Raw genomic sequence first — 56,727 nt, 5'->3', positions numbered from 1 at the left:
CTCGGGACTCGTGACGGGTGGTGACCCGCGCTCAAGGATACGGGCGGGTGGCCCGTCGACCGGGGAGGCGGGCGGCACCGACGGCACCGCGGGTCAGCTCGTGCGGACCCTCTGACAGCGGGGGCAGAAGTGGCTGGACCGGTTCATGAAGGCCTCGCGCACGATCGGGGTGCCGCATCGCGGGCACGGGCGCCCCTGCTGCCCGTAGGCGGCGAGGCTGTGGCTGAAGTAGCCCGACTGGCCGTTCACGTTGACGTACTGGGCGTCGAAGCTCGTGCCCCCTTCGCCGAGCGCCTTGAGCAGCACGACCCGGATCTCGGCCAGCAACACCCGCGCCCGGGCCGTCGAGAACGTCTCGGTCGGCTGCTCGGGGTGGACGCGTGCGGCCCAGAGGCTCTCGTCGGCGTAGATGTTGCCCACGCCGCTGAGCAGGCCCTGGTCGAGCAGTGCCCGCTTGACGCCGGTGCGACGGGCCAGCAGCCGCGTGAGCACCCGGGGCTCGTCGAAGACCGGGTCGAGGGGGTCGCGTGCGATGTGCGACACCTGCTGCGGGACGCGGCGCACCCAGGCGGCCGGGTCGTCGTCGGTCCCGGCGACGTCGGGTGCGGGCGTCGCGCGCCCTGGGGCCCGACCGTCGGACACCGACACGGCCTCGGCGTCGGCCTCGGAGCCCAGGAGGCGCGCGCCGGCGAACCCCGCAGCCCGCCCGTCGAGGGTGGGCACCGTCTCGTCGAGGGCCATCGAGCCGAAGATGCGCTGGTCGACGAAGGCGAGGCGCACGGCCCCGTGGGACGGGCTCTCGACGTCGAGGCGGATGCGCATCAGGCGGTCGGGGTCGGCGTCGCGACTGCGGAGCAGCACCTGCCCGCTCATGCCGAGGTGCGCCACGAGCGCCAGAGGATGCTCGTGCGGCTCGGCCGGCTCGAACGGGAACCAGAGGAACTTGCCCCGTCGGACGGCGGAGTCGATCGTGCCGCCGACGAGCCGGTCGACGAAGTCGTCGCTCGGGCCCCGATGCCGTTTGAGCGACCGCTGGTCGAGCACGTCGACGGCTGACACCACGGCGCCGGCCACGACCGGGTGGAGCCCGGCACGGACGACCTCGACCTCGGGGAGTTCGGGCACGGTCAGTCGGAGGTCGCGGCGGCCCGGCGGGCGGCGGCCACCCCGGCGGCCGAGGCGTTCAGCGTCGTCCAGGCCTCGAGGGCCGCGGCCATCTCGGCCTGCTTCTTGCTGCTGCCCGACCCCTCGGCGACGCCCTGCTCGTCACCCAGGGCGACGACGGCGTGGAACCGCTTGTCGTGGTCGGGCCCGCTGTCGGTCACCGAGTACGACGGCATGCCGCGCCCGAGGGCGGCGGCGAGCTCTTGCAGGCTGGTCTTGGGGTCCATCGCGGCGCCGAAGCGGTCGGGGTCGACGAGCAGCGGCGCGACGAGCCGCAGCACCAACGCGGTCGCGGCCTCGCCCCCGGCCTCGAGGTACGTCGCACCGATGATCGCCTCGACGGTGTCGGCGAGGATCGAGTGCTTGTCGCGTCCGCCCGTCAGCTCTTCGCCGCGGCCGAGCCGGAGGTGCGGGCCGAGCCCCACGATGCGGGCCACCTCGGCCAGGGCCACGGTGCTCACCAGGCTCGCCCGACGCTTGGCGAGGTCACCCTCGTCGAGGTCGGGGTTCTCGGTGAACAGCATGACCGTGACGGCCTGCCCGAGGATCGAGTCGCCGAGGAACTCGAGGCGCTCGTTGTTGCCCACGCCGCCGTGCTCGTACGAGTACGACCGGTGGGTGAGAGCCTGGTCGATGAGGTCGTCGCTCAGCTCGATCTGCAGTCGGGACAAGAGAACAGCCCGGTCGGCACCAGGGCTCGACTCGGGCTGACTCATGCGCTCACCGCGGGGGTGGACGGGTTCACGTCGGTGATCAGACGTCGGCGACCTTGCGGCCCTTGTACTCCATGTACAGGGCGGTGCCGGCGCTGTCTTCGACGACCTTGGCACGGTGCGGGAGGCTGTAGGTGACCTTGCCGTTCTCGATCGTCTTGACGAGCTGGACCGGCGTGGCCTTCCACTGCGAACGACGAGCGTGCGTGTTCGAGCGTGACTGTTTGCGCTTCGGGACGGCCATGGGTTTCTCTTCTCTCTGTCGGCGCCCTCACGGGTGCCTGGGTCTGACGGTGGTGGGTGACGCGGTGGTGTTCAGTGCTGCGCGTCGGGCGAGTGCGGGTCGTCTCGACCTGCGCTCTGTGACGTGCCGTCGGCGGGTGCCGATTCAGCCTGGAACCCTGCCAGGGCCGACCAGCGGGGGTCGACGATCTCGCGGGGCTGGTAGTCGGGGATGTCGTCCACGCGCTCGCCCGTTTCGGGGTCGAGGCCCGGACAATCCGGCCGACAGACCGGCTGGAAGGGCAGTGACAGAACCACTGCGTCTCTGACCACTGGTTCAAGATCCACGTGATCGTCTTGAACCTGATAGTCAAAAGCTTCGTCGACATCGTACGCGAAAAGCTCGGCGAAATCGACTTCGACCGGCTCGGCGATGTCGCGCAGGCAGCGGCTGCACTCGCCGACGGCCGTGCCCGACACGTGGGCGGACACCAGGATGCCGTCGTGCAGCCCCTCGAGCTTGACGTCGAGCTCGAGCTCGGCACCCTTCGGCACCGCGATCTGGCCCTCGCCGAGCTTCTCGGGCACGACGACCTCGAGCTGGTGCTCGCGCATCTCGCCCGGACGGTGCACGAGGTCGAACACCGGCACGGTGTAAGGGGTCTTGGTGAAATGAGGCACGGAGAGGGAGTTTACGCCGTCGAACCGGACGTCGCCTCCGTGCCGCCGACGAGCGACCGGGGGGCGATCGTCGCCGCGACCCGCTCCCCGAGGGACGAGGAGGCGCGGAGCCCGTCGATCACGCGACGCGCGTCCACCTGCACCCGGCGCGCCGCCGGCTCGGCCCCGAAGCGCTCCGCCTGCAGGGCGTCCAGCAGCGCGGTCGTCGCGACCCGCGCCTCCTGCGCCCTCGACGCCCGGCCGGACGCCGGTGCCGCAGCGGCGTCGCCCGCCGGGGCGGCGTCGACCTGCCCCAGCCGTCGGAGCAGCAGGTCGGCGACGGCCGGCGGCGTGAGCCCCGACGTCACGGGCACGCCGAGGTCTCGGGCCGTGTCGACCACCTCGTGCCAGGCGTGCAGCGCCAGGTCGGGAGGCGCGGCGGACAGCCGTCGGCGTCGGCGACCGGCACGCAGGCCGGAGGGCACGACCAGGCCCGCGAGCAGCAGGGCGGCGAGCACCGAGAGCCCGACGGCCGGGACCGGCCCGACGCCGGCACCCGAGCCGGCGGCCCCCGACGTCGGGGTGGCGCTCGTGCCGGGGGCCGCCGTCGTCGGGGCCGTCGTCGCCGAGGGACCCGTGCTGGCGTCGGGAGCCGTGCTGGCGTCGTCCGAGGGGACGTCGCTCGGCTCGACGCCGGTCTGCTGGAGGTACTGCTGGGGGGCGCCGAGCCCCACGGTCGGCTCGAACGGCACCCAGCCGAGGCCGGCGAAGTACAGCTCGGGCCAGGTGTGCAGGTCGTCGCTGCTGACCTGGAAGGCCGCGTCGTCGCCGACCCCCTGGAGGTCCCCGGGCAGGAACCCGACGGCCACGCGCGACGGGATGCCGAGCGTGCGCGCCATCACGGCCATGGCCGAGGCGAAGTGCACGCAGTAGCCGCTCTTCACCTGCAGGAAGGTCTCGATCGCGTCGAGACCGCTGCCGTCGTAGCCGCGGTCGACGGGCGTGTCCTCGGAATAGGTGAAGTCGCCGTCACGGAAGTAGTCCTGCAGCTCGACGGCGGCGTCGAACGGGTTGGCGGCACCCGTGGTCACCTGGGCGGCGAGGTCGGTGACGGCCTGCGGGACCTCGTCGACCGAGAGGTAGGCCGACATGTCGGGCCCGGAGTCGTCGAGCGAGGCGACGACCTGCTCGGGGCTGGGGTCGACCGGACGACTCGTCACCTGGTACTCGAGCCCCTGGGTGCCCTCGGAGTCGCTGCGGACCGTGACGCCGCTCTCGTCGACGAACCGCCACTGGTCGTCCAGGCCCTCGATGCTCGTGGGCGGGACGGGCACCGGCAGGTACGGGCTGCGCAGCGCCCCGACGGTCACGTCGGTGGTGACCTCCCGTCGGGCGGTGCCCGGGTCGATGCCCGGGGCGTCCGGCAGGGCGTCGAGGGTGTTCAGCGGATCGAGCTGGACGTCGGCGGGGCTCCAGGACCGGCCCGAGAAGTCGACGAGGTCGACGAGCTTCAGGTACTGGCCCTGCGCGTCGTCGGTGCGGTACGACAGGACCGTCACCGGCGCGCCACGCCGGAGGTCGTCGCCGAGGTCGATGATCGGGTTCACCCCGGTGGCGAGGCCCGTGCCGGTGCCCGACCCGGTCAGCGGCGCCACGCCCGACAGCGGGACGACCGCGGTCAGCAGGCCGGCGACCGCCACCGACGCCGCGGCGCCGACGAGGCCCGCCCGCGACGGCTGTCGACCGGTCGACACCATCAGCAGCACCAGGTAGGCCAGCACCGTCGCGACGACCCACGGCCAGCTCGTGGCGACGTTCGGCACGAAGGTCGGCACGGCCAGCACCAGCGCGGGGAACAGCCCGGTCGTCACGGTCAACTGGCCGACGCTGGACAGCAGGTCGGTGACCACGGCGACGACGAGGACCGAGACGGCCACGGTGACGAGCAGGCCGTCGTTCACCTCGACCGGCGCCGACCCGTCGACGATGGCGGCGTTCGCCTGCGCCGACAGCTCGGGGAGGCGCGCGAAGGTCGCCCCCGTCGGCACGACGCCCAGCAGGGCCGTGCCCCCCGAGGCGAAGGCCGTCGTGACGAGGGCCCCCGCGACGGCGCCGACGACGACGCCCACCCAGGACGCGGCCCCCAGGGACCGCAGGGTCAGCGACGCACCGAGGACGACACCCGAGACGACGGCACCGGCCACCCACCAGCCGACCCCGACGAACACGGGGTGCAGGCTGGCCAGCGAGAGGACGAGCACGAGCCAGAGCAGCACCGAGGTCTGCCACCGCGTCGTGGCCCCCGGCTCCGCCCCGAAGAAGCCCACGCGAGGCGTCGGGTCAGTCATCGAGCACCCCCGCGCCGGCGATCAGTCGCCCGACGTCGTCACTCGAGTCGGCTTCGACGACCCGCCACCCGGCGTCCACCAGGGCACCGGCCACCTCGTCGGGGCCCAGGACGCGACCGTCCGCCCGGTCGGTGCCCTCGACGTCCCGCGCGGGACGGGAGGTGAGACCGGCACCGAGCGGCAGGGCGGGTGTCACGACGACGGCCACGGCCGACGACCCGACGGCCCGCGAGGCGACGAGCAGGTCGAGTTCGAGTCGGCGGAGCCCGGACACCACGGCGACCACGGGTTCACGCGGCGACGGGGTGGGCGCGGGCGCGCCGAGGTCGTCGTCCAACCGGAGGTCGGCGAGGTCGTCGAGGAACGCCGTGGTCGAGTCGGGGTCGTGCCGGGCGACGAGCGACCCGCCGGGTGTCGCGAGCACGGTGAGCGACCCCGCGTGACCGACCTCGACCGCGACCGTCGCCGCGAACGACACCGCCCACTCGAAGGCGTCGCTGACGAGCGGGATCGCCGGTGCCGCCGGGCCGGACCGGCGGCCGGTCGACGGCGGCACCGTCGGCCGGGCGTCCGACCAGCCCTCGGCGGCGACCGCGATGACCACGCGGGCGCTCGGCAGGCCGTGCTGCTCTTCTTGACGGACCATGAGTTCACCGTGGCGGGCCGTGGCCTTCCAGTGCACGCGCCGCATCGGGTCGCCCCGGCGGTACTCGCGGGTGACCGGGTCGTCCTCACCGCCGGCCAGGCTGTGCTCGCGCTGCCGCCTCGACCCGTCGCCGAGCGCCCGGGACTCCCGACCGAGCCCGACCTCGACGACCTCGGGCACGACGACGAACTCGGCCGCGCCGTCCGCCACGACGCGACGTCGGGCGACGCCGTACGACTCGACGAGGTCCACGTGCAGCGGTCCGATGCGGTGGCGTCCGCGCGGCAGGTCGTGGTGACGGAAGACCGCCGAGGAGGCGCGCCCCGGCACGAGCAGGACGGCCGCGGCCTCGGAGTCGCCCAGCCGCCCGAACGGCAGCTGCTCGCGCACGCGCACCGTGCCGGACGTCCGGCCCCCGCGGGGCAGGACCGACACCGTCTCGACGGCGGACCACCCGGCCACGCCGCGGTCGGGCGAGAACCGGCGGGCGACCCGGACGTCGGCCGTCCGGAAGAGCAGCGACACCGTGACGGCGACGATCAGCACGACGAGGGTGGTGCCGGCGAAGACGAGCGCCGGGGCCTGCAGCAGCCACCCGACGAGCACGACGAGCACCCCGGCGGCGAGCACGCCGACACCACGGCCGGTCGGCCTGGGGACCCCACCCCGCTTCACGGTCAGCGGGCGTCGGCCGGGTCGCCGAGCGGCACGGCCGTCCGTTCGACGACGTCGGCGACGACGTCGTACGCGGCCGAGACCGCCCCGGCCCCCGCCCGACCGGCGAGGATGACCCGGTGCCCGAGGACGGGGCCGCTGAGGGCGTCGACGTCGTCGGGGACGACGTAGCCGCGACCGTTGAGGGCGGCCCACGACTTGGCGGCCCGCATCAGCTGCAGCGTCGCCCGGGGGCTCGCCCCGAGGCGCACGTCGGGGTGCACCCGCGTCGCCTGGACGATGCGGACGGCGTACTCCTCGACGGCCTCGGCCGTGTAGACGGTGCGCACGGCGGCGATCATGCGGGTGAGCTCGTCGAGGGAGACGAGCGGGCGCAGGGTGTCGAGGGGGCTGACGCGCTCGCGCTGCTGCAACATGCGCAACTCGCTGCGGGCGTCCGGGTAGCCCAGCGAGATGCGGGCCATGAACCGGTCGCGCTGGGCCTCGGGCAGGTTGTAGGTGCCCTCCATCTCGACCGGGTTCTGCGTCGCCACGACGAGGAACGGCGACGGCAGCGGGTGGGTGGTGCCGTCGACCGTCACCTGGCGCTCCTCGAGGCTCTCGAGCAGGGCCGACTGCGTCTTGGGCGAAGCGCGGTTGATCTCGTCGCCGATGACGACGTTCGCGAACACGGGGCCGGGCTTGAACTCGAACCCGCCGCTCTGCCGGTCGTAGACCGACACGCCCGTGATGTCGCTCGGCAGGAGGTCGGGGGTGAACTGGATGCGCGTGACCGTCGCGTCGACGGCCTTGGCGAGGGCGCGGGCGAGCTGGGTCTTGCCGACCCCGGGGACGTCCTCGATGAGCAGGTGCCCCTCGGCGAGCAGCACGGTGAGGGCCGTCGAGATCGCGCCGTCCTTGCCGTCGATGACGGTGGCGACGGCCTCGAGGATGCCGCGGGCCCGCCGCTGGACCTCGTCGAGCGACATCTCGGACCCGGCTCGGACGGCAGGGTCGACGGTCGGGTCGTTGGTCGTGGTCATCGCGTCGTCCTCGGTCGGGTCGGTCGGGGTCAGGTGGTGCTGAGGTACGCGGCGACGGCCTCGGGCACGTACGGAGACACGTCGCCGCCGAGGGACGCGACCTGCCGGACCAGCGAACTCGAGACGTGCGCGTGGGCGGGGTCGGGCAGCAGGAACACGGTCTCGACGCCGGCGAGGCTGCGGTTCATGATCGCCATCGGGGTCTCGTACGCGACGTCGACCTGCGAGCGGATGCCCTTGACGAGCACGCTGGCGCCGACCTCGGTGCAGTAGTCGACCAGCAGCCCGACGCTCCAGCTGTGCACGGTGACGGTGTCGGGCAGACCCGCGGCGCGCAGCGAGTCGCCGAGCAGAGAGACGCGCTGCGCCAAGGGCAGCAGGGCGCTCTTCTCGGGGTTGTGCACCACGAGGACGTGGACCTCGTCGAAGATGTTGGCGGCCCGGGCGATCACGTCGACGTGACCGAGGGTCACGGGATCGAACGAACCCGGGACGACGGCGATCCTGCTCATCCGGTCACTGTATCCCGCCGACCCCGGACGCACACCCAGGGCGGACCCACCGTCGAGGACGCGTCACGCATCGTCGGCAGGCTCAGTTCTTGCCCATCGCCTCGCGACCACGGTCGTCCAGTCGCCGGGCGATGGCCGCGGCGAGCGCGGGATGGTCGACGAGGCGGGGATCGGCCTCGAGCACCTCGGCCGCGTGCTCTCGTGCGAGCCCGATGAGGTCGCCGTCGCGGGCGACCCGCAGCAGGCGCAACGAGGAGCGCCCGCCCGACTGGAGGTTGCCCAACACGTCGCCCTCGCGGCGGAGGTCGAGGTCGACCTGGGCGAGCTCGAAGCCGTCGAGCGTCGCCGCGACCGCGTCGACCCGCTCGCGCGCCACCGTCTCGGCCTCGGCGTGGGTGACGAGCAGGCAGAGCCCCGGGTGGCCGCCTCGCCCGACGCGACCCCGCAGCTGGTGCAGCTGAGAGACGCCGAACCGGTCGGCGTCGAGCACGACCATGGTCGAGGCGTTCGGCACGTCGACCCCGACCTCGATGACCGTGGTGGCCACGAGCACGTCGATGTCACCGGCGGCGAACCGGCGCATGACGTCGTCCTTCTGGTCGGACGACATGCGGCCGTGCAGCGGTTCGACGCGCAGGCCCTGCAGCACCGGGATCGTGGGCACCCGGGCCATGACCCCCTCGACGCTGGCCCGTTCGGGTGCCGGCGCCTCGGACGCGCCTCCTCCGGGCGGATCGTCGCCGGACGCCGCGTCGACCTCGGGCGGGTCACCCGGTTCGGCCGTCACCGCGTCGATCGCGGGGCAGACGACGAAGACCTGTCGCCCCTTCGCGACCTCCTCGGCCGAGCGCTGCCAGATGCGACCGCCCCAGGTCGGGTGGTCGGCGAGCGGCACGACGAACGACTCGATGGCCTGACGCCCCTTCGGCAGCTCGGCGATGGTCGAGACGTCGAGGTCGCCGAACACCGTCATGGCGACCGTCCGGGGTATGGGCGTGGCGGTGAGGACGAGCACGTGCGGCGGCGTGGCCCCCTTCTTGCGCAGGGCCTCGCGCTGGTCGACGCCGAAACGGTGCTGCTCGTCGACGACCACGAGCCCGAGGTCGACGAACTCGACGGCCTCGCTGATCAACGCGTGCGTGCCGACGACGACGTGCGCCTGACCGCTGACGATCGACAGCAGCGCCTTCTTGCGTTGCGCCACGGTCATCTGGCCGGTCAGCAGGGTCGGTCGCAGCCGGGCGGCCAAGTCGGGCCCGAGGGTCGCCGTGATGGACCGCAGGTGCTGGGCCGCGAGCACCTCGGTGGGGGCGAGCAGGGCAGACTGTCCCCCGCTCTCGGCCACGGCGAGCATGGCCCGCAGGGCGACGAGGGTCTTGCCCGAGCCGACCTCGCCCTGGACGAGGCGGTTCATCGGGACCTCGGCCTCGAGGTCGCGGGTGATCTCGTCACCCACGAGTCGTTGGTCGCCCGTCCGCTCGAAGGGCAGCGCGGCGTCGAACGTCGCCAGCAAGCCGTCGGGGGCGGCCCGACGGGGCGTCGCGGCGGAGCGGCGCACGAGCGCCCGTTGCTGCAACAACGCGCTCTGCAGCACGTAGGCCTCGTCGAACCGCAACGTGTCGCGGGCCGTGAGGTGGTCACGGTCGGTCTCGGGACGGTGGATGCGCTCGTAGGCCTCGGACACCGGCATCAGGTCGAGCTCGGCCCGCACCGACGCCGGCACGGCGTCGTCGATCGGCGGCAGGCCGTCGAGCAGGACCTCGACCGACTTCTGCACCTGCCACGAGGCCACGGAGGCGCTGGCCGGGTAGATCGGGATCGGTTGCTTCGCCCACCTCTGGGCCTGCTGGTCGCCGACGCCGGCGACGGCCTCGTGCGAGGCGTCGAACAGCTCGTAGTCGGGGTGGGCGAGCTGACGGAGCCCCCGGTAGTCGCCGACCTTGCCCGCGAAGATGCCGCGGGCACCCGGCACGAGGTCCTTCGCCCGCCAGGCCTGGTTGAAGAAGGTGAGCGTCAGGATGCCCTGCCCGTCGCCGATGCGCACCTCGAGGATCGACCCACGGCGGGCGCGCATGGTGCGCTCTCGCACGTCGAGCACCTGCGCGACGATCGTGACCGACTCGCCGAGCGGCAGCTGGTCGAGGGCCGTGAGCTCGCCGCGCCGGGCGTAGCGCCGCGGGAAGTGCGTCAGCAGGTCGCCGACGGTGCGCAGGCCGAAGGCCTTCTGCAGCGCGGTGGCCGTCCGGCCGCCGAGGGCCCCGGCCAGCGACGCGTCGAGGGGTGAGTCGGGCACGGACACCACGCTAGTGCCCGCCCCCGACGGCGACCCTCGCGGACGCGGGCTGCGAGCGTCAGAGCGAGAAGGAGTACCCGCCGGAGGCGCGGGTCGCGGTGGCGAGGTCGGCCGTGTGCCGGTCGTCGTTCACCTCGAGGGCCCGCAACAGGCGCCCCACCTCGCGGGCGGACTGCTTGCAGAAGCCGACGGCCAGGTGACGCTCCGCCTCGGAGTCGGCCCGCGCCTCCTGCAGGGCCGTCGAGGCCCGCGAGAGCACGGCCGTCTGCGCGTAGACGCCGCTCGCCGCGTCGGCGAGGCGCTTCTGCACGAGCTGCTTCTCCTGCACCTTCTTGCCGTGCTTGCGGAGCGCCCCCTCGGTGCGCTCGCGCAGCCGCGACACCTGGTCGCCCAGCTCTGCGGCCTGCTTCGCGAGCGCCGGGTGGACCCCGACCGGGCGGTCGGGCCTGATGCGGCGCTGCACGCGGCCGGCGACGTACGGTGCGAGGACCCCCAGGGCCCGCCCGGGGTCGCCGATGCTGAGGGACGCGACGTCGGGCAACTCCTCACTGAGCGTCTTCAGGCCGTTGAGGGCGACGAACGCGCGCAGGACGTCGTTTGCCCCCTCGAAGATCGGGAAGATCCGGAAGTCGCGCAGCGCCTTCGACAGCGGATGGTCCGCCATGTAGGCCTCGCCGCCGTGCAGCTGCACGGCCCGGTTCAGCGCGTACCAGCCGGTGTCGCTGGCGGCGACCTTGGTCATGGCCGACTCGAGGGCGAAGTCGGTGTCGCCCCGGTCGACGAGGCCGGTGGTCAGGTACGACATCGACTCGATGCCGTAGATCTGGCGCGTCATCCAGGCGAGCTTGTCGCCGACCATCTCGAAGTCGGCGAGCGGCCTGCCGAACTGGTGTCGCGCCTCCGTGTGCTCGAGGCTCAGCTCGAGGAACCTCTTCATGCCGCCCGCGATGGCCGTTCCCATCGACATGCGGCCGTTGTTGAGCGTGTTGACCGCGATGCGGAATCCGTCGCCCGGCTCGCCGAGCAGGTTCTCGGCGGGCACCCGGACGTCGGTGAAGCGCACGCGCTGCAGGTGGTTGGCCTTGAGGCCGTGGGTCTCGAAGCGCGGACCGGTGCTCAGCCCCTCCGTGCCCTTCTCGACGATCAGCGCGACGTGGCCGAGGTCGCTCTGCGCGAAGACCGTCAGGACGTCCTTGTCGCCGTTGCCGATCCAGCGCTTCTCGCCGTTGAGCACCCAGCTGCCGTCGGCCTGTCGTTCGGCCCGGGTCTCGAGGGCGTAGGCGTCGCTGCCGACGTTCGGCTCGGTGAGCACGAAGGCGGCGAGCTTACGGCCGCTGGCGAGGTCGGGCAGCCAGCGCGCCTTCTGGTCGTCGGTGCCGTAGAGGTGGAGCGGCTTCGTGCCGATCGACTGGTGCACGCCCATGACCGTGGCCAGGGTGCCGTCGACCCGCCCGAACTCCTCGTACACGCGGCAGTAGGCGCTCTGGCCGAGCCCGAGGCCGCCGTACTCCTCGGCCACGAAGAGCCCCATCAGGCCCCGCTCGCCCAGCTCGCGGACGGTGTCGTCGCCGATCCAGCCCTCGCGTTCGGCCTTCAGCGGGTCGTAGCCCGCGAGCACCTCGCGGGCGGACGCCGACACCGTCTCGACCTTCGCCTTCTCGGCCGCGGTCATCCCCGGGTAGGGGAAGACGAGCTCGGAGGCGATGCGCCCCGCGAAGAGCGACTTGGTGAACGAGGGCCGGACGGTTCGATCGACGCTGGTCATGGCACCGATGCTGTCGACGCCGCCGGGCGTGGACAACTCGGTTGTGCAGGTCCGACGAGCGGGCGGGGCGGGCGAGGGCGATGCGTTGTCGGGATGCTCGAACCGCGCGCGCACCCGACCCGGGCGGGCGGCCCGCGGCGACCTGGCATGGTTGACCCCATGTCCCGCATCATCTCCGGCTTCGCCGACAACCTCTCGCTCGTCGTCCCCAAGGTCGGGACGCGCCCCACGAGCGACCGGGTGCGCGAGGCGCTCTTCTCGTCGCTCGACGCCCGCGACGAGATCCGCGGTCGGCGCGTGCTCGACCTCTACGCCGGCACCGGGGGGCTGGGGCTCGAGGCCGCGTCGCGCGGGGCCGCGTCGGTCGTGCTGGTCGAGAAGGCACCGGCCGCGGCGAAGGTGCTGCGCCGCAACGTCGAGTCGGTGCTCGCCCGCGCACCCCGCCCGCCCCGGGGCGTTCCCCCACGTGTCGACGTCGTCGCCCAGCCCGTGCGGTCGTACCTCGAGGGCGGGTCGGCCCTCGTCGACCTCGTCTTCTTCGACCCGCCGTACGAGCTGTCGGCGGCCGACCTCACCGCCGACCTCGTCGCCCTGCTGCCCTCCCTCGACGAGCAGGCCCTGGTCGTCGTCGAACGCGCGTCCCGCGACGGCGAGCCCGGCTGGCCCGACGGCCTCAGCCTCGACGTGAAGAAGCAGTACGGCGACACGACCGTCTGGTTCGCGCTGCGCGACTGACCGGCGGTCCGGACCCGCCGAGCCGCGCCTCCCGGGCCCTCCCCGCCGAGGAGGCGCGGGTCGACTCGTCAGCCCTGTCCGCCGCCCCAGAGGCGGTACGGGTCCCACCCCCCGGCCTCGCCGAGGTCGGAACCGTCGAGGGTGACCCGGGGCGCGCCTCCTGCGAGGTCGCGGACCGTGCCGACGGCGCGGAAGCCGCCCGGCAGCGGCACGCCGGGCGGGAACGTGGCGAGGAGCGAGTGGTCCTCGCCACCCGAGAGCGCGACCCGCACGTCGTCGCCCAGGGCGGCGGTCGTCAGGTCGACCACGACGCCGCTGCCGCGGGCCACGCGCCCGGCGTCGAGGGCGAGGCCGTCGGACAGGTCGAGCATCGCGGTCGCGCCCGCGATCGCCGCGGAGCGACCGTCGGCGACGGGTGGCGTGGGGGCGAGGTGCCAGCCGACGTCGGGGTCGCGGGCGCGGAGGGCCGCGGCACGTCCGGCGTCGGGCCGCCCCTCGTGGTCGACGCCCAGGCCGAACAGCAGGTCGAGCCCCCGCGCGGACCGGCCGAGGGCCCCGGAGACCGCGACGACGTCACCGGGCCGGGCGCCGTCCCGCCGCACCGGGACGCGCCCCTCGAGGTCGCCGAAGGCCGTCACCGCGACCGTGAACGTGGGCGAGACGGACAGGTCGCCGCCGACGACGCCGGCGCCGGGGGCCATGAGCGCGCACCCCTCGCGCAGGCCGTCGGCGAACGCCTCGAGCTCGGCCACGGACGTGTCGCCGGGCACCGCGAGGGCGACGACGAGGGCCGTCGGCCGAGCACCCATCGCCGCGACGTCGGACAGGTTCGAGGCGGCCGCCTTCCAGCCGAGGTCGCGGGGCGTCGACCAGGCACGACGGAAGTCGGGGCCGTGCACCATCAGGTCGGTGGTCACGACGAACCGGCCGTCGGGGGCGGCCACGACGGCCGCGTCGTCGCCCGGGCCGAGCAGCGTGTCGTCACCGCGCGGCAGTCGAGGGAGGATGCGGGCCAGGGTGGCGAGCTCGCCGACGCCCTCGACGGTGTCGGCGCTGTCGGCGCTGTCGGCGGTGTCGGCGGTGGGCGCGTCGGCGTCGGCCGGGCGGGGGTCCGTGGAGCGTCGTTCCATGTGCTGAACGGTAGCCTGGATGCGATGTCGAACCCGTCCTGGCCCCGCGCCCCGCGCCTCCGTCCCGGCCTCCGCGTGGCGGCCCTGTCGCTCGTCGCCGTGGGCCTCGCGACGACCCTCGTCGGCTGCGCCCAGGCCGTGCCGATGCAGCCCGCCGACGGGGCCAACGACCCCTCGTGCGCCCAGGTCACCGTCCACCTGCCCGAGGTCGTCGACGACGGGCAAGGCCGCCGCGAGACCGACGCCCAGGCCACGGGCGCCTGGGGTTCGCCGACGAGCGTGTTGTTGCACTGCGGCGTCGAGACGCCCGCGGTGTCCGACCTGCCCTGCTACGACGTCCAGGGCGTCGACTGGCTGGTCGACCAAGACCCCGACGACGCCGAGACCTCGATCCTCACCACGTACGGCCGCGAGCCGGGCGTGCAGGTGATCGTCGACACCACCAAGGCCAACGGCGGCAACGTGCTGCGCGACCTGGCCGACGCGGTCGGCTACCTGCCGAACGACGGCAAGGCATGCGTCGGCGCCGGCGACCTGCCCGGGTCGGCCGGCTCGGCCGACGACCCCTCCGCGACGCCGACGCCCTGACGCCGGCCGGGCCGCGCGCTCGTCACGCCGCGGGCCCCCGCCTGCCCGCCGCACGCCACGTCCACGCCGCGCCGCGCCACGCCACGCCACGCCACGAAGTACACACGCCGCCACGAGATCTCGTGGCGACGTGTGTACTTCGTGGCGTGGTGCCTGCGGAAGGCGGTCAGCGCTCGGTCTCGAGGCCGAGCACGATCAGCTCGTCGATCAGTTCGGGGTAGCTGAGGCCGCTCGCGAGCCAGCAGGCGGGGAACATCGAGATCGGTGTGAAGCCGGGCATGGTGTTGATCTCGTTGATCACCCAGCCGGCGTCGGTGAGGAAGAAGTCGACGCGCGCGAGACCGGTGCCGTCGATGGCCTCGAAGGCGAGGGCGGCGAGCCGCTGCATCTCGGCCAACTCGTCGGGCGAGAGGTGCGCGGGGCAGACCAGGTCGGCTCCGGGCGCGCCGAGGTACTTCGACTCGAAGTCGTAGAACGTGTCGCCCGCGAGGACGATCTCGCCGGCGACCGAGGTGCGGGGCGCCGCTCCCCCGCGCCCGCCGAGCACGGCGCACTCGATCTCGCGTCCGACGACGGCGGATTCGACGAGCACCTTGTGGTCTTCCGCGAAGGCCTTCGCCATGGCGCGGTCGAGGTCGGAGGCCGAGTCGACGCGCGAGACCCCGACGCTCGACCCGGCCCGGGCGGGCTTGACGAACACGGGGTAGCCGAGCGCCTCGACGTCGGCGGCGACACGCTCGCGCGCGGCCTCCCAGTCGCGGCGGCGGACGGTCCGCCACGGGGCGACGGCCACCCCGGCCGCCTGCAGGACGGTCTTGGTGAAGTGCTTGTCCATGCCGAGCGACGAGGCGAGCACACCCGCCCCGACGTAGGGCAGGCCCGTCAGCTCGAGCAGGCCCTGGACCGTGCCGTCCTCACCGAAGGGACCGTGCAGGATGGGGAACACCACGTCGACCTCGCCCAGCAGGCGGGTGGTGCCGTCCGCCTCGGTGACGGTCAGCCCACGGGTGGTGGCCGACTCGGGCCAGTGCACCCGGGTGCCGTTGTCGACGACCGTCGGCAGGGTCTCGGCGTCCAACGCGAACCGCGACGCGTCGTCCGGCTGCAGGGTGAAGGCGCCCTCGGCCGTGATGCCGACCGGCACCACCTCGTACCGCTCGCGGTCGATCGCCGAGAGGACTCCCCCGGCCGTCGCGCAACTGATCGAGTGCTCGCTGGACCGACCGCCGAACAGGACGACCACGACGGTCTTCGGCGTGCCGAGCGACGAGGAGGCGGTCGTGGCGGGGTGGGTCGTCGGAGTCGGGTCGTTGGTCGCCATGCAGGGGCCTCTCTTCGGTGTCACGGCCCACGGGCCGACCCGCGGTGGCGGGCTCTGGTGGTCGCACGCCCCGGCGGTGACGACCTCGCGGTCACTCGCCCTGCGGCTCGTCCGTCTCGGTGAGGTGCGGGGCGATGTTGCGCGGGTCCAGCGTACCGGCGAGCACCTCGGCCACCTGCTGGACGATGGGCATGTCGACGCCCCGCGACCGGGCCAGTTCGAGGATGGGGGCCACCGAGGCCAGTCCCTCGGCGGTCTGGTTCATCTGACGCACCACGTCGCCAAAGGCGTAGCCCTGGCCGAGCAGCCGGCCGGCCGTGTTGTTGCGCGACAGCGGCGACTCGCAGGTGGCGATGAGGTCGCCCAGCCCGGCGAGCCCCGCCAGGGTCTCGGCCTTGGCCCCGAACGAGACGGCGAACGCGGTCATCTCGGCCAGGCCCCGCGTGATGATCGACGCCTTCGTGTTCTCGCCGTAGCCGACCCCGTCGACGATGCCGATGGCGACGGCGATGAGGTTCTTCAGCACGCCCCCGAACTCGGTGCCGATCACGTCGGTGTTGACGAACGACCGGAAGTACGGGTTGGTGGCGGTGGCCGCCACCGAGGTGGCGGTCTCGAGGCTGTGGGACGACACCACGGCGGCCGTCGGCTGACGCTTGGCGATCTCGAGCGCGAGGTTCGGCCCGGACGCGACGGCGATCAGGTCGCGCTCGATGCCCAGCTCGGCCTCGATGACCTCGCTCATGCGGAGCCCGGTGGCCTTCTCGACGCCCTTCATCAGGCTGACGACCGGCACCCCGCCGGGCACGAGGCCACGGATGGCCGTGAGGTTCTCGCGCAGCGTCTGGCTCGGCACCGACAGGTAGACCTGCTCGGCCCCGGCAAGGGCCTGCTCGACCGACGGGGTGGCGACGAGCGTCCGGGGCAGGTTGATGCCCGGCAGGTAGTCGCTGTTGCGCTTGCTCTCGGTGATCTCGCGGGCCACCTCGGGGCGGCGGGCCCACAGCGTGACGTCGGCGCCGCCCTCGGCGAGCACCTTCGCGAAGGTCGTGCCCCAGCTGCCCGACCCGAGCACGGCGACCCGACGGGGGATCGCCTCGCGCATGACGATCGAGATCGCCTCGGTCGTGACCGCCCCTTCGCCGAGGGCCTCGATGGCGCCTTCGCGCGATTCGGAGCTACTCAAAGCGGCCCGTCTCCTTCTGGTGGTTCTTGGCGGGGTTCCACCGCTCGGCCGGAGCCTCGTCGTGCCGCAACCGCTCGACCAGCACGGTGATGGCGTCCATCACGCGAGCCGTGGCCGCCGTGACGGACGCCTGGTCGAGGGGCCGGTCGCGGTAGGCCGAGAGGTCGACGGGGTCGCCGATGACGACGGTGATGCGTTTGCGGGGGAAGGCGTGCAGCCTGCTCGAGTAGCGCCCCATCAGGTGCTGACTGCCCCAGTGGGCCATGGGGATGAGCGGGACGCCTGCCGCGAGGGCGAGGCGGACGGCCCCGCTCTTGCCCTTCATCGGCCAGAGGTCGGGGTCGCGGGTCAGCGTGCCCTCGGGGTAGACGATCACGCCGCCTCCGCTGGCGACGAGGGTGCGCCCCGCCGCGAGGGGGTCGTTGTCGTGGGTGCGTCCGGCCCGTTCGACCGGGATGTGCCCCATGGCGTGCATCATCCGGCCGAAGACCGGCACACGGAACAGGGAGGCCTTGGCCAGGAACCTCGGAACGCGGCCGAGGGCCCACATGACCCGCCCCACCACGACCGGGTCGATGTTCGTGTAGTGGTTCGGCGTCAGGACGAACGCACCCTCGGCCGGCAGCTTGTGACCGTCGACGATGTCGATCGAGGCCATGAGGTCGAAGAGCGGTGCCGCGGGCGTCGCCAGGGTGCGGAAGAAGGCGCCCTTCTCCTTGCGACGCCCTCGCGCCGGGACCGGGACGACGGGGGCGTCGGGGTCGGCTGTCGACACCGGCCGATCAGCCCTTGAAGTCGAAGTCGGCGCCGAGCTTGCGCAGCTTCGCGATGAAGTGCTCGTACCCGCGGCTGATGATGCCGACGTTGCTGATCTTCGACTCGCCCTCGGCGGTCAGGGCCGCGATGAGGTGGCTGAACCCGCCGCGCAGGTCGGGAACGCGGATGTCGGCGCCGTGCAGGGCCGTCGGGCCGTTGATGACGGCGGCCTGTTCGAACTCGCGACGAGCGACGCGACGGTCGTGGTCGGGCAGGCCGTCCTTGTGCACCGTGATGTCGGCACCCATGTCGTTGAGCGCCTCGGTGAACTGGAAGCGGTTCTCGTAGACCGTCTCATGGACGACCGAGGTGCCCTGGGCCTGCGTGAGCGCGACGATCAGGGGCTGCTGCCAGTCGGTCATGAAGCCCGGGTGCACGTCGGTCTCGACGACGACCGGCTTGAGCTCGCCACCCGGGTGGAAGAAGCGGATGCCGTCCTCGTGGACGTCGAAGTCGCCGCCCACCTTGCGGAAGACGTTCAAGAACGTCATCAGGTCCTTCTGGTCGGCACCCTCGACGAAGATGTCGCCCTTGGTCGCCAGTGCGGCCGAGGCCCAGCTCGCGGCCTCGTTGCGGTCGTTGATGGCCCGGTGCGTGTAGCCCCGGAGCTTCTCGACGCCCTCGATGAAGATGACGCGGTTCGGCTCGACCGAGACGACCGCGCCCATCTTCTGCAGGATCGCGATGAGGTCCATGATCTCGGGCTCGATCGCGGCGTTGCGCAACTCGGTGACGCCCTTCGCGAGCACGGCGGTGAGCAGCACCTGCTCGGTCGCACCCACGCTCGGGTAGGGCAGCTCGATGTTGGCACCGGTCAGCCCGTTCGGGGCCGTGAGGTGGATGCCGTTGTACGACTTGTCGACGACGGCGCCGAAGGCCCGCAGGGCGTCGAGGTGGAAGTCGATCGGTCGGTCACCGATGCGGCAGCCGCCGAGGTCGGGGATGAAGGCCTCGCCGAGGCGGTGCAGCAGCGGACCGCAGAACAGGATCGGGATGCGGCTCGACCCGGCGTGGGCGTCGATCTCGGCGAAGTGGGCGCTCTCGACGTTCGAGGGGTCGAGGATCATCTCGCCGCGGGCCGGATCGGTGATGCGCACGCCGTGAACGGAGAGCAGCCCGCGGACGACGTTGACGTCGCTGATGTCGGGGACGTCCTTGAGGATGCTCGGGGTGTCGCCCAGCAGCGCCGCGACCATCGCCTTGGTGGCGAGGTTCTTCGCGCCCCGAACCTCGATGCGACCGATGAGCGGCTTGCCGCCCCGGATGACGATCTCATCGGAGGTCAGCCCCACACGGGCACCTGCTGCTGCTGCGTCTTGGACGAGAGAGTTCACTTACTTCACCGGCAATGTCTTCGGGCGCCAGGCGGCGCGGCGGGTTTCGAATTCTGTGATGGCCGCTTCGTCGCGGAGGGTCAGGCCGATGTCGTCGAGGCCTTCGAGGAGACGCCACTTAGTGTAGGCATCGACTTCGAATCCGACGGTGAGGCTGCCGACCGTGGCGGTCTGCGCCTCGAGGTCGACCGTGATCTCGACGCCCGGGTGCTGGTCGATCTCGGCCCAGATCCGCTCGACGTCGTCTTCGGCGACGGCCGCGGCGAGCAGCCCCTGCTTGCCGGAGTTGCCGCGGAAGATGTCGCCGAAGCGCGAACTGATGACGACGTCGAACCCGAAGTCGCGCAGGGCCCAGACGGCGTGCTCGCGGCTCGATCCGGTGCCGAAGTCGGGGCCCGCGACGAGGACGCGCGCACCCTGGAACGCCGGCCGGTTCAGCACGAACTCGGGGTCGTTGCGCCAGCCGAAGAACAGGGCGTCCTCGAAGCCGGTCTTCGTGACCCGCTTCAGGAACTGGGCGGGGATGATCTGGTCGGTGTCGACGTTCGAGCGCTTGAGGGGCGCGGCGACACCCGTGACGGTGGTGAACTTCTGCATCAGAGGGCCCCAGCTCGTGCGGTGCCGTCGGCGAGGACGGGTTCGGCGGTCGAGCCGGCGTCGGCCGGTGCCGCGGCGTCGTCGGCCTGGAGGTCCCACGGCGACGAGAGGGTGCCGCGGACGGCGGTCGCCGCGGCGACGAGCGGCGAGACGAGGTGCGTCCGACCGCCCTTCCCCTGGCGACCCTCGAAGTTGCGGTTCGACGTCGACGCGCAGCGTTCGCCGGGGGCCAGCTGGTCGGGGTTCATGCCGAGGCACATCGAGCACCCGGCGAACCGCCACTCGGCGCCGAAGTCGGTGAACACCTTGTCGAGCCCCTCGGCCTCGGCCTCGAGCCGGACACGGGCCGAGCCCGGGACGACCATGACGCGGACGCCCTCGGCCTTCGTGCGGCCCCGGATGATCGACGCGAACGCCCGCAGGTCTTCGATGCGGCTGTTGGTGCACGAGCCCATGAACACGGCGTCGACCGGGATGGCCTTCATCGGGGTGCCGGCCTCGAGGGCCATGTACTCGAGGGCGCGCGTCGCTGCGGCCTTCTCGTTCGGGTCGACGACGGCCTCGGGATCGGGCACGGAGTCGCTCAGCGACACGCCTTGACCAGGGTTGGTGCCCCAGGTGACGAACGGCTCGAGGGTGTCGGCGTCGAGGAAGATCTCGGCGTCGAAGACCGCGTCGTCGTCGGTGGGCAGGGTGTCCCAGTAGGCGACCGCCTCGTCCCAGTCGGCACCCGACGGAGCGTGCGGCCGACCCTGCAGGTAGTCGTAGGTGGTCTGGTCGGGTGCCACCATGCCCGCGCGGGCGCCGGCCTCGATCGACATGTTGCAGATGGTCATGCGCCCCTCCATCGAGAGGGAGCGGATCGCGCTGCCGCGGTACTCGAGCACGTAGCCCTGCCCACCGCCGGTGCCGATCTGGGCGATGACCGCCAGGATGATGTCCTTCGCGGTGACGCCCGGCCGGAGCGTGCCCTCGACCGTGACCGCCATCGTCTTGAACGGCTTGAGCGGCAGCGTCTGCGTCGCCATGACGTGCTCGACCTCGCTCGTGCCGATGCCGAACGCCATGGCCCCGAAGGCCCCGTGCGTCGACGTGTGCGAGTCGCCGCAGACGACGGTGATGCCCGGCATCGTGAGGCCGAGCTGAGGGCCGACGACGTGCACGATGCCCTGCTCGGCGTCACCCAGCGGGTGCAGGCGGACGCCGAACTCGGCCGTGTTGCGGCGGAGAGTCTCGATCTGGGTCCGGCTGGTGAGGTCGGCGATCGGCTTGTCGATCGCCAGGGTCGGCGTGTTGTGGTCCTCGGTCGCGATGGTGAGGTCGGTGCGACGCAACGGCCGACCGGCCTGACGCAGACCGTCGAACGCCTGGGGGCTGGTGACCTCGTGGACGAGGTGGAGGTCGATGTAGAGAAGGTCGGGGGCGCCGTCTTCGCCCTTGACGACGACGTGGTCGTCCCACACTTTCTCGGCCAGCGTCCTACCCACGGGCACGCCCCTTCTGCTCTGTCGACGTCGAGATGATCCGAGGAGTCTACGCCAGTGCCTCAGGCGCCTCCTCCGTCGATCGAGGGGTGGAACCCCACCCCGGCGACGGCCATTCCCGATGCGCCCGACGGTCGCGGCGAGCGCCCGGTGCGGGGGCTCCGAATAGCATGACGACACCCGTCGGTCGGACGACGGGTGCGCTCGACGAGGAGGCCGACCCATGAGCCACCCCGACCGCGCCCGTGACCACCCCCGGGAGGCGCGGGTCGCCGGCCGCTGGCACCGCGCCTCCCCGGCTCGTCGCCTGGCCTCCGTGCTGGGCGCCCTGGTCGTGGCGACCGCGCTCGTGGCCGCGGGGGCGGTCTCGGTGGCACCCGACTACGGCGACGGCCGCCCCTGGACCGGGCTCGCCGTGGACGACCTGAGGCGGTCACCGGACGCGACCGGCTGGACGCTCGACCTCGCCGCGACCCTGGCCCCGGACGCCCCCCGACGGTGTCTCAACTTCTGGACGTCCCCGGCGGTCGACGGGCTCGTGGCCGTCGGCACCTCGGTCGACCTCGACTTCGGCGACGCCCTGGGGTCGCCGGCGTGTCGCTCATACGCCTCGGAGGCGACCACGAGCCTGATCGCCCTGGTCGAGACGGCCACGGGCACCGTCCGGTGGGTGCACGACCTGGCACGGGACGTGCCCGACACGGACGCGCTGAGCATCCCGGCGACCCAGGTCGTGCCCGCCGCGGGACGCGTGCTCGTGCAGACCCAGACCACGGGTGCCACGGTGCTCGCCGCGCTCGACCTGCGGGACGGGTCGCTGGTCGAGTCGACGCGTGGCCGGCGAGACCTGCCGAGCGTCAGCGTCGACTCGCGCGGGCCGCTGCAGCTGCGCACCTTCTCTGGCATCGCGGGGTCGGGCGACCGGTACCAGCTGGTCGAGGCCTCCCGCCTCGACGACCCGGTGTGGGAGGGCGGCGTCGACTCGGGCAGCACGCCGGCGCTGCTGGACGCCGGGGCCCTGGTCTCGCAGGGCGGCGAGACGGTGTTCGTCGACGGCACGACGGGCCGGGAGCGACCGTTCGCGGCGTCCCCCGACGTGATCGCGGTCCCCCCGGCGGGAGCCGTCGTCGCGACGGACGACGGCCGTCGCGTCGTCGCCTTCGGCATCGAGTTCACGCGGGCGAACGGCACGGTGTCGGCCCTCGACGAGAGGGGAGACGCCGTGTGGAGCCGCCCGACGAGCGGGCGTCGGCTGGCCGTCACGCCGTCCTGCCTGGTCGTCGTCACCCGCGACGACACGGCGGCGGAATGCCTCGACCCGCGCGACGGCGACGTGCGGTGGGACACCGACCTGGGCGCGCCGTTCGCGGTCGAGGCGGTGCCGGGCCAGCGGGGCGACGAGGTGTTCGTCGTCGTGCAGCGAGAGGGCGGGTCGCGGTTGCTCGCCCTCGACGGCACGGACGGGCACACCCGGTTCAGCTCGGCCGTGGGGCTGCTCGACGACCTCTCGGCGGCGGGCCGGTCGGTCCTCTACCTCGAGACGGACGACGGCCGGTCGTCCGGGCGTGACGTGGCCGCCCTCGACCTGGCCGACGGGCGTCCCCTCTGGTCGACGTCGACGTCCGGCACCGTGGTGTTCTGGGGCGGACACCTCGTGCGCATCGACGAACGGGGCGTGGCCCGGCGCCTCGTCGACACCGCCCGCGTCGGGGCGACCTCGTGAGGGCGGGACGGCGCCTGACGGTGGCCTACGCGGCCCTGGCACTGGCGACCCTCGTGACGACGGTGGTCGTCGCGCCGACCCAGCCCGGGTACGGCGGCGAGGCCCCCTGGCAGGGCGTCGCCGTCGACGACCTCAGACAGCAGCCGACCACGTCCGGCTGGCGGGTCGACCTGCGGGCAGCCCTCGCCCCCGGCGCCCCGGCCGAGTGCCTGCGGTACCGGTCGACGCCCGTCGACCAGGGGCTGGCCCTCGTCAGTGCCGCCGGGGCCTGGACCTACGGCTTCGCGAACGACGGCGACTGCGCCACGCCGACCCAGGGGGTGGGCACGCGCATCGGTGCGCTCGACGTCGACCGGGGGGCGTTCCGCTGGGTGCACGACGTCGCCGACGACGTCGAGGCGACGGGGCTGACCGGCCCGGCCCTGGTGTCGTCCGTCTCGACGGTGGACGGCACCGGGCTCGTGCTCGTCCGCGCGACCGTCGACGGCGAACAGGTGCTGACGACCCTCTCGGTCGAGACCGGCCGGCCGGTCGACGTCGTCGCGACCGGTACGGCGGGCGACGGCGACCAGTTCCAGACCGCGGGCGCCGTCGTGGTCACCGGTCGGCAGCAGGGGGTCGGCGGCGTCTACCGGTACGAACTGCGTGACGCCCGCGACCTCGGCCGGGTCGTCTGGAGCGGCGCCGCCTCGACCGCGGGCGTCGCGCTGGCCCTGAGCGACCGCCTCGTCGTCGCCCGGGCCGGCGGGTCGGTGCAGGTCGACCTGGCCACGGGCGTCGAGCGACCGTGGGCCGCAAGGCTCGACCGCCTGGTCGGCTACGTCGTCCACGACGACGTCGTCTACGCCCCCCGAGGAGGCGCGGCCACCGGACGAGGAGACGCCGGCTTCGTCGCGTTGGCCGCCGACGGCGAACGCCTCTGGAGCTCGGACCGCGACGTCCGGGGCGGGTACTCGGTGACCCGGACCTGCCTCGCCGTGACCGACGTCCGGTCACGGACCGTGACCTGTCTCGACCTCGCCACGGGCGAGGTGCGGTGGCGTGACCCGGCGTCGAGTTCCTCCGCCGTGGACGGCCTGCCGGGCCAGACCGACGACCGGGTCTTCGCGACGGCGACGGCGGCGGGGCCCGGCCCCGTCGTCGTCCGCGTCCTGGACGGGACGACCGGCTCGGCGGGTGCCCGGGTCTCGCTGCCCGACGGGGCGGTGCTCGCCGCGGCGGGCCGCACGGTCGGCTACGCCCTGGCCTACGGCAGTTCGGGCGGGCGGTCGACCCTCGTGGCCTTCGACCTCTCGAGCGGACGTCCGTTGTGGCAGCACGCCGCGCAGCTGCAGGTCTACGCCTGGGCGGGCCGGCTGGTCGACGTCGACGTGGACGGGGTCGCCCGCGAGCTCGTCGCGCCCGACCGGGTGGTGGTCCAGCCGGGCTCGACCGGGGCCTGACCACGCCACCGCGTTCGAACATGCGTTCGATCCGTGACGTAGGCTGTCGGCATGAGCCTCGCCTTCACCGCCTCGCTGTTCGACGGGCTGTCCGACGGGCCCGACCTGGCGCCGCTCGCCGGGCGGGTCGACCACCTCGACCTGGGCGAGGGCGCCTGGCTCGACGTCGTCCCGGCCTGGGCGTCGCAGTCGGACGCCCTGTTCGAACGCCTCGTGACCGACGTCCCGTGGCGGGCCGACCGACGACAGATGTACGACCGCGTGGTCGAGGTGCCCCGACTGGTCTCGTCCTACGACGCGGGCGACCCGCTGCCCGACCCCGTCCTGGCCAGGGCCCGCGACGACCTCAACGCCTACTACGCCGACGAGCGCGGCGCCCCGCCCGAGCAGCGGTTCGAACGGGCCGGGCTCTGCTTCTACCGCACGGGCGACGACAGCATCGCCTGGCACGGCGACCACGTGGGGCGGACGATCGACCGCGACACGATGGTCGGCATCCTCTCCCTCGGGGCGCCGCGCACGCTCGCGGTGCGCTCGCGCGCGACGGGGACCACCCGACGGTTCCCCCTCGGCCATGGCGACCTCCTGGTCATGGGCGGCAGCTGTCAGCGCACGCACGAACACGCCATCGCCAAGACGAAGAAGGCCGTCGGGCCGCGCATCAGCGTGCAGTTCCGGCCGATGTGGCCCGCCTGAACCCGCCCGGCGGGCGAGAGGGTCGCTGAGCGGGCCGGACGCCGGTCGCTCGTATGCTGTCCTCACGATCGACGACGAGGTGGACGAGGATGCCGGCAACCCGCGACGACGTGGCGCGTCTCGCGGGCGTCTCGTCGAGCACCGTCTCGTACGCCCTCAGCGGCCGGCGGACCATCTCGGCCGCCACGCGCCAACGCGTCGAGCGGGCGATGGCCGAGCTCAACTACACGCCCAACGCGTTCGCCCGCGGGCTGGCGGGTGCCCGGGGCGGCATCCTCGCGCTGCACTACCCGTACGGCCGCCGCGGGGTCACCTCGTCCGAGTTCGAGTACGTCGCGGCCGCCACCGACCGGGCGAGGCACCGCGGGTACCACCTCCTGCTCTGGTCCAACCCCATCGACGACGTCGAGGGCCTGGGCAGCCTGGTGAGCGAGGGCCTCGTCGACGGCGTCATCCTGATGGAGCTCACGGCGCACGACGACCGTGTGGCCGTGCTCTCGCGCTCCCGCCTCCCCTTCACCAACATCGGCCGCCCGGACGAGGCCGACGGGCTCTGGTTCGTCGACGCGGACTACGAGGCGCTGGTCCGCGTGGCCGTCGACCACGTCGCCGACCTCGGACACCGGCGGGTCTTCTTCCTCAGCCAAGCCGTCCAGTCGCCGGAACGGGGCTCCGGTCCGCTCGCGCGGGCCACCGCGGCGCTCGCGCGGCCCGCGCGGGAACGGCGGCTCGAGGTCGAGACGCACCTCGCCGAGAACTCCGTGCCGGGAGGTCGTGAGGCGTTCTCGGCGTTCGACTCGTCGCCGCTCCGGCCGACCGCCGTCATCGCGTTCAACGAGATGGCCCTCGCGGGCTTCGTGCAGGCCGCCGCGACCGCCGGTCGGCTGATCCCTGCGGACGTGACGGTGGTCGCGCTGAGCATCGGCGACCTGGCCGCCGAGATGACGTCTCCCCCGCTCACGACGGTCACCCCTCCGGGTGCGGAGATCGCCGCGGCCGCCGTCGACGACCTGGTCGACCGCATCGAGGGTCGCCGCGTCGAGGCGCCGCAGGTGCTCGTCAGGCCGCGGCTCACGGTGCGCGGGACGTCGGGCACCGCCTCGCGAGGCGACCGCCCGTAGCAGACGCGGTTGCGCGCCTCCTGCGAGTGTGTGACACTCATCGTCGACGCGCGTCGACGACGACGCGCGGCGGACGACGCCGACAGCACGGTCGTGGTCCGCCCTGGCAACTCAACGAGGAGAAACCCATGCGAGCATCCCTGCACCGCCGTTTCACGGGGCCCCTGGCCATCCTGGCGGCGTCGAGCTTCCTGTTGGCCGGATGCTCCGGCACGGCCGACCCCAACGACCCCAACGCCGGAGGCGCGGGTGCCGGAGACGTCGGGACGGCCGACGGCGTGGTCAACGTCTACGGCACGATCAACGGCGACGAGGCGACCCTCCTCGAGAAGTCGTGGGCCGACTGGGAGAAGGCCAACGACATCGACATCAAGTACACGGGTGACAAAGAGTTCGAGAAGCAGATCGGCATCAAGGTCCAGGGCGGCGACACCCCCGACCTGGCGATCTTCCCCCAGCCCGGGCTGCTGGCCGACACGGTCGCGTCCGGCAAGGTGCAGGAGCTGCCCGCCGACGCCCTCGCCAACGTCAAGGAGGGCTGGTCGGAGGACTGGCAGAAGTACGGGCAGGTCGACGGCACCCAGTACGGCGCCCCGCTCATGGCCAGCGTCAAGGGCTACGTCTGGTACTCCCCGGCCAAGTTCGAGGAGTGGGGCGTCGAGGTGCCCAAGACCTACGACGACCTCGTCGCCCTGTCGAAGACCATCCAGCAGAAGACCGGCGGACCGTCGTGGTGCGCCGGGTTCAACTCGGGCGAGGCCTCCGGCTGGCCCGGCACCGACTGGGTCGAGGACCTCGTCCTGCGCGAGGCCGGACCCGACGCGTACGACTCGTGGGTCGCGGGCGACACGAAGTTCACCGACCCCGAGATCAAGGACGCGTTCGACTCCGTCGGCGAGATCCTGCTCGACCCCGACCTCGTCAACGCCGGCTACGGCGACGTGAAGTCGATCAACTCGACGGCCTTCGGCGACGTCGCCACCAACGTGGCGAACGGCAGCTGCGCCCTGACCCACCAGGCCTCGTTCTTCGAGGGCTTCCTCACCGCCGCGAACAACGCGTCCGGTCAGCCCGCCACGGTCGCCGAGGACGGCGACGTCTGGGCCTTCCTCACCCCGCCGATGAAGGAGGACGACCCCGCCGCCGTCACCGGTGGTGGTGAGTTCGTCGCCGCGTTCTCGAACGACGACGACACCGCCAAGGTCCAGGCCTACCTCGCCAGCGCCGACTGGGCGAACAGCCGCGTCTCGCTGGGCGGCGTCATCTCGGCCAACAAGGGCCTCGACCCCGAGAACGCCGGCAGCGACCTGCTGAAGGGCGCCGTCGAGATCCTGCAGGGCACCGACACCACCTTCCGCTTCGACGGTTCCGACCTGATGCCCAAGTCCGTCGGTTCCGACAGCTTCTGGAAGGGCATGGTCGACTGGATCGACGGCACCGACACGGACTCGGTGCTGAAAGAGATCCAGGCCGGCTACACCTCGTAACAGCCGCGTCTCAGGGGCCACCGCGAGTCGGTGGCCCCTGACCCCGCGCCCGACCGCCGTCCCCGGCGGCGGTGGACGGTCGCGCCCTGTTCGGACCCGAACGTGAAAGGACAGAGATGTCCAGCTTCTTCCAGTGGTTGGCGGGAATCCCGCCCCTGGCCCAGATCCCCCTGATCCTCGTCGCCTTCGCCGCCCTCGTGGCCGTCGTGCTCGTCTTCGTCGAGTTCGCGCCTCGACGCGGTCCGCAGTACACGATCATCCGCCTCGCGGTCTGCGTCGTCGTCCCGGTGGTCGTCCTCCTGGCCTTCGGCCTCTACAACTCGGTGATCTGGGTCGCCGCGATCGCCGCCGTCCTCGGCGGTGGGCTGTTCCTGCTGGACTACCGCTCGAAACGCGGCGCCGGCTACTCGCTCCAGCTCATCGCGTTCATGACGCCCGCCGTGTTCTTCCTGATCATCGGGCTCATCTACCCGACGATCACCACCGCCGGGCAGGCCTTCATGAAGAACGACGGCTCGGGCTTCGCCGGGCTCGACAACTTCGTCTGGGTCTTCACGAGCCCCGACGGCCTGACCGCCTTCGGCAACACGCTGATCTGGGTGCTGCTGGCCCCGATCACCGCCACGGCGATCGGCCTCGCCTACGCCGTCTTCATCGACAAGAGTCGCGGCGAGAAGTTCTTGAAGCTGCTCGTCTTCATGCCGATGGCCATCTCGTTCGTCGGCGCCTCGATCATCTTCAAGTTCTTCTACGACATCCGCCAGGGCGACCAGATCGGCCTGCTGAACGGCATCCTCGTCGCCTTCGGCGGCCAGCCCGTCGACTGGCTCGGCCTCGAACCGTGGAACACCCTGCTGCTCGTCGTCGTGCTCATCTGGACGCAAGCCGGCTTCGCCATGACGGTGCTGTCGGCGGCCATCAAGGGCGTCCCGGCCGAACAGCTCGAGGCGGCGTCGCTCGACGGCACCAACGGCTTCCAGGCGTTCCGGCACATCACCGTGCCCGGCATCCGCACGACCATCATCGTCGTGCTCACGACGATCTCGATCGCCTCGTTGAAGGTCTACGACATCGTCTCGGCCATGACCGGCGGCCGCAACGACACGACCATCCTCGCGTTCGAGATGGTCCGGCAGTTCCAGCTCGGCAGCCGCACCGGCTACAGCTCGGCCCTGGCGGTCATCCTGTTCGTCCTCGTCCTGCCGATCGTCGTCTACAACGCCCGCCAGATCCAGAAGCAGAGGGAGATCCGATGAGCGCCACACCCACCCCGATCGGGGTCGCCGTCGGCTCGGGCACCGAGCGTCAGCTGAAGCGAGGCGCCGCCCGCATCGAGAGCTCGAGCGGCAAGCTCAAGCGCGGCACGACGAGCCGCGGTGCCACGATCGCCGCCCTGGTGATCGCCGTCGTCTGGACCCTGCCCACCGCGGGGTTGTTCATCTCGTCCTTCCGGCCGGCGAACGACATCAAGACCACCGGCTGGTGGACCGTCTTCGCCAACCCCGGCTTCACGTTCGACAACTACGTGAACGCCCTGAACTCGGGCGACAGCCTCACCCTCGGCAAGGCGTTCCTGAACTCGTTGGTCATCACCCTGCCCGCGGCGCTCATCCCCATCACGATCGCGAGCCTCGCGGCGTACGCCTTCGCCTGGATCGAGTTCAAGGGCCGCAACACGCTCTTCGTGCTCGTGTTCGCCTTGCAGATCGTCCCGATCCAGATGGCACTGGTGCCGTTGCTCCGACTCTTCTCGGACGGCCTGCGGATCGGCGGGCTGTACATCTTGCCGGGGCTCGGCGTGAACGGCCTCGACGGGTCGTACGCCAAGGTCTGGATCGCCCACACGATCTTCGCCCTCCCCCTCGCCATCTTCATGCTGCACAACTTCGTCTCGGAGATCCCGGCCGAGGTGATCGAGGCCGCCCGCATGGACGGCGCCGGCCACGGCCAGGTGTTCTTCCGGATCGTGCTCCCCTTGTCGATGCCCGCGATCGCCTCGTTCGGCATCTTCCAGTTCTTGTGGGTGTGGAACGACCTGCTCGTGGCGACCGTCTTCACCTCGGGGCAGGGGTTGCCGATCACGAAGGCCCTGCAGGACCTCTCGGGATCGTACGGCCAGTCGTGGGAGCTCCTGACGGCCGGGGCGTTCATCTCGATCATCGTGCCGCTGATCGTCTTCTTCGCCCTGCAGCGGTTCTTCGTCCGCGGCCTGCTGGCGGGCGCGACCAAGGGCTGAGACGACCCACCCGTTCGGCGACGGCCCGACGACGTCATCACGACGGAGTCGGGCCGTCCGTCGTCGTCGTGCCGGTGCCGGTGGCCGGAGCCGGTGCCGCCGCCGATGCAGATGCCGCAGACGACGAAACCGCCCGGCCGGAGCCGAGCGGTTTCGTGGTGGTTGTGGTGACCCCAACGGGATTCGAACCCGTGTTACCGCCGTGAGAGGGCGACGTACTAGGCCGCTATACGATGGGGCCGTATTTGCAACTCGTCGAGTATGCCACACCGCGCCAGCCCGTCACAAATCGAGGTCCCGTCGTGCCGGGTCGGCCCCCCGCCGACCCGCGTACAGTCGCTTTCATGCGCCTCACGAAACTCGAACACGCCTGCCTGATCCTCGAGAAGGACGGCCGCAAGCTCGTCGTCGACCCGGGGTCGTTCACGAGCCCCCTGGTCGACCTGCACGACGTCGACGCGGTCGTCGTCACGCACGAGCACGCCGACCACTGGACGCCCGACCAGCTCACCAACCTGTTGGCCACGAACCCGTCGGCCACGATCTACGGGCCCGAGGGCGTGGCCACCGCGGCCGAGGGCTTCGACGTGCACGTCGTCGCCGAGGGCGACACGGTCGAGGTGGGCCCGTTCACGCTCGCGTTCTACGGCTCGCGTCACGCGGTCATCCACGAGAGCATCCCGGTCATCGACAACGTCGGCGTGCTGGTCGACGGGTCGCTGTTCTACCCGGGCGACCAGTTCACCGTCCCGCCCGTGCCCGTCGACGTCCTCGCCGCGCCCGTCGGGGCCCCCTGGCTCAAGGTGGCCGAGGTCATCGACTACGTCGCGGCCGTCAAGCCCCGCCTGGCGTTCCCCACCCACGAGCAGACCCTCTCGGCGCCCGGGCTCGGCATGCACTTCGAGCGGATGCAGGCCTCGGCCCGGTCGGTCGGCGGCGACGCCGTGAAGCTCGAGGCCCACGAGTCGCTCGAGCTCTAGCAGCGCACACCGGGCGCCGAGCTCCCGACGACGAACCGCCCCTCCCCCGGCACGGCCGAGGAGGGGCGGTTCGTCGTCGGGCGCGACGTCTAGAGCGTGACGTCGATCTCGCGCAGCACCTGCGCGTCGATGGCCACGCGGACCTTCTCGACGAGCTCGTCGGGAGCCGGGCTGTCGATGGTCAGCACGCTGAGCGCCTGGCCGCCCGCGCTCCGGCGGGCGATCTGCATGCCGGCGATGTTGATGCCGGCGTCGCCGAACTCGCGGCCGTAGACCGCGACGATGCCGGGGCGGTCGGTGTAGACCATCACGAGGTGGTGCGCCGCGAGGGGCACCTCGACGTCGTAGCCGTTGATCTCGACGATCTTCTCGACCTGCTTGGTGCCGGTCAGCGTGCCCGACACCGAGATCTGCGAGCCGTCGCTCAGCGAACCACGCAGGGTGATGACGTTGCGGTACTCGTCGCTCGTGGGGTCGGTGAGCAGCCGCACCGTGATGCCACGCTGCTCGGCCAGCAGCGGCGCGTTCACGTAGCTGACCGACTCGCTGACGATGTTGGTGAAGATGCCCTTGAGCGCCGCCAGCTTGAGCACGCTGACGTCGAACTCGACCAGGTCGCCGCGCACCTCGACGTCGACGCTGGTGAGCGGGCTGTCGGCGAGCCCCGAGAAGACCTGGCCGATCTTCTCGACCAGCGGGATGCCGGGGCGGACGTAGGGGTCGATCACGCCACCGGCCACGTTCACCGCGTCGGGGACGAGTTCGCCCCCGAGGGCGAGGCGCACCGAGCGGGCGACCGAGACGCCGGCCTTCTCTTGCGCCTCGTCGGTCGAGGCGCCGAGGTGCGGGGTCACCACGACGTTCTCGAGGCCGAGCAGCCTCTGGTCGACCGGGGGCTCCTTCACGAAGACGTCGAGGCCGGCGCCCGCGATCTCGCCGGTCGTCAGGGCCTCGTACAGGCCGTCCTCGTCGATGAGCCCGCCGCGGGCGACGTTCACGACGAAGGCCGACCTCTTCATGGCCTTCATCTGCTCGAGTCCGATCATGCCCGTCGTCTCGGGCGTCTTCGGCATGTGGATCGTGACGAAGTCGCTCGTGGCGAGCAGGTCGTCGAGCGAGAGCAGCGTCACGCCGAGCTGCTGGGCGCGGGCGGGGGTGACGTAGGGGTCGTAGGCGACGACGTTCACGCCGAACGCCTGCAGGCGAGCCGTGATGAGGGCGCCGATGCGGCCCAGGCCGACGATGCCGACGGTCTTCTCGTAGAGCTCGACGCCGGTGTACTTCGAGCGCTTCCACTGCCCCTGCGCCAGGGCGGAGTGCGCGGCCGGGATGTGGCGCGCGAGGCTCAGGATGTGCCCGACGGTCAGCTCGGCCGCCGAGATGATGTTCGAGGTCGGGGCGTTGACGACCATCACGCCGGCCGTCGTCGCGGCCTTGATGTCGACGTTGTCGAGGCCGACGCCGGCGCGGGCGACGACCTTGAGCGACGGTGCCGCCGCGATGGCCTCGGCGTCGACCTGGGTCGCCGACCGCACGAGGATCGCCTCGGCGTCGGCGAGGGCCGCCAGCAGGGCGGGACGGTCGGTGCCGTCCACCGACCGCACGTCGAAGTCGGGCCCGAGGGCCTCGACGGTTGCGGGTGACAGTTCTTCTGCGATCAACACGACGGGCTTGGCCACGGGGCGGACGTCCTTCTCTGGGTGGTGTTCGGTGAGGGGCCGCGACGCGCCGTGGGCGCGGCTGCCCTCGACTCTATCGACTCGCCCGGTCTGTGACGTCCACATGACGCGGTGGTGCCGAGCGCCGTCGGCGACCCGACCCGCGCCTCCTCGGCCGGGGTCAGACGGTGGTGACGTAGGCCGTCAGCGTGAGCGACACGGCCGCCACGAGGCCGAGTGCGGCGAAGAGCACGAGCGTGAACTTCCAGAGCTCGTGGCGACGCCCGACGACGATCGCGCCGACGAAGGCCAGCGGCGGCACGACGACACCGACCACCAACGGCACCCAGGGCGGCTGGACGATCAGCCCGTCGAGCCCGTTCTCGCGGTAGAAGTCGTTGTTCTGCGTGAAGACCTGCGGCACGAGCACCAGGTTCGAGATCGCCTCGAACAGGTCGAACGCGAAGGCCGCCGCGAAGACGATCGCGACCGCCAGGTAGAAGAAGAAGGAGGCGCGGCCCGGCTCGCTCGCGTCGCCGGCCGTCACCGAGACGGCGTCGTGGTCGTGACCGGCCCCGGGCACCGCGCCACCGTCGAGGCCGGTCATGCCGAGCCCCCGATCACGAGCGGCCAGGGCGCCACCAGGAGTGCGCCGAGGGCCATCACGGCGAGTCGACGTCGGGTGCGGTGCGTGGGGACGAGCACGATGACGGCGACGAACCAGGCCAGGGGTGCGGCCACGGCGAAGAGCTCGCCGAGGTTCCACATGACGGACGAGATCGCGTCGGTGAACGGGTTGGTGAAGTCGCCGACGGCGACGATCCAGCCGGCCGCCCAGAGCAGGAAGACCCCGCCGAGCACGCCGTGCACGACGAGCGACGCCGAGCTCATGACGGCGGGCCCGTCGTCGGTCTCGTCGTCGTCGATCTCGTCGTCGGGCTCGACATCGGGCTCGACGTCGCCGTCGGGCCCGTCGTCGCCATCGCGCGACCGGGCGCGTCGCACGCGTGCCGAGGGGGCCGGCCCCTCGACGTGGCTGGTGTCGGCCTCGTCGCCCCAGGTCAGGGCGTCGTCGGGCTCGCCGTCCACCGGCACCTGTGGTCCGGCTGGCGTCATGCCGTGAGCTTGGACGAGACCGCCGCGAGCAGTGCCGGGTGCAGGGGGTGGTCGTCCTGGACGCCCGTCAGCGTGCGCGTCAGCTCGTCGGCGCCGAGCCCGGAGCTCAGCAGCGACTGCAACTCGACGCTCTCGACGTCGTCGGGCACCGAGAAGTCGAGGGCGGCGCGCACGGCCCGCACGAGGGCGTCGTAGGGCAGACCCCGCTCGGCGGCCTGGGCGGCCGGCCCGACGAAGCGTTCGTTCCGGCTGAGCTTGCGCAACGGGTTGCGACCGACGCGCTCGGTGGTGTCGGGGAGGTGCGGGTTGGCGATGCGGACCAGGTTCTTCTCGATGTACGCCTGCTGCTCGTCGGCGTCGAGCCCGTGCTTGGCGACCAGGAGCGCCTTGGTCTCGGCCAGCACCCCACGGACCTCGGCCATGACCTCGGCGTCGTCGAGTGCCTCGCGGATGCTCGCGATGCCCTTGCGGAACCCGTGGTAGGCGGCCGCGGCGTGGGCCGTGTTCACCGTGAAGAGCTTGCGCTCGATGAAGGGCTCGAGGTCGGCGACCCAGGTGACCCCCTGGATCTCGGGACGGTGCTCGCCGAAGGGGGTGCTCTCGACGACCCACTCGAAGAACGACTCGATCGTCACGTCGAGCGTGCCGCCGGCCTGCTCGGGGACGATGCGGTCGATGGCGCAGTTGGCGAAGACGGCGTTCTCGGCCGGGTCGTGCTCGCGGACGACGACGGCGAGGGAGTCGGTCGCGTTGATGGCGTTCTCGCAGGCGATGACGGCCAGGGGTGCCAGGTCGGCCGGACGCTCGGCGAGGCCCTTCGCGATGACGGGGGCGACGAACGGCAGGATGCGGGCCCCGACCGCGGTCGTCACGACGTCGGCGGTCGCGATCTCGGTGACGAGGGCGGCCTCGTCGGTGCGACTGTTGATCGCCCGGTAGCCGTCGACGACGGTCGTGCGGCTGTCTTCGCCCACCTCGTGGACCTCGAACGACGGGTGCGACTGCAGCGCCCCGATGAGGTCGTCGTTCACGTCGGCGAAGACGACCTCGTAGCCGCTCGCGTGGAGGAACTGGGCGACGAAGCCCCGACCGATGTTGCCGGCGCCGAAGTGCACGGCCTTCTTGCTGTGAGCCATGCCTTAGATCATGCCACGAGGTCGTCGGGCCGACCGACGGCGAGAGGGCCCCGCACCGGGTGGTGCGAGGCCCTCACGGGTGGTTCGGGTGTGACGTCGGTCAGCGCGCAGCGCTGCCGTCGCCCGTCGGCGGAGCCGACCGACAGGGCCCGCGTCGCCCTGGACTACGTAGTCGTCAGCGCGCAGCGCTGCCGTCGACGTAGTCCGAGTCCTGCTGCTTCCAGGCGAAGAGGGCGCGCAGCTCTTGGCCTGTGGCCTCGATGGGGTGCTCCTCGCCCTTCTTGCGCAGCTGCTGGAACTCGGGGGCGCCCGCGTCCTGGTCGTCGATGAAGCGCTTGGCGAAGGCACCCGACTGGATGTCGGCGAGAACGGCCTTCATGTTCTCCTTCACGTCGGGCGTGATGACCCGGGGGCCCGAGACGTAGTCGCCGTACTCGGCGGTGTCGGAGACGCTCCAGCGCTGCTTGGCCAGGCCGCCCTCCCAGATGAGGTCGACGATCAGCTTGAGCTCGTGCAGCACCTCGAAGTAGGCGATCTGCGGCTGGTAGCCGGCCTCGGTGAGGGTCTCGAAGCCGTACTGGATCAGCTGCGAGGTGCCACCGCAGAGCACGGCCTGCTCGCCGAAGAGGTCGGTCTCGGTCTCTTCGGTGAACGTGGTCTTGATGCCGCCGGCACGCAGGCCGCCGATGCCCTTCGAGTACGACCAGGCGAGGTCCCAGGCCGAGCCCGAGGCGTCCTTCTCGACGGCGACGATGACGGGGACGCCGCGGCCGGCCTCGAACTCGCGACGCACGGTGTGGCCCGGCCCCTTGGGGGCGACCAGCAGGACGTCGACGCCCTCGGGCGCCTCGATGTAGCCGAAGCGGATGTTGAAGCCGTGACCGAAGACGAGGGCCTTGCCGTCGGCGAGGTTCGGGGCGATGTCGTCGGCGTAGACGTGGCGCTGAACCTGGTCGGGCGCGAGGATCACGATGACGTCGCCCCAGGCCGAGGCCTCGGCGGGCGTCTGCACGGTGAAGCCGGCCTCTTCGGCCTTCGCACGGCTCTTCGACCCCTCCTTGAGCCCGACGACGACCTCGACGCCCGAGTCGCGGAGGTTCAGCGCGTGGGCGTGGCCCTGCGAGCCGTAGCCGATGACGGCGACCTTCTTGCCCTGGATGATCGACAGGTCGGCGTCGGTGTCGTAGACGATTTCAGTCACGGTGGTGGTTCTCCTTGGGTGTTGACGATGGGATGTCGGGACGAGGAGGCGCGGGTGGCGCCCCCTCGCGGGTTCAGTTCTTGAAGACGCGGTCGGTGATCGACTTCGCGCCGCGCCCGATGGCGAGCAGGCCCGACTGCGAGATCTCCTTGATGCCGTAGGGCTCGAGCACGCGCAGCAGGGCCGTCGTCTTGCCCGTGTCGCCGGTGACCTCGATGACGAGGGCGTCGGTCGAGACGTCGACGACCGAGGCCCGGAACAGGGTCACCGCCTCGAGCACCTGCGAGCGGGTGGTGTTGTCGACGCGCACCTTGATCAGGAGGTGCTCGCGCTGGACGGACTGCGAGTAGTCGAGCTCGACGATCTTGATCACGTTGATCAGCTTGTTCAGCTGCTTGGTGACCTGCTCGAGCGGCAGCTCTTCGACGTCGACGACGACCGTGATGCGGCTCAGCCCCTCGACCTCGCTCTTGCCGACGGCGAGGCTCTCGATGTTGAACCCGCGCCGGGCGAAGAGCCCGGCGACGCGGGTCAGCAGGCCGGGCTTGTCTTCGACGAGCAGGGACAGGACGTGGCTCATGCGTGTTCTCCGGTCATGTCGCCGTCGCGGGTGGTGTCGGAGGCGCTCGTGCCGGGCGCCTCGTCGTCCCACTCGGGAGCGAGGGCACGGGCGTGCTGGATCTCGGAGTTCGAGACCCCCTGCGGCACCATGGGCCAGACCATCGCGTCGCGGCTGACGACGAAGTCGATGACGACCGGGCGGTCGTTGGTCGCGAGGGCGAGTTCGATGGCGGCGTCGACCTCGTCCTCGGTGCGGACCCGGATGCCCAGGGCGCCGTAGGCGTCGGCGAGCTTGACGAAGTCCGGCACCATGCGCGTCTCGTGACCGGTGTTGAGGTCGGTGAACGAGTGGCGGCCCTCGTAGAAGAGCGTCTGCCACTGCCGCACCATGCCGAGCGACGAGTTGTTGATGATCGCGACCTTGATCGGGATGTCGTTGATGACGCAGGTGGCGAGCTCCTGGTTGGTCATCTGGAAGCACCCGTCGCCGTCGATGGCCCACACCACGCGGTCGGGCTGGGCCACCTTGGCGCCCATGGCGGCCGGGACCGAATAGCCCATCGTGCCCGCGCCTCCGGAGTTGAGCCAGGCGTGCGGACGTTCGTACTCGATGAACTGCGCGGCCCACATCTGGTGCTGGCCGACGCCGGAGGCGTAGATCGCCTCGGGGCCGGAGAGCTGCCCGATGCGCTGGATGATCGCCTGCGGCGACAGCAGGCCGTCGTCGGGCTGGGTGTAGCCGAGCGGGAACTGCTCGCGGAGCCCGTCGAGGTGCTCCCACCAGGCCGCGATGTCGGGCTTGACGCCACCCGTGACCTCGGCGAACGCGCTCGTGAGGTCGGGGATGACGACCTTGGCGTCACCCACGATCGGCACGTCGGCGATGCGGATCTTCGAGATCTCGGCCGGGTCGATGTCGACGTGGACGACCTTCGCGCCGGGCGCGAACAGCTCGGCCTTGCCGGTCACCCGGTCGTCGAAGCGCGCACCGAGGGCGATGATGAGGTCGCTCTCCTGCAGGCCGAGCACGGCGGGCACCGTGCCGTGCATGCCGGGCATGCCGAGGTGCTGCGGGTGGGTGTCGGGGAACGCACCGCGGGCCATCAGGGTGGTGACGACGGGAGCCCCGGTGAGCTCGACGAGCGCCTTCAGCTCGGCCGAGGCGCCGGCGCGGATCACGCCGCCGCCGACGTAGAAGACCGGCTGCTTCGCGTCGGCGATCATCTGGGCCGCGGCGGTGATCTGCTTGCCGTGGGCCTTGGTGACGGGCCGGTAGCCGGGCAGGTCGACGACGGGCGGCCAGACGAAGGGGGCGCTGTTCTGCTGTGCGTCCTTCGTGATGTCGACCAGCACCGGGCCGGGGCGACCCGTGCTCGCGATCTGGTAGGCCGCCGCCAGCGTCGCCGGGATGTCCTCTGGCTTGGTCACCAGGAACGAGTGCTTCGTGATCGGCATGGTGATGCCGACGATGTCGGCCTCCTGGAAGGCGTCGGTGCCCATGAGGGTCGAGAAGACCTGCCCGGTGATGGCCAGCAACGGCATGCTGTCCATGTACGCGTCGGCGATGGCCGTGACGAGGTTCGTCGCACCGGGACCGGACGTCGCGATCGCGACGCCGACCCGGCCCGACGCGGCCGCGTAGCCCTCGGCGGCGTGACCGGCGCCCTGCTCGTGGCGGACCAGGATGTGCCGGATGGCGGTCGAGGCCATCAACTCGTCGTAGAACGGGATGATGGCACCGCCGGGCAGCCCGAACACGTCGGTCACGCCGAGGTGCTCGAGCGACTTGAGGATGGCGCCCGACCCCGTCAGCACGGGAGGCGCGGTGGGCGACCCGACGGACGCACCGGCGGCGGGCCGGGCCGTCCGCGTCGCGGTGCCGGGTGTGGGGGTGGACTCTGCAGGCATCGGTGCCGGTTCCCTCTTCGTGGTCGGTGATCGATGGTGACGGTGCGGCTCTCGCCGCGCACGGGTGTGACGCGCCGAGCGTGCCCGGCGGGGCGTCAGTAGGTGACGGCGCCCTCGGCCGCGGAGCGGACCTGGCGCGCGTACTTCGCGAGGACACCGCGGGTGTACCGCGGGGGAAGCGGTGCCCAGCCGTCTCGGCGGGCGTCCAGCTCTGCGGCGTCGACGAGTAGGTCGATCGAGCGAGCGGCGATGTCGACCCGAATCAAGTCACCATCGCGCACGAAGGCGATCGGACCGGAGTCGACCGCTTCGGGTGCTATGTGGCCGATGCACAGGCCGGTTGTGCCGCCTGAGAATCGTCCGTCCGTCAACAGTAGTACATCTTTGCCGAGCCCAGCGCCCTTGATGGCCGCCGTGATGGCGAGCATCTCGCGCATGCCGGGGCCGCCCTTGGGGCCCTCGTAGCGGATGACGACGACGTCGCCTGCCTCGATGCGCCCCTCGGTCAGGGCGTCCATCGCCCCGCGTTCGCGCTCGAAGACCTTGGCCGGCCCCTCGAACACCGAGGCGTCGAAGCCGGCGGTCTTGACCACGGCACCCTCGGGCGCCATCGAACCGCTCAGCACCGTCAGGCCGCCGGTCGCGTGGATCGGGTCGTCGAGCGTCCGCAGCACCTCGCCGTCGAGCGGCTTGGGCTGGATCGACGCGAGGTTCTCGGCGACGGTCTTGCCGGTGACCGTCAGGCAGTCGCCGTGCAGCAGACCCGCGTCGAGCAGGGCCTTCATGACGACGGGCACGCCGCCCATGCGGTCGACGTCGTTCATGACGTACTTGCCGAACGGCTTGAGGTCGCCGATGTGCGGCACCTTGTCGCCGATGCGGTTGAAGTCGTCGATGGTGAGGTCGACCTCGGCCTCGTAGGCGATGGCGAGCAGGTGCAGCACGACGTTGGTCGAGCCGCCGAACGCCATGGCGACGGCGATGGCGTTCTCGAAGGCCTCCTTCGTCAGGATGTCGCGCGTCGTGATGCCCTGACGGAGCATCTCGACCACGGCCTCGCCCGAGCGGTGGGCGAAGTAGTCGCGACGACGGTCGGCCGAGGGCGGCGATGCCGAGCCGGGCAGGCTCATGCCGAGGGCCTCGGCCACGCTGGCCATCGTGTTCGCCGTGTACATGCCGCCGCAGGCCCCCTCGCCGGGGACGATCGCGCACTCGATGGCCTTGAGGTCGTCGTCGCTCATGTTGCCGGCCTTGTGCGCGCCGACCGCCTCGAACGAGTCGATGATGGTGACGTTCTTCTCGGTGCCGTCGCTGAGCTTGACCCAGCCGGGGGCGACGCTGCCCGCGTAGAGGAAGACGCTGGCGAGGTCGAGCCGAGCCGCGGCCATGAGCATGCCGGGCAGGGACTTGTCGCATCCGGCGAGCAGCACCGACCCGTCGAGTCGCTCGGCGTTCATGACGACCTCGACGCTGTCGGCGATCACCTCGCGCGACACGAGCGAGAAGTGCATGCCCTCGTGCCCCATCGAGATGCCGTCGGACACCGAGACCGTGCCGAACTGGAGCGGGTAGCCGCCCCCGGCGTGGACGCCCTCTTTGGCGCCCTGGGCCAACCGGTCGAGCGACAGGTTGCAGGGGGTGATCTCGTTCCAGCTGCTGGCGATGCCGATCTGCGGCTTGCTCCAGTCCTCGTCGCCCATGCCGACGGCACGGAGCATGCCTCGCGACGTGGTGGCCTCGACGCCGTCGGTGACGACGCGGCTGCGGGGTTTGATGTCGATCCCGTCCGGGGTGGGCTTCTCTGGCATGGGTCGAGTTTAGGGCGTGGGCGGGCCCGTTCGGTCCACCGTCGGCGGCGGCGTCAGAGCTCGCCCGGCTCCCCCGACGCGTCGGCGCCCGACCGGGTGCGGCGCCCTTCGTGGTCGCGCCCCGCGTCGTCGCCCTCGCTGTCGTCGAGGCCGGACGGGTCGCCCACGCGGTCGAGCTCGACCGCGAGGGCGTCGGCCGACCCGACGGGGAGGTCGGACACGTCGAGGTCGGCGACGTCGCCCTCGGTCGTCTCGGCGATCTCGCCGGCGGCACGCGCCACGGCGTCGTCGAGTTCGTCGACCACGAGCTGCTCGCGCAGCAGGTCGCCGTTGCGGTACCCCGCCCGACCGATCATGTGTGCCGAGATGGGGGCGGTCAGCATCTGGAAGACCAGGACGACGAGCAGCGAGGCGATCGTGCCGACCGTGTGCTGGTCGAGCGCGATCGCGGCGAGCACCAGGATGAGACCGAAGATCTGCGGCTTCGTGGCGGCGTGCATCCGCGACAGGGCGTCGGGGAACCTCAGCAACCCGATGCCCGCGGCCAACGAGAGCAGGGCGCCCGCGATCAGCATGATCGAGGCGGCGACGTCGTAGACGGACTCGGGGATCACGAGGGGTCCTGCTTCGACACGTAGCGCGCCACGGTGATCGACCCGAGGACGGCCGTCAGGGCGAGGGCCAGGATCACCGGGATCGTCCGGGTGTGGCCGTTGAAGACCATGTCGGCGGCGAGGACGCAGATCAGGGTCGTGAGCAGCATGTCCGACGCGATCATGCGGTCGAGGATCGACGGCCCCCGCACGATGCGGATGACCGAGGCGAGCCCGGCGAACGCGAAGAGCGCGCCGACGACGTAGGCGACGACGGTCACGAGGGGCCTCCTTCGTGGGACGAGGACGGGCTGACCGGGTCGTGGACCTCGGCGGCGGCCGGGGTGCCCTCGGCGATCCGTCGCTGGTCGTCGTCGCTGCCGAGCACGCGCACGAGGCGGGCCTCGACGACGAGGACGCCGGCGCGGACGTCCTCGACGCCGGCGGCGTCCTCGACGGCCAGGGCGTGCAGGTAGAGGATCGACCGCTCGCGGTCGGCCTCGACCACGAGCGAACCCGGCACGAGCGAGATCGCCTCGGCGACCAGGGTCATGATGAAGTCCGAGCGGGTGTGCAGCTGGACGGCCACGATCGCGTTCGAGTCGACCCCGCGCGGGCGCACGGCCTGCCAGGCGACGATGACGGAGGCGCGGACGAGGTCGACCACGAAGTGCGCCAGGAAGACGACGGCGTACCAGAGGTTGAACCGGCCGCTGAGTTCGACCGGCGGCAGGAAGAACACCCGCGTCACGAGGAGCGCCACCGCGACGCCCGTGACGAACGCCAGGACCGTGAACTGGTTCCAGAGGGCCATCCAGAGGACGACCAGGCCGACGAGCAGGGGCAGTTGACGGGCGAGGCTGCGTCCGACCTCGCCGCGGGTGGGGCGACCGGTCACGGGGTGCTCCCCTCGTCGGTGGTGTCGGAGGCGGGTTCGGGCTCGGGCGACGACGGGTCGGCGGTGGTCTCGCCCTGCCCGTCGGGGAACACCGTCCGCACGTAGTCGTTGGACCCGTAGACCCGGCCGGCCGCGCGTTCGGCGACGCCGTAGAGCGGGCCGGCGGCGAAGGTGAGGACGAGCGACACCAGCACCATGCCCGCCGTCGCGCCCACCATGGTGCGCGGGTTGGTCCGACGCTGCTGGACGGCCACGCGGCCCGGCGCCTCCTCGAGGTGCTCGGTGAACGGCGACTCGTGGTCGCCGACGTCGGCCTTGGGTCGCCAGAACGCGAGGTTCCAGGCCCGCATCAAGGCGTACAGGGTGAGGAGCGAGGTGAGGGCCCCGGCACCGATCAGCACGTAGACCAACGGATCGTCGAGTCGCGCCCCGGCCTCGAAGAGCGCAACCTTGCCGATGAAGCCCGAGAACGGCGGGATGCCGCCCAGGTTGAGCGCGGGGATGAAGAACAGCACGGCGACGATCGGCGCGGCCTTGAGCAGCCCGCCGAGCCGGGTGATCGACGCCGTGCCACCCCGCCGTTCGATGAGGCCCGCGCCGAGGAAGAGCGTCGTCTGCACCGTGATGTGGTGCACGACGTAGTAGATCGTGGCGGCCAGGCCCTCGACCGTGCCGAGGGCGATGCCGAAGATCATGTAGCCGATGTGGCTGACAAGGGTGAACGAGAGCAGTCGCTTGATGTCCGCCTGCGCCACCGCGCCGAGGATGCCGACGGTCATGGTCAGCAGGGCGATGATCAACAGGTACACGTTGACGTTGCTCTCGACGAAGAGGACCGTCTCGGTGCGGATGATCGCGTAGACGCCCACCTTGGTGAGGAGGCCGGCGAACACCGCCGTGACCGGGGCCGGGGCCGTCGGGTACGAGTCGGGCAACCAGAACGACAGCGGGAAGATCGCCGCCTTGATGCCGAACGCCGTCAGCAGCATCACGTGGATGATCGTCTGGACGTCGGGCGGGATGGTGTCCATCTTCTGGGCGATGTCGGCGATGTTGACCGTGCCGAGCGCGCCGTAGATCATCGCGATCGAGGCCAGGAAGAGCACCGACGAGACGAGGCTGACGACGATGTAGACGACGCCCGCCCGGATGCGCTGCTCGGTGCCGCCGAGCGTGATCAGGACGTAGCTGGCGACGAGCAGGATCTCGAAGCCCACGTAGAGGTTGAAGAGGTCGCCGGCGATGAAGGCGTTGAACACCCCGGTGGCGAGGATCAGGTACGTCGGGTTGTAGATCGAGACGGGCGCCTCGCCGTCACCGTCCGCCTGGCCCTGCCCGACCGAGAAGACGAAGACGGCCAGCAGGACGATCGACGAGATGCTCAGCATGAGCGCCGCGAGCCGGTCGACGACGAGCGTGATGCCGAACGGGGCCTGCCAGCCGCCCACCTGGACGGCGATGGCCCCCTCGGAGTCGACCACGACGAGCAGCACGAGGCTGATGACGACCACGAGGGCCAGCGCGACGATCGACACGATCGCCTGCAGGCGGGGCCGGCGGCCCGCGATGAGGGCGGCCGCGGCCCCGAGCAGCGGGATCAGGACGACGAGGGGGACGAGGTAGCTGGAGGTCATGCTCGGTCTCCCTTCTCGTCGTGGTGTGCTCGATCGCGCTGCGACGCCCGGTCGCCCGACGGGACGGCCGCCTCGGCCCGGTCGCCGAACTCGCTCTCGCCACCGGCCTCGTCGTCGCCGTCGCCCTGCTCGGACTCCTCTTCGGCCGGCACGCCGCGACGACCGATCTCGAGGTCTTCGGCGTCGTCCGCGAGGGTGTCGCCCTGGGCGAGACGCCACGACCGGTAGATCAGCGCCAGCATGAAGGCCGAGATGCCGAAGGTGATGACGATCGCCGTCAGCACGAAGGCCTGGGGCAGGGGGTCGGCGAAGTCCGCCGGGTCGGCCTGCCCGTCGACGATCGGGGCGGCACCCCGCCGACCGGACGTGATCAGGATGAGGATGTTCGTCGCGTTGCCCACCAGCAGGAATCCCAGCAGCACGCGGGTCATGCTGCGTTCGAGCAGCAGGTAGACGCCGCAGGCGTAGAGGGCGGCCATGACGACGATCAGGACGAGTGAGACGCTCATGCGTCACCCCGCCCGTTCGGGGACGTACCGGCGACGGACACGGGGAGCGGCTCCTCCTGCGGCTCGGAGACCTCGCTCGGGTGACCGAACGCGTCCTCTTCTTCTTGGCGGTCGACCTCGGCCCCGAGACTCCGCAGGACGTCGAGCACCAGCCCGACGACGACGAGGTAGACGCCGACGTCGAAGAACGTGCTCGTCACGAACTCGACGTGACCGAGCAGCGGCACCTCGGCCTCGAACCAGGTCGACGTGAGCGCGTCCACGCCGAAGAAGAGAGGCACGAGGGCGGTCGCGGTGACCGTCAGCAGGCCGGCGCCGAGCAGCTTGCCGGCGTCGAGGGGGGCGGCCGCACCGAGCTCGTAGCGGCCACCGGCGAGGTATCGGGCCACGAACGCGAACCCGGCGACGAGACCGCCCGCGAAGCCGCCACCCGGCGTGTTGTGACCGGCGAAGAGCAGGTAGATCGACACGACGATGATGGCGTGGAAGATCAACCGGACCACGACCTCGAGCAGGATGGAGCGGTTCTGCGGCGCGAGCTTGCGCCCGGCCAGCAGCCAGGCCCGGCGGTCGCCCTCGGTGCTGTCGCCGATCTGGGCGGTCGTGCCCCCGACGGGCACCACCGGTGCCGGCTCGCGGACCGGACGGACGCGCGCCAGGAACCGTTGGGCGCGGGTGCGTCGCTCGGGCCGGGGCAGCACGTCGGCGCGCGAGGTGAGGAACACCAGGCTGGCGACGCCCGTCGCGGCGACGATGAGGACGGCGATCTCGCCCATGGTGTCCCACCCACGGATGTCGACGAGGGTGACGTTGACGACGTTGCGCCCGTGTCCGCCGTCGACGGCCAGCTCGGGGAACGCCCCCGAGATGGTCGCACCGGGCCGGGCGCCGAGGGCGACGACGGCGATCGCGGCCATGACCGAACCGACCGAGACGCCGATCACCGCTCGGGCGACGCGGTGCGTCCGGCCGTTGCGCTCACCCAGACGGGCGGGCAGCCGGCGCAGCACCAGGACGAAGGCGATGAGCGTGATGGTCTCGATGAGCGCCTGCGTGAGGGCCAGGTCGGGCGCGCCGTGCAGGGCGAACAGGGCCGCCATGCCGTACCCGGTCACGCCGACGAGGACGACCGCCTGGAACCTCTTGTTCGAGAGTGCGGACGCGATCGCTCCGATGATCATCAACCCGCCGATGGCCAGCTGGGCCGGGTAGTCCCAGAGCACCGCGGTCGTCGGCCAGCTGCGGTTGATCGCCAGGGTCACGACGGAGGAGGCGATGAACACGATCAGGATGGTCGCGAGGTAGAAGGGCAGCGACCCGCGCTGCGTCGTGGCCGTCGTCCGCGAGGCCGTCCGGTCGATGGTCGCCATGATGCGGACGTACCCGTCGGAGGCGCGGGGCAGGAACGAGACGGCCTTCTGCACCTGCGCGACCCGGTCGCGTTGCCAGAACAGCAGGGCACCGACCGCGAGCGAGACCGCGGTGAAGCCGAGCGCGGGCTCGACGCCGTGCCAGAGCGCCAGGTAGTACGGCTCGTGTCCGCCGTCCCCGGCGGGCAGGGTGTCGGCGTACCGGGCGAAGACCGGGCCCACCTGGTACGAGACCAGGCCGAGCACGAGACCGGCCACGGCCAACACGATCGGCGAGAGCAGGAAGTCGACGTGCTCCCGCACGAACTCGACGGGCCCCACGCCTGCTTTCCGGCCGAAGGCCCCCCAGAGGAAGCGGAGGCTGTAGGCCGTCGTCAGGATCGAGCCCACCACGACGCCGACCAGGGCGACGACGCCCCAGACCGACCCCGTGACGGCGTCGTCGTAGAGGGCCGTGAGGACGGCCTCCTTCGCGACGAAGCCGAAGGTCGGCGGGACGCCGGCCATCGACGCGAGGGCGAGGACGGTCACGACGAACAGGAGGGGCGCCTGTCGGCCCAGACCGCAGAGCTTGCGCAGGTCCCGCGTGCCCGTCCGGTGGTCGATGACGCCCACCACGAGGAAGAGCGTCGACTTGAACAGGGCGTGGGCGACGAGCAGGGCGAGGCCGGCGAGGGCGGCGTCACGGGTGCCGAAACCGACGACGACGGTGAGGAACCCGAGCTGGCTGACCGTGCCGTAGGCCAGCACGAGCTTGAGGTCGTGCTGCCGGAGGGCGCGGTAGCCGCCGAGGACCATGGTGACGACCCCGACGGTCACGATGATCGGTTGCCAGCCCGGCTGGTCGTGGTAGCCCGGGGCGAGACGCGCGACGAGGTAGATGCCCGCCTTGACCATCGCCGCGGCGTGCAGGTACGCGCTGACGGGGGTGGGCGCGGCCATGGCCGCCGGCAGCCAGAAGTGGAACGGCACGAGCGCCGACTTCGACAGCGCACCGACGAGCACGAGCACGACGGCCACGGTCACGACGGTGCCCGACGGCGGTTGCTCGACGAGCTGCGTGAGCGAGCTCGTGCCGCCCTGGACGGCGAGGATCACGAGCCCGACGAGCATGGCGAGGCCGCCGGCCGTGGTGACGATCAGGGCCTGCAACGCCGCCCCGCGGCTGGCCTGCTTGGCGGTGTAGTGCCCGATCAAGAGGTACGAGAAGACGCTCGTGGCTTCCCACAAGACGAAGAGCACGAAGACGTCGTCGCTGGTGACGAGACCGTACATGGCCCCGGCGAAGGCGACGAGCACCGCGGCGAAGCGGGCGCGGCCCGCCTCGTCGCGGGTGAAGTAACGGGCGCAGTAGACGAGCACGAGGCCGCCGACGCCCGTGACGACGAGGGCCAGCACCCAGGCGAGCACGTCCATGCGCAGCGTGAGCGAGATGGCCAGCTGGGGTATCCAGGGGACGGCCTCGACCGGCACCTCGCCCGAGAGCACCGCCGGGCCCTGCAGGGCCGTGAAGACGAAGGCCGTGAAGGGCACGAGCGACGCCCACACGAAGAGCGAGCGACCCAGTCGGCCACCGACGCAGGCCACGACCACGGCCGCCACGGCGAACGCCGTCAGGACTACGATCACGATGACCTCCGTCGGCTGGCGACCTCGCCTGACCGTCTCGGACGAGCGGTGGCGGGGAGTCGCGGCGGGGTGTACAGACTACCTTGCGGTCACCTGGGAATGCTCAGATCAGAGCATCACGCTCGTACAAAGCATGCGGCGTCAGGCATGCCCCAGGTGCTCGCGCAGACCGGCCAGCTCGGCGAGCAGGTCGGCCACGGCCGCGGGGTCGGCGACGCGGTGCATCGCCCGGGTCTCGCCCGGCCCGACCTTGAGCGAGAGGTCACCGTCGCCGAGTGCCCGGAAGCCGTCCTCGTCGGTGACGTCGTCGCCCGCGTAGAGCACGCCGGTGGCACCCACGACCTCGCGCAGTCGCTCGATGCCGTCGTCCTTGCCCGTGGCGCGCACGGCGAACTCGAGGACGTTCTTGCCCACCCGCTCGTGCATGCCGCCGAGGGCGCCGACCGCCTCGCGCGCGGACGCGTGCACCGCCTCGGTCGTCGCCTCGTCCGCCAGCCGGGTGTGGAGGGCCAGGCCCGCGGGTTTCTCTTCGACGAACACGCCCTCGTGCCCCTCCGCGACGCGGTGCACGGCCTCGGACAGGCGGGCCCTGGCGGCCCGTTCGTCGTCGCTCAGCGACGTCTCGTGGCCGTCCACCCGCACCTCGATGCCGTGCGATCCCACGAGCAGGACCTCGTCGGGCGTCCGGCTGACCTCGGCGAGGGACGCGAGATCTCGCCCCGACACGAGGGCGACGGTGGTCTGCTCGAGGGCCGAGAGGCGCCGGATGGCGTCCATCGCCTCGGGCAGGGCCCTGGCCTGCAAGGGCGCGTCGACCTCGGGGGCCAGCGTCCCGTCGAAGTCGAGGGCCACCAGGAGGCGCGGGGTCGTGGCGAGGCGACCGAGCGCGTCGCTCAGGGCCGGGGCGTCGGCGGTCACGAGGCGTCACCGCCCGTCGAGCCGTCGGCGGGCACGGGCGTGATCTGCTGCCCGGGACGGACGTTCTCGAGTGCCTGCAGGAACGACGCCGACCACTTGGCCACGTCGTTCTCGAGCACCCGGCGACGCAGCGCCCGCATGCGCGTGGTGCGGTCGCGCTTGGGCATCTCGACGGCCCGCATGATGGTGTTCTTCAGCCCACCGATGTCGTGGGGGTTGATCAGCAGGGCGCTCTTGAGCTCGTCGGCGGCGCCGGCGAACTCGCTGAGCACGAGCACCCCGTCGTTGTCGCGGCGCACGGCCACGTACTCTTTGGCGACGAGGTTCATGCCGTCGCGCAGGGCCGTGACGAGCATGATGTCGGCCGCCAGGTACAGCGCCACCATCTCTTCGCGCGGGTACCCGTGGTGGTGGTAGCTGATGGCCGTGTGGCTCATCGTGCCGTAGTCGCCGTTGACGCGACCGACGGTCAGCTCGATCTCGTCGCGCAGCAGCTTGTAGGTCTCGACCCGCTCGCGGCTCGGGCTCGCGACCTGCACGAGCGTGGCGTCCTCGACGCTCAGCCGGCCGTCGGCGAGCAGCTCGCCGAAGGCCTTCATCCGGTGCCGGATGCCCTTGGTGTAGTCGAGCCGGTCGACGCCCAGCATGATCGTCTTGGGGTTGCCGAGGCCCTCGCGGATCTCGCGGGCCCTCGCCTGGACGTCGGGTCGCGCGGCCAGCTCTTCGTAGCTCGCGGCGTCGATCGAGATGGGGAAGTGCTTGGCGAGCACGCGGCGCACCTTCGTGCCGCGGCGCGAGACCGGTGCGGACTCGTCGTCGACGGGCACCTCGATGTAAGGCCGGGTCGTCGAGTACCCGAGCAGGTGCCGGACGGCCCGCGAGAAGTTCGACGCGTCGTCGGCCCGCTGGAACCCGATGACGTCGGCGCCGAGCAGGCCCTCGACGATCTGCTGACGCCACGGCAGCTGCGAGAAGATGCCGAGCGGCGGGAAGGGGATGTGGTTGAAGAACCCGATGGTGACGTCGGGGCGGGCCTCGCGCAGCATCTTCGGCACGAGCTGCAGCTGGTAGTCCTGCACCCAGATGGTGCCGCCCTCTTCGGTGACCTCGGCCGCCCGGTCGGCGAACCGCTGGTTGACCTGAACGTAGGACTCCCACCAGACGCGGTGGTACGTGGGCGCGGCGATGACGTCGTGGTACAGCGGCCAGAGCGTGTCGTTGCTGAAGCCCTCGTAGTACCGCTGGACCTCGTCGGCGCTGAGCGGGACGGGCACGATCTCGATGCCGTCGGACTCGAAGGGCTCGAACTCGAGGTCGGGCTGCCCGGCCCAGCCCACCCAGGCGCCGTCGTTGGCCTTCATGACCGGCTCGAGGGCGGTGACGAGACCGCCGGGCGAGTGCTGCCACGACGCGGAGCCGTCGTCGGCGACGACGCGGTCGACGGGCAGGCGGTTGGAGACGACGACGAAGCCGTAGCGTTCGGGGGTGTCAGGCATGGGGGTGGATCAGCTCCTGTGGGTCGCCCGCACGGACGCGGGACGGCCAGATTATCAGCGGCACCCCAGGCACCTCCCGGACGGTCGCGTACCCCGGGGCGCCGCGGTCAGACCAGGCGCAGGGTCGCCTGGGCCGCACGGACCAACGCCACGCCGTAGCTCGGCCCGTGACCGGCGGCGTGCACGGCCAGCGGGTGCAGCTGGTGCAGCGGCACGCGCCCACGCCACCCCTCGCGCAGCGGCGAGCGCGCGTCGTACCCGGCCAGCACGTCGTCGAGGTGCGGGCAGCCGAACAGGGCCAGCATCGCCAGGTCGGTCTCGGGGTGGCCGCCGTGGGCGGCCGGGTCGATCAGCACCACTCCCCCGTCGTCGAAGAGCACGTTGCCGCTCCACAGGTCGCCGTGCAGCCGTGCCGGAGCGGCGTCGTCGTCGAAGGCGCCCTCGGCCACGACGCGGCAGGCGCGCTCGACGGTCTCGAGGCCCGCCCGGTCGAGGGTGCCCGCCCGGACGGCGACGCGGGCGTAGGGCAGGACGCGCTGCTCGGCGTAGAAGGCGCCCCAGGTGGGCTTCGGGCGCACGCTCATCGCGCGGCTGCCGATGAAGCACGGCCCCGTCCACCCCCGGGGAGGCGCGCCGAACGCGTCCGCGCCGCTCGCGTGGGTCACCGCGAGCGCCGCGCCGAAGGCCCGCGCGGCCTCGGCCGTCGGACGGACCTCGTGCACGGGGTCGAGGTCGATGCGCCCCGGGGACGCGGCCTGCACGCCCACGGTGCGCGCGCCTCCTCGGGGCGTGGCCTCGGCGAGCCAGGCGAGCCCGGCGGCCTCGGCCTCGAAGAAGCCCGCGGGGGCGCCGGCCCGCTGCTTCGTGTACGTGGTCACGGGAATAGCATGCGCCTCATGACCGACACCCGCCCCCCACGCACCGAGGGCTCCCCCGCCACGGCCGACGGGGGCACCCCGTCCGGCACCACCACCATCACGCGGGCCTACCGCGACGGCGAGCTGGTCGCCCACGGGTTCCCGTTGCACGAGGTGAGCGACCACCTCGAGACCGAGGGGTGCCACGTCTGGGTCGACTTCACCGACCCCACCGCCGACGACCTCGCCGCCCTCGAGGACGAGCTCGGCCTGCACGAGCTCGCGGTCGAGGACGCGCTGCAGGACGGGCAGCGCCCCAAGATCGACCGGTACGACGGGCACCTCTTCGCGGCCCTCTACGACGTGAGGTTCGACCGGGCCACCGGCGTCCTGACCCCGAGCGAGGTCAAGGCGTTCATCTCGGGGCGGGCGCTCGTGACGATCCACCACCCCGAGTTCGACGTCTCGCGACTCGAGACGACCTACGACGAGAACGCCGACCTCGCACCGCACGGCGTCACGTACCTGCTGTGGGGGCTGCTCGACTGCGTCGTCGACCGGCACTTCGAGGCGACGGACGCCCTCGACGACGAGATCGAGGGCATCGCCGAGGACCTCTTCGACCCCAAGCCCCGGACGATCGACGTGCAGAAGCGCTCGTTCGCGCTGCGCAAGAGCCTCGTCCAGCTGCGTCGGGTGGCCTCGCCGATGCGCGAGGTCCTGAACACCCTGCTGCGCCGCGACCTGAAGGAGGTCGACGCCGACATGCAGCCGTACTTCCAGGACGTGTACGACCACGTGCTGCGCGTGGCCGAGCAGAACGACTCGCTGCGCGACCTCGTGTCGACCATCCTCGACACCAACCTCAACCTGCAGTCGAACCGCATGAACCTCATCATGAAGAAGGTCACGAGCTGGGCGGCGATCATCGCGGTGCCCACGGCGATCACGGGCTTCTACGGCCAGAACGTGCCGTACCCCGGGTTCCAGTCCCCCGCCGGCTTCGTCACCTCGTGCGTGCTGATCGTCGCCATCGGCGGCGTGCTCTGGTGGCAGTTCAAGCGCCGCGACTGGTTGTAGCCCGGCGTTCGCGCACCGTTCACCGCGGGGGCGTCGTCCGGGGCCCGCGCCGGTCGTAGCCTGGCCGCGTGATCACGGTCGGAATGAGCACGTCCTGCGTCTTCCCGCTGTCGACCGACGAGGCCTTCCGGCTGGCGCGGCTCACCGGATGCGACGGGGTCGAGGTGATGGTGACCGCCGACCGCACGACCCGCGACGCCGGGCTGCTGCGGGCCGCGACGTCCCGCTGGGGTCTGCCCGTGCTCTCGGTGCACGCGCCGGTTCTGCCCGTGGCGCACTTCGCGTTCGGCCGCGACCAGGTCGACAAGCTGCGCCGGTCGGCCGAGCTGGCCCTCGCGCTGGGCGCCGCGACCGTCGTCGTGCACCCGCCGTTCGCCTGGCAGCGGTCGTTCGCCGCGCGCTTCGTCGACGTCGTCCGCGAGGTCACCGAGGCGACGGGCGTCGTCCTCGCCGTCGAGAACATGTTCCCGCTGCGTCTCGGCCCGGTCGGCCTCGACCCCTACCGTCCGGGCCACGACCCGTCGTCGGTCGACGTCGACGCGGCCACGCTCGACTTCTCGCACGCCGCCGTCGCCGGCCGGGACGCGCTCGACCTCGCCCTCGCGCTCGGACCGCGGCTGCGCCACGTCCACCTCACCGACGGCCTCGTGTCGGCAGGCCCGGGCGGACTGCACGACCAGCACCTGGTGCCGGGGCACGGCACCCAGCCCGTCGCCGAGGTGCTGACCCACCTGGCCCGGTCGGGGTGGTCGGGCACCGTCGCGGCCGAGGTGCACACGCGGGGAGACGAGGAGGCGCGGGTCGCGTCGTTGACGGAGACCGTCGCGTTCGCGCGTCGTCACCTCGCGACCGGGCCGTCGTCGGGCACGACCGCCCCACCCACGGGCCGACCCGCCCGGGGGCGTCAGGCGAGCAGCACCGTCGCCACCACCGCGAGCGGCACGGCGACGACCGCCACGCCGAGGCCTGCCGACATGAAGCGGCCCCACGACACCTCGACGCCCATCGACGACAGCCGCGAGTGCCAGAGCAGCGTCGCGAGCGACGCCCACGGCGTGACGAGGCAGCCGATGTTGACGCCCACGAGCACCGCGACGAGCCGCAAGGGCGACCCGGCGACGGGCTCGAGGGCGAGGTAGGCCGGCAGGTTGTTGGCCACGTTGGCGGCGACGGCGCTGCCACCCGCCAGGCGCAACAGGTCGGGCAGCTGGTCGCCCGTCCCGACGACGGCCCCGAGCAGGTCGGCGAGCCCCAACGAGTGGGCGGCCTCGACGACCAGGAACAGACCTCCGGCGAAGAGCAACGTCCCCCACGGCACGAGCCCGAGCCGCAGGACCTCCCGGCGCCTGACCGCCGTCGCCACGACGAGCACGAGCGCCGCGACCGCGGCCGGGATCCACACCTCGAGGCCCGAGACCAGGGCCGGCACGAGCAGTCCGGTGGCGATCGCCGCGACGCCGAAGAGGACGCGGTCGGCGACCGGTTCGGCCGACGGCGCGTCGAACCGGCCGACGAGCTGGCGCCGGTAGCGCAGTCCGATCGCGACGACCGGCACGACCACCCCGACGACCGCCGCCGGGGCGACCAGCGCGGCGAACTGCACCGGCGCCGGCGACCCGAGCTCGTGCAGCGCGAGCAGGTTCGTCAGGTTCGAGACCGGCAGCAACATCGAGGCGCAGTTCGCGAGCCACACGGTCGTGAGCGCGAAGGGCATCGGCGGCAGGCCCGCGTGTCGCGCGACGATGACGACCACGGGCGTCAGCAGCACCGCGGTCGTGTCGAGCGACAGGAAGACCGTGCACAGCACGGCGAGGGCGACGACGAAGAGCCACAGCACGAGCACCCGGCCGTGGGCGAGGCGGGCCGAGGCGGACGCCAGCCAGGCGAAGAGCCCGGCCTCGGCGGCCAGCTCGGCGACGACGGTCAGGCCGACGACGAAGCCCAGCACGGGGGCGACACGTTCGACCAGGGCCAGCAGTTCGTCACCGGTCAGGACGCCGGTGACCACGGCGACGAGGCCGAGCGCCACGAACACCCCTCCGAGCACGGCAGTGCGCACGGCATTCTCCTTCGACCGCGGGACGCACCGGCACGGGTCGCCGGGCAGCTCAACCTACCCCCACCCGGACTCGCCGGGCGCCACGCGGTACCGTGGGCGAAACGACCCCTGGGAGCCCCACCGTGCGCAAATTCCTCTTCAACGGCGCGATCATCAGCGCGATCTTCTCCGGCATCAGCCTGCTCAAGAGCCTCAGCGCCGGCCCGCGCGACTGGCGTCTCGCCCTCATGGCGATCAGCTGGGCGGCGTCCACCGCGATCGCCGTGGGCAACGTGCTCGAGGCCGCGAACGACGACGACTGACGTCGGGCCGAGACACGAAGGAGGCGCGTCCCGCTCTGGCGGGGCGCGCCTCCTTCGCCGTGTTGCCGGGTCGTGACCGACGCGTCAGCGTCGGCCGCCGACGCCGGGCGTCGGGCCCTCCGGGGCGCCGTCCGGGCGGCCCGTCGGTCGCCCGTCGGGACGACCGGCGACGTGCGGGTCGTGCTCGGCCTCGGCCCCGAGGCTGGCCTCGTACTCGGCGATGTCGTGGAGCGGGATGGCCGCCGTGAACAGCGCCGTGCGCTCGGAGCCGGCGTTGTCGCCGCTGAACAGGCCCGAGGCGTCCGAGGTCGACCGCGCGGCGCGACCCGTCGGGACGGGTTCGGCCTCGACCATCTGCACGCGGGTCCGAGGGATCGACTGCGGGCTCTTCGCGTGCAGCCAGGCGATGAGGTCCTCTCGCACCAGGCACCGGAGGTCGAACAGGGTCGCCGCGTCCTTCGCGGTCACGAGCACCCGCACCCTGACGTAGCCGGCCTGCGCGTCGGTCACCTGCAGCACCTTGGTGCGCCCGTCCCACAGGTCGGTGCCCGCGAGGATCACGTCGAGCTCCCTCCGCATGGCCCCGGGGTCGACGCGCCAGTCGAGGTCGAACTCGACGGCGCCGAGCAGCTCGCTGTTGCGACGCGTCCAGTTCTCGAACGGCGTGGTCGTGAAGTAGGTCGAGGGCAGCACGAGACGACGGTCGTCCCAGACGTGCACGACGACGTACGACAGGGTGATCTCCTCGATCAGCCCCCACTGCCCCTCGACCACCACCACGTCGTCGATGCGGATGGCGTCGCTGAAGGCGAGTTGGATGCCGGCGAACACGTTGGCGAGGGTCGACTGCGCCGCGAGGCCGGCGACGACCGAGACGAGGCCGGCACTCGCGAGGACGCTGGCCCCCACGGCCTCGACGCCCGGGAAGCCCAGCAGCACGGTGCCCGCGGCGAGGATCACGATGAGGGCCACGGTCAGGCGCCGCAGGATGAGCACCTGGGTGCGCACCCGGCGGGCGACCCGGTTGTCGGGGGTGTCGACCCGGTAGCGCGAGAGCCCGAGGTCCTCGAAGAAGATGGCGAGTGCGCCGACGAACCAGGCGACGACGACGATGATCGCGCAGCGGAACAGTTGCGACACCCAGCCCTCGCCCGGGTAGTCGGCCGGCAGCAGCGAGTCGAACGACGTGGTCAGGGCCACCACCAGCAGGACGACGAGCAGGGTGACGCGGAACGGCCGGCGCATGCGCTTGACGAAGGCCTGGGCCCACTCCTTGCGCTTGGCGACGACCCCCACGACGGCGCCGACGACGGCCGAGACGACGAAGGTGAGGACGACGGCGGCGACGAGCGAGATGACGAGCTGGATCCAAGGCATCCGTCGATGCTGACGCATGACGCACGGCGGCGTCGCGGCCAGGGGGCCCGGGCGACGGAACGGTGAGGCGATCCACAGCTTGCTGTCACCCGCGCGTCATGCCGGCACGGGCGATGCGTCAGATGGAGCGCTTGCGCTGTCGCAGCGCCTCGAGGGCGAGCCCCTCGGAGGGGTAGCGTCCGACGACCTCGCCCCAGCGGGGGTCGGCTCCGCGCAGGGCGACGAACGTGCCCTGCTCGGCCCGGACGTGGCCGAGGACGCGGTCGGGGGTCGACACCTGGACGAGGTCGGACGAGACGGTGCGCGTGATGACGCGGGCCATTCTCCTCAGGACGTCGGTCGGTGCGGTGGTGCTCACGGGTGGTGCCTCTCGTGGTGCGGTGTGCTGGTGCGGTGGTGCGTCGATCGGGTGACGCCCGTCGACGACGCTACCCGCGCCTCCCGGGGCGTGACCTCGGGGTTCGCTGTGCGTCGGGTGTCGTCCGGCTGTGGTTTCGCCCGGCCGGCGTCACCCGACCGCCTCCGGGCGGCGGCGCGTCGACGCCCCGGGCGAGCGGTGCTCGGCCGGGGCGTCGTCGTGCGGGGTCGGGTCAGCTGGTGAGGCCGTCGACGTAGTCCTGGTTCTCGGAGATCCACTTCTCCACGACCGGGGCGTAGTCGTCGCCGTCGACCTCCTCGCCGTTGAACATGGCGTTCTCGAGCGACGACAGCGTCTCGGTGTCCATCGTGAAGCCCTGCAGCCACTCGGTCAGCTGCGGGAAGTCCGCGGTGAAGCTCTTGCCGCCGAACGAGTGGATGCCCTCGGCGTCGCCCAGGGTGCCCTCGGGGTCGGCGAGGTCCTTGATCGGGAACGCGTCGTAGGCCCAGTGCGGGCTCCACAGCGTCACGGCGATGTCCTCGCCGGCGTCGGTCGCGCTCTTCAGCTCGGTGAGCATGGCCGCCGTCGACGAGGTCTGCAGCTGCATGTCGCCCAGACCGTACGTCGGGATGGTCTCGTCCTGCACGGCCGCCGTCAGGCCGGCGCCCGGCTCGATGCCGACGATCGTGCCGCCGAACAGGTCGGCGTTCGCCGCCAGTTCGTCGAGCGAGTCGATCGGGGCGTCCTCGTTGACGGCGACGGCGAGCTTGGCGCCGTCGTTCCAGGCGCCGAGGTCGGTCAGGTCGTCGCCGTACTGCTCGATGTACGACGCGTGGGTGGTCGGCAGCCAGGTGTCGAGCACGACGTCGTAGTCGTCGGTGGTGAGGCCGCTGTAGACGGGGGCGACGTCCGCCGGCTCGAGGTTCACGGTGTAGCCCTTCTCCTCGAGGACGGTCTTCCACAGCCACGAGGCCGCGATGCCCTCGTCCCAGCCGTTGAAGACGGCGAGGTCGACGACGGCCTGGTCGCCGTTGTCGAGCGTCTCGCCCGCGGCCGACGAGCTGCTGCCGGGAGGCGAGCAGGCGGCCAGGCCGAGGACGGCGGTGGTGCCGAGGGCGATCGATGCGGCGATGGTGCGCTTCTTCATGTGGTCCTTTCGGGTGGTGCAGGAGGCGCGGGTGGGGTGTGCCGGGGCGGCACCCGTCCCGCAGGTGATGGGGGTCTAGGCCGAGGCCGTCGCGGGTTCGCGGCGGTCGGCGGGAGGCAGCGGCTGCTCGGCCCCTGCCCGGTCGGGGGCCGGGGCCGGCGGGACGGACCGGCGGTTCCCCGCACGGGCCACCCGCCGGCTGTGACGGTCGGAGCC

General features: G+C 71.9%; 51 protein-coding genes, 1 tRNA gene and 1 pseudogene (1 of these 53 cut by a window edge). 13 read left to right on the top strand and 40 right to left on the bottom strand.

Annotation, left to right across the window (positions count from 1 at the left end):
* Positions 1-93 precede the first annotated feature (93 nt).
* The 10 genes from AC3CCI_RS12885 to AC3CCI_RS12840 all read right to left on the bottom strand — a co-directional run bounded on the left by AC3CCI_RS12885 (position 94) and on the right by AC3CCI_RS12840 (position 12,020).
* The gene (locus tag AC3CCI_RS12885) at positions 94-1,125 is read right to left on the bottom strand and encodes a DNA-formamidopyrimidine glycosylase family protein (RefSeq protein WP_488627422.1); all 1,032 of its coding nucleotides are present in this window, start codon (positions 1,123-1,125) and stop codon (positions 94-96) included.
* 2 nt (positions 1,126-1,127) lie between these two features.
* Positions 1,128-1,880 carry a ribonuclease III gene (rnc, locus tag AC3CCI_RS12880; protein ID WP_354593002.1) on the bottom strand — a complete coding sequence of 251 codons (753 nt, stop codon included), beginning with the start codon at positions 1,878-1,880 and terminating at the stop codon, positions 1,128-1,130.
* A 37-nt stretch (positions 1,881-1,917) separates the two neighbouring features.
* Positions 1,918-2,121: a 50S ribosomal protein L32 gene (gene rpmF / locus AC3CCI_RS12875; RefSeq protein ID WP_043593937.1), complete on the bottom strand. Its 204-nt coding sequence runs from the start codon at positions 2,119-2,121 to the stop codon at positions 1,918-1,920.
* Between the two features lie 71 nt (positions 2,122-2,192).
* Positions 2,193-2,714: a YceD family protein gene (locus AC3CCI_RS12870; RefSeq protein WP_488628691.1), complete on the bottom strand. Its 522-nt coding sequence runs from the start codon at positions 2,712-2,714 to the stop codon at positions 2,193-2,195.
* A gap of 77 nt (positions 2,715-2,791) precedes the next feature.
* Positions 2,792-5,107, bottom strand: a complete 2,316-nt coding sequence (locus AC3CCI_RS12865; RefSeq protein ID WP_488627421.1) for a transglutaminase TgpA family protein — start codon at positions 5,105-5,107, stop codon at positions 2,792-2,794.
* On the bottom strand, positions 5,100-6,383 hold the full coding sequence (locus AC3CCI_RS12860; RefSeq protein WP_488627420.1) for a DUF58 domain-containing protein: 1,284 nt from the start codon (positions 6,381-6,383) through the stop codon (positions 5,100-5,102). The genes AC3CCI_RS12865 and AC3CCI_RS12860 overlap by 8 nt, the downstream gene beginning before the upstream one ends.
* 47 nt (positions 6,384-6,430) lie before the next feature.
* Complete coding sequence (locus AC3CCI_RS12855; protein WP_488627419.1) at positions 6,431-7,450, bottom strand: AAA family ATPase; 1,020 nt, start codon at positions 7,448-7,450, stop codon at positions 6,431-6,433.
* Between the two features lie 29 nt (positions 7,451-7,479).
* Entirely contained in the window at positions 7,480-7,962 is a 483-nt protein-coding gene (coaD, locus tag AC3CCI_RS12850; protein WP_056257317.1) for a pantetheine-phosphate adenylyltransferase, read from the bottom strand.
* Between the two features lie 82 nt (positions 7,963-8,044).
* On the bottom strand, positions 8,045-10,255 hold the full coding sequence (locus AC3CCI_RS12845) for an ATP-dependent DNA helicase RecG (RefSeq protein ID WP_488627418.1): 2,211 nt from the start codon (positions 10,253-10,255) through the stop codon (positions 8,045-8,047).
* A 58-nt stretch (positions 10,256-10,313) separates the two neighbouring features.
* On the bottom strand, positions 10,314-12,020 hold the full coding sequence (locus AC3CCI_RS12840; protein ID WP_354593007.1) for an acyl-CoA dehydrogenase family protein: 1,707 nt from the start codon (positions 12,018-12,020) through the stop codon (positions 10,314-10,316).
* A 159-nt stretch (positions 12,021-12,179) separates the two neighbouring features.
* On the opposite strand from AC3CCI_RS12840, the gene rsmD reads away from it, so the two are divergent.
* Positions 12,180-12,755 (top strand): 16S rRNA (guanine(966)-N(2))-methyltransferase RsmD, encoded by a 576-nt coding sequence (rsmD, locus tag AC3CCI_RS12835; RefSeq protein WP_488627417.1) that lies wholly within the window; start codon positions 12,180-12,182, stop codon positions 12,753-12,755.
* 68 nt (positions 12,756-12,823) lie between these two features.
* On the opposite strand, the gene thiL is transcribed toward rsmD, so the two are convergent.
* Entirely contained in the window at positions 12,824-13,885 is a 1,062-nt protein-coding gene (gene thiL, locus AC3CCI_RS12830) for a thiamine-phosphate kinase (RefSeq protein WP_488627416.1), read from the bottom strand.
* Positions 13,886-13,909: 24 nt separating this feature from the next.
* On the opposite strand from thiL, the gene AC3CCI_RS12825 reads away from it, so the two are divergent.
* Entirely contained in the window at positions 13,910-14,473 is a 564-nt protein-coding gene (locus AC3CCI_RS12825) for a DUF3515 family protein (protein ID WP_488627415.1), read from the top strand.
* A 166-nt stretch (positions 14,474-14,639) separates the two neighbouring features.
* Here the strand turns inward: AC3CCI_RS12825 and AC3CCI_RS12820 are convergent, their stop codons facing one another.
* The 6 genes from AC3CCI_RS12820 to leuC form a co-directional block, all read right to left on the bottom strand.
* Positions 14,640-15,794, bottom strand: coding sequence for a D-alanine--D-alanine ligase family protein (locus tag AC3CCI_RS12820; RefSeq protein WP_488627414.1), 1,155 nt, complete (start codon positions 15,792-15,794; stop codon positions 14,640-14,642).
* Positions 15,795-15,885: 91 nt separating this feature from the next.
* A complete protein-coding gene (locus AC3CCI_RS12815) occupies positions 15,886-16,899 on the bottom strand; it encodes an NAD(P)H-dependent glycerol-3-phosphate dehydrogenase (protein ID WP_354593311.1) in 1,014 nt (337 codons plus the stop codon).
* A gap of 73 nt (positions 16,900-16,972) precedes the next feature.
* Positions 16,973-17,755, bottom strand: coding sequence for a lysophospholipid acyltransferase family protein (locus AC3CCI_RS12810; protein ID WP_488627413.1), 783 nt, complete (start codon positions 17,753-17,755; stop codon positions 16,973-16,975).
* 7 nt (positions 17,756-17,762) lie between these two features.
* The gene (gene murA, locus AC3CCI_RS12805; RefSeq protein WP_055971815.1) at positions 17,763-19,130 is read right to left on the bottom strand and encodes a UDP-N-acetylglucosamine 1-carboxyvinyltransferase; all 1,368 of its coding nucleotides are present in this window, start codon (positions 19,128-19,130) and stop codon (positions 17,763-17,765) included.
* Positions 19,131-19,727, bottom strand: a complete 597-nt coding sequence (leuD, locus tag AC3CCI_RS12800; protein ID WP_488627412.1) for a 3-isopropylmalate dehydratase small subunit — start codon at positions 19,725-19,727, stop codon at positions 19,131-19,133. It abuts the gene before it with no gap.
* Complete coding sequence (gene leuC, locus AC3CCI_RS12795; RefSeq protein ID WP_354593015.1) at positions 19,727-21,214, bottom strand: 3-isopropylmalate dehydratase large subunit; 1,488 nt, start codon at positions 21,212-21,214, stop codon at positions 19,727-19,729. Before leuC ends, leuD begins: the two co-directional genes overlap by 1 nt.
* Before the next feature lie 220 nt (positions 21,215-21,434).
* Here leuC and AC3CCI_RS12790 point away from each other — a divergent pair, with 220 nt between their 5' ends.
* The 7 genes from AC3CCI_RS12790 (at position 21,435) to AC3CCI_RS12760 (ending at position 29,916) form a co-directional block, all read left to right on the top strand.
* Positions 21,435-22,934 carry an outer membrane protein assembly factor BamB family protein gene (locus AC3CCI_RS12790; RefSeq protein ID WP_354593016.1) on the top strand — a complete coding sequence of 500 codons (1,500 nt, stop codon included), beginning with the start codon at positions 21,435-21,437 and terminating at the stop codon, positions 22,932-22,934.
* Entirely contained in the window at positions 22,931-24,376 is a 1,446-nt protein-coding gene (locus tag AC3CCI_RS12785; RefSeq protein WP_354593017.1) for a PQQ-binding-like beta-propeller repeat protein, read from the top strand. The genes AC3CCI_RS12790 and AC3CCI_RS12785 overlap by 4 nt, the downstream gene beginning before the upstream one ends.
* A 51-nt stretch (positions 24,377-24,427) precedes the next feature.
* Positions 24,428-25,072: an alpha-ketoglutarate-dependent dioxygenase AlkB gene (locus AC3CCI_RS12780; protein ID WP_354593018.1), complete on the top strand. Its 645-nt coding sequence runs from the start codon at positions 24,428-24,430 to the stop codon at positions 25,070-25,072.
* An 89-nt stretch (positions 25,073-25,161) separates the two neighbouring features.
* A complete protein-coding gene (locus AC3CCI_RS12775; RefSeq protein WP_354593019.1) occupies positions 25,162-26,193 on the top strand; it encodes a LacI family DNA-binding transcriptional regulator in 1,032 nt (343 codons plus the stop codon).
* Positions 26,194-26,321: 128 nt separating this feature from the next.
* Complete coding sequence (locus AC3CCI_RS12770; protein ID WP_354593020.1) at positions 26,322-27,680, top strand: ABC transporter substrate-binding protein; 1,359 nt, start codon at positions 26,322-26,324, stop codon at positions 27,678-27,680.
* A 116-nt stretch (positions 27,681-27,796) separates the two neighbouring features.
* Positions 27,797-28,936, top strand: a complete 1,140-nt coding sequence (locus AC3CCI_RS12765) for a carbohydrate ABC transporter permease (protein ID WP_354593021.1) — start codon at positions 27,797-27,799, stop codon at positions 28,934-28,936.
* Complete coding sequence (locus AC3CCI_RS12760; RefSeq protein WP_354593022.1) at positions 28,933-29,916, top strand: carbohydrate ABC transporter permease; 984 nt, start codon at positions 28,933-28,935, stop codon at positions 29,914-29,916. Before AC3CCI_RS12765 ends, AC3CCI_RS12760 begins: the two co-directional genes overlap by 4 nt.
* 165 nt (positions 29,917-30,081) lie before the next feature.
* On the opposite strand, the gene AC3CCI_RS12755 is transcribed toward AC3CCI_RS12760, so the two are convergent.
* Positions 30,082-30,157, bottom strand: a tRNA-Glu gene (locus AC3CCI_RS12755).
* 103 nt (positions 30,158-30,260) lie between these two features.
* Here AC3CCI_RS12755 and AC3CCI_RS12750 point away from each other — a divergent pair.
* Positions 30,261-30,896 carry an MBL fold metallo-hydrolase gene (locus tag AC3CCI_RS12750; protein WP_488627411.1) on the top strand — a complete coding sequence of 212 codons (636 nt, stop codon included), beginning with the start codon at positions 30,261-30,263 and terminating at the stop codon, positions 30,894-30,896.
* A gap of 89 nt (positions 30,897-30,985) precedes the next feature.
* Here AC3CCI_RS12750 and serA read toward each other — a convergent pair whose 3' ends face one another.
* The 17 genes from serA to AC3CCI_RS12665 all read right to left on the bottom strand — a co-directional run bounded on the left by serA (position 30,986) and on the right by AC3CCI_RS12665 (position 50,209).
* On the bottom strand, positions 30,986-32,575 hold the full coding sequence (gene serA, locus AC3CCI_RS12745; RefSeq protein WP_354593024.1) for a phosphoglycerate dehydrogenase: 1,590 nt from the start codon (positions 32,573-32,575) through the stop codon (positions 30,986-30,988).
* Between the two features lie 160 nt (positions 32,576-32,735).
* On the bottom strand, positions 32,736-33,161 hold the full coding sequence (locus tag AC3CCI_RS12740) for a hypothetical protein (protein ID WP_354593025.1): 426 nt from the start codon (positions 33,159-33,161) through the stop codon (positions 32,736-32,738).
* Positions 33,158-33,670 carry a hypothetical protein gene (locus AC3CCI_RS12735; RefSeq protein WP_488627410.1) on the bottom strand — a complete coding sequence of 171 codons (513 nt, stop codon included), beginning with the start codon at positions 33,668-33,670 and terminating at the stop codon, positions 33,158-33,160. The genes AC3CCI_RS12740 and AC3CCI_RS12735 overlap by 4 nt, the downstream gene beginning before the upstream one ends.
* Positions 33,667-34,806 (bottom strand): mannitol-1-phosphate 5-dehydrogenase, encoded by a 1,140-nt coding sequence (locus AC3CCI_RS12730; protein ID WP_488627409.1) that lies wholly within the window; start codon positions 34,804-34,806, stop codon positions 33,667-33,669. Before AC3CCI_RS12730 ends, AC3CCI_RS12735 begins: the two co-directional genes overlap by 4 nt.
* Positions 34,807-34,981: 175 nt before the next feature.
* Positions 34,982-36,007, bottom strand: coding sequence for a ketol-acid reductoisomerase (gene ilvC / locus AC3CCI_RS12725; RefSeq protein WP_354593028.1), 1,026 nt, complete (start codon positions 36,005-36,007; stop codon positions 34,982-34,984).
* 73 nt (positions 36,008-36,080) lie between these two features.
* On the bottom strand, positions 36,081-36,587 hold the full coding sequence (ilvN, locus tag AC3CCI_RS12720) for an acetolactate synthase small subunit (protein ID WP_043593980.1): 507 nt from the start codon (positions 36,585-36,587) through the stop codon (positions 36,081-36,083).
* Positions 36,584-38,476 (bottom strand): acetolactate synthase large subunit, encoded by a 1,893-nt coding sequence (locus AC3CCI_RS12715; protein ID WP_194594207.1) that lies wholly within the window; start codon positions 38,474-38,476, stop codon positions 36,584-36,586. Before AC3CCI_RS12715 ends, ilvN begins: the two co-directional genes overlap by 4 nt.
* Positions 38,477-38,571: 95 nt before the next feature.
* Positions 38,572-40,284 carry a dihydroxy-acid dehydratase gene (ilvD, locus tag AC3CCI_RS12710; RefSeq protein ID WP_354593029.1) on the bottom strand — a complete coding sequence of 571 codons (1,713 nt, stop codon included), beginning with the start codon at positions 40,282-40,284 and terminating at the stop codon, positions 38,572-38,574.
* A 53-nt stretch (positions 40,285-40,337) separates the two neighbouring features.
* Positions 40,338-40,898, bottom strand: a complete 561-nt coding sequence (gene mnhG / locus AC3CCI_RS12705; protein WP_354593030.1) for a monovalent cation/H(+) antiporter subunit G — start codon at positions 40,896-40,898, stop codon at positions 40,338-40,340.
* Positions 40,895-41,158: an MrpF/PhaF family protein gene (locus AC3CCI_RS12700; protein WP_054145652.1), complete on the bottom strand. Its 264-nt coding sequence runs from the start codon at positions 41,156-41,158 to the stop codon at positions 40,895-40,897. Before AC3CCI_RS12700 ends, mnhG begins: the two co-directional genes overlap by 4 nt.
* Complete coding sequence (locus AC3CCI_RS12695) at positions 41,155-41,775, bottom strand: Na+/H+ antiporter subunit E (protein ID WP_354593031.1); 621 nt, start codon at positions 41,773-41,775, stop codon at positions 41,155-41,157. The genes AC3CCI_RS12700 and AC3CCI_RS12695 overlap by 4 nt, the downstream gene beginning before the upstream one ends.
* Entirely contained in the window at positions 41,772-43,409 is a 1,638-nt protein-coding gene (locus AC3CCI_RS12690; RefSeq protein WP_488627408.1) for a Na+/H+ antiporter subunit D, read from the bottom strand. Before AC3CCI_RS12690 ends, AC3CCI_RS12695 begins: the two co-directional genes overlap by 4 nt.
* Positions 43,406-43,918, bottom strand: coding sequence for a Na(+)/H(+) antiporter subunit C (locus AC3CCI_RS12685; RefSeq protein ID WP_488627407.1), 513 nt, complete (start codon positions 43,916-43,918; stop codon positions 43,406-43,408). Before AC3CCI_RS12685 ends, AC3CCI_RS12690 begins: the two co-directional genes overlap by 4 nt.
* Positions 43,915-46,917 (bottom strand): Na+/H+ antiporter subunit A, encoded by a 3,003-nt coding sequence (locus tag AC3CCI_RS12680; RefSeq protein ID WP_488627406.1) that lies wholly within the window; start codon positions 46,915-46,917, stop codon positions 43,915-43,917. Before AC3CCI_RS12680 ends, AC3CCI_RS12685 begins: the two co-directional genes overlap by 4 nt.
* Positions 46,918-47,058: 141 nt before the next feature.
* Positions 47,059-47,835 (bottom strand): trehalose-phosphatase, encoded by a 777-nt coding sequence (gene otsB / locus AC3CCI_RS12675; protein ID WP_488627405.1) that lies wholly within the window; start codon positions 47,833-47,835, stop codon positions 47,059-47,061.
* Positions 47,832-49,331 carry an alpha,alpha-trehalose-phosphate synthase (UDP-forming) gene (otsA, locus tag AC3CCI_RS12670; RefSeq protein ID WP_488627404.1) on the bottom strand — a complete coding sequence of 500 codons (1,500 nt, stop codon included), beginning with the start codon at positions 49,329-49,331 and terminating at the stop codon, positions 47,832-47,834. Before otsA ends, otsB begins: the two co-directional genes overlap by 4 nt.
* Positions 49,332-49,438: 107 nt before the next feature.
* The gene (locus AC3CCI_RS12665) at positions 49,439-50,209 is read right to left on the bottom strand and encodes a fructosamine kinase family protein (RefSeq protein WP_488627403.1); all 771 of its coding nucleotides are present in this window, start codon (positions 50,207-50,209) and stop codon (positions 49,439-49,441) included.
* 18 nt (positions 50,210-50,227) lie between these two features.
* Between AC3CCI_RS12665 and AC3CCI_RS12660 the strand changes: the two genes are divergently transcribed.
* Together AC3CCI_RS12660 and AC3CCI_RS12655 are read left to right on the top strand one after the other, a co-directional pair.
* On the top strand, positions 50,228-51,268 hold the full coding sequence (locus AC3CCI_RS12660) for a magnesium transporter CorA family protein (RefSeq protein ID WP_354593038.1): 1,041 nt from the start codon (positions 50,228-50,230) through the stop codon (positions 51,266-51,268).
* 83 nt (positions 51,269-51,351) lie between these two features.
* Positions 51,352-52,059: pseudogene (locus AC3CCI_RS12655) on the top strand (sugar phosphate isomerase/epimerase family protein); the annotation flags it as partial.
* Between the two features lie 113 nt (positions 52,060-52,172).
* On the opposite strand, the gene AC3CCI_RS12650 reads toward AC3CCI_RS12655, so the two are convergent.
* Positions 52,173-53,327, bottom strand: a complete 1,155-nt coding sequence (locus AC3CCI_RS12650) for an SLC13 family permease (protein WP_488627402.1) — start codon at positions 53,325-53,327, stop codon at positions 52,173-52,175.
* Between the two features lie 122 nt (positions 53,328-53,449).
* Here AC3CCI_RS12650 and AC3CCI_RS12645 point away from each other — a divergent pair, with 122 nt between their 5' ends.
* The gene (locus AC3CCI_RS12645) at positions 53,450-53,629 is read left to right on the top strand and encodes a hypothetical protein (protein ID WP_194594218.1); all 180 of its coding nucleotides are present in this window, start codon (positions 53,450-53,452) and stop codon (positions 53,627-53,629) included.
* 84 nt (positions 53,630-53,713) lie between these two features.
* Here AC3CCI_RS12645 and AC3CCI_RS12640 read toward each other — a convergent pair whose 3' ends face one another.
* The 4 genes from AC3CCI_RS12640 to AC3CCI_RS12625 form a co-directional block, all read right to left on the bottom strand.
* Positions 53,714-55,006 (bottom strand): mechanosensitive ion channel family protein, encoded by a 1,293-nt coding sequence (locus tag AC3CCI_RS12640; RefSeq protein ID WP_488627401.1) that lies wholly within the window; start codon positions 55,004-55,006, stop codon positions 53,714-53,716.
* Positions 55,007-55,124: 118 nt separating this feature from the next.
* Positions 55,125-55,364, bottom strand: a complete 240-nt coding sequence (locus tag AC3CCI_RS12635) for a hypothetical protein (RefSeq protein ID WP_143048533.1) — start codon at positions 55,362-55,364, stop codon at positions 55,125-55,127.
* Between the two features lie 232 nt (positions 55,365-55,596).
* Positions 55,597-56,511: a glycine betaine ABC transporter substrate-binding protein gene (locus AC3CCI_RS12630; RefSeq protein ID WP_488627400.1), complete on the bottom strand. Its 915-nt coding sequence runs from the start codon at positions 56,509-56,511 to the stop codon at positions 55,597-55,599.
* Positions 56,512-56,586: 75 nt separating this feature from the next.
* Positions 56,587-56,727 carry the final stretch of an ABC transporter permease gene (locus tag AC3CCI_RS12625; RefSeq protein WP_354593042.1) on the bottom strand. 816 nt of this gene lie beyond the right edge of the window, so the window shows 141 of its 957 coding nt (coding positions 817-957); its start codon lies off the right edge, out of view; it ends in the stop codon at positions 56,587-56,589.

The sequence above is a fragment of the Frigoribacterium sp. CF331 genome (assembly GCF_057787905.1).
Note: the sequence above shows the minus strand (reverse complement) of the source record. Positions and strands in the feature narration are given on the sequence as shown.

Bases quoted from the DNA above. Each gene is read 5' to 3' on its own strand.
- AC3CCI_RS12870 (WP_488628691.1), bottom strand. From the start codon at position 2,714: ATGCGCGAGCACCAGCTCGAGGTCGTCGTGCCCGAGAAGCTCGGCGAG.
- AC3CCI_RS12660 (WP_354593038.1), top strand. From the start codon at position 50,228: ATGACCGACACCCGCCCCCCACGCACCGAGGGCTCCCCCGCCACGGCC.
- AC3CCI_RS12735 (WP_488627410.1), bottom strand. From the start codon at position 33,670: ATGACGCCAGCCGGACCACAGGTGCCGGTGGACGGCGAGCCCGACGAC.
- AC3CCI_RS12770 (WP_354593020.1), top strand. From the start codon at position 26,322: ATGCGAGCATCCCTGCACCGCCGTTTCACGGGGCCCCTGGCCATCCTG.
- coaD (WP_056257317.1), bottom strand. From the start codon at position 7,962: ATGAGCAGGATCGCCGTCGTCCCGGGTTCGTTCGATCCCGTGACCCTC.
- ilvD (WP_354593029.1), bottom strand. From the start codon at position 40,284: ATGCCAGAGAAGCCCACCCCGGACGGGATCGACATCAAACCCCGCAGC.
- AC3CCI_RS12715 (WP_194594207.1), bottom strand. From the start codon at position 38,476: ATGCCTGCAGAGTCCACCCCCACACCCGGCACCGCGACGCGGACGGCC.
- ilvN (WP_043593980.1), bottom strand. From the start codon at position 36,587: ATGAGCCACGTCCTGTCCCTGCTCGTCGAAGACAAGCCCGGCCTGCTG.
- AC3CCI_RS12820 (WP_488627414.1), bottom strand. From the start codon at position 15,794: ATGGCGACCAACGACCCGACTCCGACGACCCACCCCGCCACGACCGCC.
- AC3CCI_RS12855 (WP_488627419.1), bottom strand. From the start codon at position 7,450: ATGACCACGACCAACGACCCGACCGTCGACCCTGCCGTCCGAGCCGGG.
- rsmD (WP_488627417.1), top strand. From the start codon at position 12,180: ATGTCCCGCATCATCTCCGGCTTCGCCGACAACCTCTCGCTCGTCGTC.
- AC3CCI_RS12750 (WP_488627411.1), top strand. From the start codon at position 30,261: ATGCGCCTCACGAAACTCGAACACGCCTGCCTGATCCTCGAGAAGGAC.
- AC3CCI_RS12825 (WP_488627415.1), top strand. From the start codon at position 13,910: ATGTCGAACCCGTCCTGGCCCCGCGCCCCGCGCCTCCGTCCCGGCCTC.
- otsA (WP_488627404.1), bottom strand. From the start codon at position 49,331: ATGCCTGACACCCCCGAACGCTACGGCTTCGTCGTCGTCTCCAACCGC.
- AC3CCI_RS12765 (WP_354593021.1), top strand. From the start codon at position 27,797: ATGTCCAGCTTCTTCCAGTGGTTGGCGGGAATCCCGCCCCTGGCCCAG.
- AC3CCI_RS12760 (WP_354593022.1), top strand. From the start codon at position 28,933: ATGAGCGCCACACCCACCCCGATCGGGGTCGCCGTCGGCTCGGGCACC.
- AC3CCI_RS12790 (WP_354593016.1), top strand. From the start codon at position 21,435: ATGAGCCACCCCGACCGCGCCCGTGACCACCCCCGGGAGGCGCGGGTC.
- rnc (WP_354593002.1), bottom strand. From the start codon at position 1,880: ATGAGTCAGCCCGAGTCGAGCCCTGGTGCCGACCGGGCTGTTCTCTTG.
- AC3CCI_RS12865 (WP_488627421.1), bottom strand. From the start codon at position 5,107: ATGACTGACCCGACGCCTCGCGTGGGCTTCTTCGGGGCGGAGCCGGGG.
- AC3CCI_RS12630 (WP_488627400.1), bottom strand. From the start codon at position 56,511: ATGAAGAAGCGCACCATCGCCGCATCGATCGCCCTCGGCACCACCGCC.
- AC3CCI_RS12840 (WP_354593007.1), bottom strand. From the start codon at position 12,020: ATGACCAGCGTCGATCGAACCGTCCGGCCCTCGTTCACCAAGTCGCTC.
- AC3CCI_RS12775 (WP_354593019.1), top strand. From the start codon at position 25,162: ATGCCGGCAACCCGCGACGACGTGGCGCGTCTCGCGGGCGTCTCGTCG.
- leuD (WP_488627412.1), bottom strand. From the start codon at position 19,727: ATGCAGAAGTTCACCACCGTCACGGGTGTCGCCGCGCCCCTCAAGCGC.
- AC3CCI_RS12815 (WP_354593311.1), bottom strand. From the start codon at position 16,899: ATGCGCGAGGCGATCCCCCGTCGGGTCGCCGTGCTCGGGTCGGGCAGC.
- AC3CCI_RS12640 (WP_488627401.1), bottom strand. From the start codon at position 55,006: ATGCCTTGGATCCAGCTCGTCATCTCGCTCGTCGCCGCCGTCGTCCTC.
- AC3CCI_RS12740 (WP_354593025.1), bottom strand. From the start codon at position 33,161: ATGACCGGCCTCGACGGTGGCGCGGTGCCCGGGGCCGGTCACGACCAC.
- rpmF (WP_043593937.1), bottom strand. From the start codon at position 2,121: ATGGCCGTCCCGAAGCGCAAACAGTCACGCTCGAACACGCACGCTCGT.
- AC3CCI_RS12685 (WP_488627407.1), bottom strand. From the start codon at position 43,918: ATGAGCGTCTCACTCGTCCTGATCGTCGTCATGGCCGCCCTCTACGCC.
- thiL (WP_488627416.1), bottom strand. From the start codon at position 13,885: ATGGAACGACGCTCCACGGACCCCCGCCCGGCCGACGCCGACGCGCCC.
- AC3CCI_RS12780 (WP_354593018.1), top strand. From the start codon at position 24,428: ATGAGCCTCGCCTTCACCGCCTCGCTGTTCGACGGGCTGTCCGACGGG.
- AC3CCI_RS12730 (WP_488627409.1), bottom strand. From the start codon at position 34,806: ATGGCTCACAGCAAGAAGGCCGTGCACTTCGGCGCCGGCAACATCGGT.
- AC3CCI_RS12690 (WP_488627408.1), bottom strand. From the start codon at position 43,409: ATGACCTCCAGCTACCTCGTCCCCCTCGTCGTCCTGATCCCGCTGCTC.